Consider the following 57,671-nt stretch of genomic DNA (forward strand, 5'->3'; position numbering starts at 1 on the left):
CCAGACGTTCTCTGTACTCCCTGATCACGGAACGACGGCTGATGCCGTTGACTATGAGCTTCTTGCGGATGCTCAGGTCGTCCCATGCGGGCTGAAGCCCGATTTCGCGGGCCGCCTTTTTCGTATCCTGCTGTTCCAGCGGCTTGGTCTTCTCGCCCATGTGACAGTCGTCGCCCATGAAGATGAACATCTGCCGCTCGGACGCGGTCCGCCTCGCGTTTTGTTCATTCACCACGGAAATGAGAAACTCCGTGTACTCCTGCGACTGGGGGTTCCAGACCTCGATGCCGTCAACATCGTAGTTGCGCAGCAGAATGGGCCAGAACTGCTCCGGGTGCGGGATGACGACGCAGCCGCCGAGGCCGCGGACTTCCTCGATGATTTCGCTGGCCCGGTAGAAGAACTTGAGGTTGAACCCCTGCTTGACGAGCTTCTTGACCGCCTTGAGGTAGGCCTGCACGCGATCCACCGCGTTGTCGCCGAGCTCCGTACGCATGGTGTCGAACCAGTTGCGCAGCAGCTTGTTCTTGACCGACATGCGGGGAATGTTCGTCCACTCGTCGTCGAGGAGTCTCTGAATCTTGCGGACGTTGGCGTGGACAAAGGCGATGAGTTCCTCGTCCGCGCCCGTGGACTTGGCGGCCCGACCGATGCGCTCCTCGTCCGGCGAGGTGATGGTGTGCATGAAGTCGAACAACTGACTGGAGCGGTACTTGAACGTATGCGCCAGCATCGACTTCAGCACGCTGGCGTCCTCGACCTTGTCGTTGGTGAAATGCAGCAACAGCTGCACCTTGCGGTGGAAGCCGCTCGCGTAGCAGTCCACCTCCACGCCACTGTGCTCGTCCCAGCTCATGAGCACATTGTGCTGGGTCGGTATGAGCAGCTCCTCCTTGCGATTGGGGAACATGGCGTTCACCCGGCGGTGGATGTGGTCCATGGACACGAACTCCGGGTGCCAGTGCACCGCAAGCAGCGCTTCCTGTCGCACATACTGGTGCGAGGGGTTCACCACCTGCTCCACCTGCCACGGGGCAAGGTCCACGGAGACGACCTGAAAAAACCGGCTGCGGTCGTCATCCGTTATCTCTTCGGCCTGCACTTCCGGAAAGACGCGGCAGTCCACTTCACTCTTCTTTTTACTCACTGAGCTCTCCCTGTGCGCTTCTTTGGGATTTCAGTCGTACTTCGCGTGGCAGCGACCCTTCTGCTCGGCCAGCGCATCCACGGCTGCGACGAGCGTCTGCACGTCTCCCGCCTCGTATGCCTTGCGGAACGACTCGCACGCCTTGGTGTAGTCCTCGTAATACTCGTCGCCGTACCCCGCGTAGCGGACCATCAGGTCGGAATCCGAAAGAAAGGATTCAACGGCCTGTTCGGGCGGCATCGCGCCGTCGTGAAGCATGGTGAAGATCATCTTGAAGCTGCTTTTCATGCGCTTCTTCAATGTCTTGTACTTCGGCAGCCCCGGCTGGCCGCTCGCATCCGCCGCAGCGGCTTCTTGCTTTTCGGGCTTGATTTTCATTTTGAGTTCCAACTGGCCGAACTCGTTCTTGACCCCGATCTTCAGCTTCCTGAAGTCCTCGAGCGCCTCGAGTCCAGGCTTGCCGCCCTTCTCCAGCGCATCGGCAACATCCCTGAAGAAGGAAACGAGCTCCTGCTTTTCCATAAAACGCGCGATCTTGCTTTCTTCACTCACAGTTTTCCACCTCCATGATAGAAGTATCCCTTGTATACGTTCCTGACGACAGATCAACCAAGGACACAGAAACGATACATTTCTTCACTCACACCCTTCGGTATCACGAAACCGTTTCCCGCGTCACAAGCCTGTAATTATAATCGATGCACCAAAGGCCATACTGCGTTTTCAGAACCTCCACAGAGTGTCGTTGTAACACTTTCGCCACACTACAATGGGAAGCATCAGTTGCTACAATGCTCACAAAAGTTTCACAAAAGCGATTTACGGGGTGCAACAGACTAAAAAGGAAAACAATATTCACTACATCCCTAAGACTCGACATGGAGGCATCAGACCGGCACCCCCCGCAGTCGGGATTCATCGGAGCCATTGCCGCTTGGCATCCGTTACAGGTTTCAGCCTGTTGGACGACCATCGCTGGCAGGTGGGGGCAGCCGCCCTCTCAAGGAACCCGTAAGCCAAGAGGCACGGAAACCAAATCCCCGTCAGCGGGGTGCAGTATGGACGCGGGTAGTGCGACCGCATGAACCATGCGCTGCAACCCCGCTGACATCCCAGAGATTGCAAACAGGGCCCGCCCCTTTGCCGGGGTGCAGGGGCGGACCCCTGCCCGTCGGAGACAAAAAAGGCCGGACTGCATGCAGTCCGGCCTCTCCATCGTCTTGTCTTTTCTGGCTATTTGCCCGAGGGCAGTGCGGGAGCGTCGGAGCCTCGCACTTGCTGTTGGCGTTCGCTGCCGGAGCCTCCGCCGGGCTGGCGGGTGAGTTGTGTGGACAGGCTGTAGACTTCGTGGGGGTCGAGGATGAGCACCACGGAGCCGTCGCCCATGATGGTGGCGCCGGACAGTCCTTTGAGGTTGAAGTTGTTGAGATACTGTCCGAGCGGCTTGATGACGATTTCCTGTCGTTCAAGGAGGCGGTCCACGACGAGTCCGAGCCTGCGGTCGTTGTCGTGGATGACGACGACGGGGAGGATGTCGCGCTCTTCGGCGCTTGGGGCGAGGTCCAGCAGTTCGGCGAGTTCGACGATGCCGAGGACTTCGCCGCGCATGGTGGCGGCCTTGCGGCTGTTGACGTCCGAGAGCTTGGAGCGTTCGAGCTTGGTGGTCTCGGAGACTGCGTCGAGGGGGATGGCGAAGGTATCGCCTGCGACCTGCACCATGAGGGCGTCGATGATGGCGAGGGTCAGCGGCAGGGTCAGGGTGAGCTTGGTTCCCTTGCCCACTTCGGACTGGGTATGAACGCTGCCCTTGAGGTTCTTGATATTGGTCTTGACCACGTCCATGCCGACGCCTCGGCCGGAGATGTCGGTGATCTTGTCTGCGGAGGAGAAGCCGGGATGGAAGATGAGCTCGATGGCTTCACGGTCGTCGAGGGCGTTGACTTCTTCCTGTGTCATGACGCCTTTTCGCACGGCGGTGGCTCGCATGCGGTCGGGGTCGATGCCGCGTCCGTCGTCTTCGACCTCGATGGCGACGGAATTGCCCTTGTGGTAAGCGCGCAGCCAGACGTGACCCTTGACGCTCTTGCCGTTCTGGACGCGTTCCTGTTCGTCTTCGAGGCCGTGGTCCACGGCGTTTCGCACGAGGTGGACGAGCGGATCGCCGATCTCCTCGACCACGCTCTTGTCGAGTTCGGTCTCTTCACCTTCCATGATGAGCTCGACCTGCTTGCCGCTCTTGCGGCTGAGGTCGCGCACGAGGCGCGGAAAGCGGGAGAAGACGGTCTGAACCGGGACCATGCGGACTTTCATGATGGTGTCCTGAAGGTCGTCGGATATCCTCGCCATGGCGTAAGTGGTCTCGGTGAGCTGCTGGGCGACGACGTGGACTTCCTCTTCCCCTTCTTCGAGGGCGCGGGCGAGCATGGAGTAGCGGTTGCGGTTGATGATCAGCTCGCCGATCAGGTTCATGAGATGGTCGAGCCGGTGGTGGTCAACACGGATGGTGGTAGACGCCTTGTGCTTGGCCGGAGCGGAGGAAGCGCCGGCTCCCTGATCGGCCTGCACGGCGGCCTTGACGTTGCTCATGGCACTCCTCGTGGACTGGGCGGGCGTGTTGTCGGCCTTCTGCGGCTTTGCCTCGGGCTTTTCGGCCTCGCGCGGAGGCTCGGGCGCGGCCTCTGCCTTCGGCTCCGGCTCGGGTGCGGGCTTGGGGGCCGGCGCGGGCTCGGGCTTCGGCTCCGGGGCGGCTTCCGCGGAGACCTCGTGCTTGGGCTCGGGAGCAGGCTCCGGAGCGGCGACGGGTTCTGCGGGCGCGGCTTCGTCCTCGCCGCCCGACGCGTTCGGATCCATGGACTGGCGGACGGTTTCGAGCGCCACATCCAGCATATCCTTCAAAATGTCGAATTCCTGATCCAGCAGGTCCAGCATGAGGCCGAAGTCCATGTCGGACTTACGCCCCTGATCCACGAGGCCGAGGGTGCGCTCGGCATAGGTCCGGATGTCGCCGAAGCCCATGTATCCTGCGGAGTTCTGAATGGTCTGGAGCGATCGGAAGAGACCGTCGACCACTTCGCTCTGCGAGGAGTCCTCACGCAGCATCTTCAGGGCCTGGACCGCAGCCTGTATCTGCTGGCTGATGGTCTGATCGAACAGTTCCGCGTCCTCGGGGTCGAATTCCTGCACTGGCGCTTCCTGACTGGTTTCTTCCTGCCCGCCTGCTGTGGGCTGGGCAGTGGTTTCCGGGGCCTGCTCGGCCGCCGGGGCCGAGGAGGGCTGGGATGCGGCCCCGTTCCCTTCTCCGAGGATGGAGCCTGCATAGGAGGAGTCGCCGGTCTCGGTCACCTTCTGGAGCACCTGCACGAGCATGCTGATGTCCATGGGCGTGACGCGGCCTTCCTCCACTTCGATCTTGTTGACGAGCTCCTCGATGCGGTCCACCACGTAGAGCATGAGGTCCACTATCTGCTGGGTGCAGGGCATCTCGCCCTTGCGTACGTAATTGAGCAGCGTTTCGGCCTCGTGGGTGAGGCCGTTGAGTTCCCTGAACCCGATGATACCGCTGTTGCCCTTGAGATTGTGGAAGTACCGGAAGGTGTCGTTGACCAGCTCGCTGCTTCCGTCGGGGTTGCCCTCCAGAGCCAGCAGAGAGCTGTTCAGGTTCTCGATGATCTCCTGAGCCTCTTCGAGGAAATCGGAAAGGTGCCCTTCTCCGACGGTGGTCAGCGAGTAGGGGGTCGGGTCAAAATCCGGGTCCGGGACTGGGGTGAACTCGGGCATGGGCCTGCTCTCCGGTTGCTCGGTTACGGTATCCTGCCGTGCCGGTTCGGCGGCCTGGGCCGCCTCCGGTGCTGCCGGCGGCTCGGGAACGGTTTCGGCGGGCTGTTCGGTCACCACTTCCGGCTCCGCTGCCTGAGGGGCCGCGCCATCCGGCTCCAGCTCGCCCGCAAGCGCGGCGTCGAGCCGGTCGATGATGGGAGTGGTGTCCAAATCGCCTTCGGAACCATGCGTCTCCAGATTCTCCACCATGTTCCTCAGGGCATCGGTTGCGGAAAGGATGAGGTCCATGATGGCCGACGTAACGGTCAGCGATCCCTGACGCAGTTCGTCCAGGATGTTCTCGGCTTTGTGGGCGAGGCCGTTGATCTTGTTCAGACCCAGAAAACCCGAAGCCCCCTTGAGCGAATGCATGGGCCTGAATATCTCGTTGAGCAGCCCGAGATTGTCCGGGTTCTGCTCCAGTTCGAGTAGATTCGGCTCAATGGTTTCAAGGTGTTCCTTGGCCTCCATGAAAAAGTCGGCCAATATTTCCGGATCCAGAAAATCCTGACTCATCCTGTTCTCCCTGATTGATGCAGCACGCAAAGCCCCGTCGAAGCGGGCCCGCGCCTGCTATCCCAGAAGCATCTTGACGTTGCGCACCAGTTTTTCCGGCTGCGCCGGTTTTACCATGTACAGGTTTGCGCCGAGCGTCAATCCCGCCTCGATGTCCTTGTCCTGCCCTTCGGTGGAGAGGACGATGATGGGGATGTCCTTGTACGCGTCCTGCTCACGCAGCGTCTTTATGTAGGTGAGACCGTCCATGCGCGGCATGTTCACGTCGGAAACGATCAGGTCCACCTCGCCGGCCCCGTAGAGCTTCTCCAGCCCGTCGAGACCGTCCTCGGCCGTGGTCACCTTGAATCCTTCCTTCTTCATGATGAAGGCCACAAGGTTCCTTACCGTCTTTGAATCGTCCACTATCAGAATATGTTTAGCCATGATTCCTCCGTTTGGAAGACTTCGTCCCTATAGACTATATCAGTTCATGCCTCTTTTTGGTAGATGATCGCGCCGGGATAATGATTCGGTTTGAAGGTCCTGCTTATGTTGTGCAGCGACTCGGAGTGACCGATCACCAGGTATCCCCCGGGCTTGAGATTGTCGTAGAACGCGTTGATCACCTGCCGTTTCATTTCATCGTCGAAGTAGATGATGACGTTGCGACAGAACACGATGTCCGAACGCTCCACCATCTTGAGCTGCGACTTCTCCTTGAGGTTGATCTGGCCGAAATGCACCAGCCGTTTCACTTCCGGACGCACCGCGAAGCTCTTGCCGTCCGAGTCGAAGTAGCGCTCGATGATCTCCTTCGGGGTGGTCCGCAGGCTGTAGTCGCTGTAGACGCCCTTGCGGGCTGACTCAAGCACGCGCTGCGAGAGGTCGTTGGCCGTTATCCGAATATCCCAGGACCCCACCTCCTGCCCGAGCAGCTCGTGGATGATCATGGCGATGGTGTACGGCTCTTCCCCGGTGGAGCATCCCGCGGACCAGATTCTCAACTGCTTCCGCCCCGCCTTCCTGCAGCGCTCGATGACCTCGGTCAGGATGTTGTCCTGAAAGACCTTCAGCTGCGGCGGGTTTCGGTAGAAACTCGTCTCGTTCGTGGTGATGACCTCGAACAGCTTCTTGAGTTCCTCGCGCCTGCCCGAGTCGTACTGCAAATAATAGTAGTACTCCCCGAAGTCCTTGAGGCTGAGCTTCTTCAGGCGGTTGCCCAGCCTGTTTTCCAACAGGTACTTGCGGTTGTCGGCAACGTAGATGCCGCACTGCGTGTAAATGAAGTCGCGCAGGTTGCGGAACTCCTCGTCCGTGATCTTGAGCTCCCGGCCGAGGGTGATTGTTTTGGAAAAAAGAGACGACATCTAACTGCCCGCTTCCTCGGATTCCCTGATGCGGGCGATGGCGTCCTCGGCCGCCTGCACCAGCTCGTAGTCGTCGCTGTCCGAGGCGGCCAGCAGCGCGCGGAAAGCCGCGGTGCCGCCGATGTTGCCAAGCGCCTCGACGGACTTCATGGCAACGAAACGGTTGGGACTTTCCAACAGCTCGACCAGCCGCGGCACGGCATCGGAAATCGCCTTGGCGCCGAGCGCGTCCACGGCCCTGATGCGGACCCAGTCGTCCTCGTCGCCAAGAGCCTCGATGAGATGTCCCACGAATTCCTCTTCGCAATGGTTGCCCATCACCTCGATGACGGCAAGACGCACGTCCTTGTTTTCGTCCCTCAGCATGGGCTTGAGGTGCGGCGCCCAGCCGCAGGAGTCGGTGCAGACCTCGGCCAGCGCCTCCACGGCGACCTTGCGAATGTCCGGCACCTCGTCGCTCAGTGCGTCCACGATCTGCGCCATGTTCTCGGGTTCGCCGAGCTTGCCCAGAGCATAGGTGGCCATGAGCCTGTCGATGGGCTCGGGACTGGAGAAGAGCTCCACGAAGCGCTGGCGCACCTCGGGACTTGCGATGGCGATAAGCGCGTCGAGGGCGGCCTCCTTCACGTCGTCGTAAGGATGTTGCAGCAGGGCGAAGATGCCGTCCGCGGCGGGCTCGTGACGAAGCGTCACGCCCAGGCAGTGCGCGGCGGCCTTGATGACGGTTCCGTCGTCGTGACGCTCCAGCACGTCCATGAGGAACTCGCGCTGCTCGTCGCCCGCAAGAACGGCCAGTACGCCGATGATCTGTCGCTGAACGTAGAGGTCCACGTTCCAGAAAGAGTCGATGAGCGTATCGAGCACTTCGCGGCTGCCGGCATCCGCGGCCTGTCCCAGAGCCTCCACGGCAACCGCGGCCGCGTTCGGGGACTCCCCGGTCAGCGCGTTGCGCATGGCGTCGGTCAGCCCGATGGACGCGAGCGCGTCCACCATCGCCTTGAGCCGCTCCTGATCGGTGTCGGGGTCAAGCTCTTCAGCCAGCAGCAGGATGCCCTGCGAGGCCTTCTGGCCGCCCACGAAGGCGAGCCCCTGAATGGCGGCGTCCTGAATTTCCTCGTCCTCGTCCTTCAGGGCTGCCAGCATGTATTCGCGGAAGTTCTCCCGCTCCTCGCCGGAGAGCAGCTTGAGGGATTTGCCGCCGAGGATGTTGACCACGGCCTTGACGATCTTGTTCCGCAGCGCCGTGGGAGAGTCCTCCATGCGCCGCAGCAGCATGGTCACGGCCTTGACGTTGCCCATTTCGCCGAGCGCGTCGATGATCATTGAGGCGACAAGGTCAGAAGACTTGCCGAGCGCCTTGACCAGCGCGTCCACTGAACTGGAATGCTGAATCTTGGTCAGCGCCTCGATGACGGCATACTGAACCCACTCGTCGTCCTGCATGGCCTTGTTCAGACACTCGGCCGCCTCGACGTAACCGAGATTGCCGAGGCTCACCGCCGCCTGATAGCGAACATTGACCTCCGGGTCCCTGAGCAGCGCCTCGCAAAGCGGCTGAACCGCCATGACGTTGTTGCACGAGCCCAGAATGTCCGACATGAAAATGCGGATGTCGTCGTCGCTGTCGGTCATCATATCCATGAGCGAGGGCAGGTCTTCCCCGCCGATCTCGCGCAGAATGTCCATTGACAGGTTGCGAACCGGCGGGTCTTCCGAGCGAAGCAGCGGCAGCACGGCGTGCACCGTGGCCTTGCCGCCAATCTTGCGCAGCGAACTTTCCGCCGCCTCCTGCACCCCGAGATTGTTCACTTTCAACAGTTCCGCCAGCTTGGGAACCGCTTCCGCGCACATGGCTTCACCTGCGCGAAAGGCACCTTCCCGCACGACTTCCCTGTCGTCGCTGTCCAGTTGATTCAAGTACTCGTTGCAGTCGGTCATCGGGCTGTGGCCTCCATGCTTGTCTTCGACCCTATTTGTAGATGTTGGTCATGATCGCCTCGGCCATGTCGTCGATATCGACGATCTCGTCCGCAAGGCCGGCGTCAACGACGGCCTTGGGCATGCCATAGACGACACAGGTGGCGTCGCTCTGGGCAAGCGCCCTGCCGCCTTTCGCTTTCAAATCCCTGACGCCCTCGGCGCCGTCACTGCCCATTCCCGTCAGGATGACCCCCAGCCCGCGCCGACCGACCGCTCCGGCCACCGAGCTGATCAGCACGTTCGCCGACGGCTTGTACAGCGCGTCGCCGGGATCGGGGGAAACAACAAGGTTTATCTGGCTGACCTTCTGGTCCAGCTTGAGATGCAGCCCGCCCGGTGCGACATAGGCATGTCCGGGTTTGAGCACGTCTCCGTTTTCGGCTTCCTTGACGGTGATCTTGCTGACGCCGTCCAGCCGCTTGGCGAAGGGCCCCGTGAAGGCGCCCGGCATGTGCTGGGCGATGACGATGCTCGCGGGAAAATCCGCCGGAAACCGGGAAAGCACCTTCTGCACCGCGGGGGGCCCGCCGGTGGAGACGCCGATGGCGACCACGTCGCGCGCCACCTTTCCTCCGGCGTGCCGACGCGGCATCTCGCGGGGCGCGGGTTTCGTCGCCGTGGCGCTGCGTGTCGGAATGGGCCGGAGCTTGCGCCGGGCAACGCTTTTAACCTTGCTTATCAGGTCTTTCTCAATCTTGATGATATCCAGCGAGACCTTGGAAAGCTGCTTGGGGATGAAGTCGACCGCGCCGAGTTCCATCGCCTTGAGGGTGGACTCCGCTCCTTCCGTGGTCAGAGAACTGACCATGAGCACGGGGCGCGGCATCTCCATCATGATGCGCCGCAGCGCGGAAAGACCGTCCATGACGGGCATTTCGATATCCAGAGTCACCACGTCGGGGTCATGCTGCCGAACGGCCTCCAGCCCTTCCTGACCGTTCTTGGCCGACGCAACGACCTGAATTTCGGAATCTTTGCTCAACATGGTGCTGATCGCCTTTCTCATGAAGGCGGAATCATCCACGACCACGACTTTAATCACAGACTCAACTCCTTGAGATCAGTAACAAAAACAAGACACCCATTCCGTCTCCCGTCCCCGCGCGGCCAGCCCGGTCCGGCAAGGAGGTCAGGACGGTCAGAGTATCGGTAGGTAATAGTATGAATATTTCATTTTTTTGTCCAACATCTCTCAAGTATAATTTTTCCTTGCCAAGCATTTCTGATTCAGCTAAAAGCCATCTCTCATCACGACGGGATGTGGCTCAGTTTGGTAGAGCGCTGCGTTCGGGACGCAGAGATCGAGTGTTCGAATCACTCCATCCCGACCATGAAATTCCAAGGGCTTACGGCAATTTGCCGCAAGCCCTTTTTTCATGGTCACTCAATGCCGACAGCCTGCTCGTACTCCTTGATGATCCGCTCCACATCGCCGCGCTGCCGCACCTCGGCGAGGGCGGCGTTAAATTTTCTAATGAAGTCAGCCGCGTCCACTTCAGAGGAGAAACCTATATGACCGGCATCGACCTGGAGCACCTGCATTTCCACAACGTTCTCCCGGTTCAGGTTCAGCCGCCACCGTTCAGCCAACCCCTCCGGAGGCTCAGAGAGGGCGAGGTTCTTGAAGGCCCAATAAATGGCGCGTCGGTCATTGATATAGCAGTCAATCCGTTTGAGAACGATCTTCTTCAGGTTGGTGTACGTCCCGCCGGCTTCATCCAGAAAAATGTCTCCGCTCCGAACCGTGCTCATGAAGGACGTCCCTCCCGCCGCAAACCCCAGATTGTTTCCGAACATCATGCCTCGATACCCCTGCGGAAATGGCCAGCGGACTCTTGAGGCCGCCTCCCTGTTGCAGACGATGATGACTTCTTCCAGAACAATCGGATCGGAATACCGCGTCATCCATGGACGAAGCTCCGGTCGGAAATACGGTGGGAACACACCGAACGCCTCGCCCTTTTCGGCTTCCTCGAGAGCCCTTCTCCAAGGCTTGAGTTTCAGGGTTACATCATACCCTTCGACTAGCGGGAGCACCCGCTCCAGAATCCGCACGTAAATCCCGGCGGCCTTCCCGTCTTCAAGGTATGTGTAAGGGGGATAGTTGTCGTCTCCGACCAGCGTTATTCGTTCGCCGGCAAGACTTACGCCGCAAACGCAAAAGGCAATGAATCCCGCTAGGAAAACAACGCCCGATACCTTTCTCATCCCCCTCCCCCTGCAAGACTGTTCACCGAAAATGGCCTCGTGCCTTCCCCTTGCTTATCCTATTTTTACCCGCAATAGCTCCATGATTTTCTCCACCGCCCCTCTCTTCCGCTCGAGCCTCGGCCTCCCGACGGCAGGCCGAGGCATCCGGAAAAGAACGGCCCGACGGACGCATCCGCCGGGCCGAATCTATACCGGGACTAAAAGGTCTAACGACTACTTGTTCACCTTGGTCCCCTTGTAGGTGAACGCGCCTTTGTTCATCTTGAAGAAGGTCCCCTTGTCGATGCCCACGGCCTCGCCGCAGGGACAGTAGACCTTGCCGTTGCGCTCCTCCATGTTCCAGACCTTGTCGATGCGGTCCTTGTGGCAGCGGAGGACTTCTCCCTGACCGATCTTGTGATACTTCCAGAGCTTGCCGCGACATGCGGCGCACTTGAGCGTCAGCATGTGCCGTCCGCGGGCTAGTTGTTCTCGAACCGCACGGTATCCACCGACGGAAAATCGTCGAGATTCTTGGATATCCCGGCCTGCAGGAAAGAGTCGACCCACCAGTAGATGTTGTGGCTGCGCACCTGATCGCGCATGTTCTTCATGGAGTCGCGACGCTCCTCGATGTCCCAGTGAATGGCCCGGTGGATGGCCTTTGCCACGCCCTCGAGGTCATAGGGATTCACGAGGTACGCCCATTCCTGAAGCTGCGCCGCGGCGCCGGCGAATTCACTGAGAATCAGCGCGCCCGACTCGTTCACGTTGCAGGCGCAGTATTCCTTGGCCACGAGGTTCATGCCGTCGCGAAGCGGGGTGATCAGCGCAATGTCCGCCGCCGCGTAGTACGAGGTAAGCTCCTTCTGCGGCAGGGAGCGGTAGTGATAATGCACCGGCACCCAGCCCGGGATGGAGAACTCCCCGTTCACGCGGCCCACGAGCAGCTCGATCTCGTCGCGCAGTTCCTTGTACTCGTCCACGTCCTCGCGAGAGGGCACGGCTATCTGGATGAAGTTGAGCTTGCCCTTGAGGTCCGGGTACAGCCGCAACAGCTCCCGGATGGCGAGGATGCGCTCGGGGATGCCCTTTGTGTAATCCAGCCGGTCCACGCCGAGGATGATCTTGCGGTGCTTGAGCGCCTCGCGGATGCGGAACGCCTCGTGCGCCACCTCGCGGTCGCGGGCCATACCGTCGAACTGGTTGAAGTCGATGGCGATGGGGAACGTCCCGGCCTGAAACTCGCGGCCGCGAAGTTCCACCGAGACCACGGCCCCCTCGCCGCTGACCTTGGCGTCCGGGGCCAGCATCTCGAGGCAGCGCTCGAAATTGTAGCGGTCCTGCGTGGTCTGAAAGCCCACGAGGTCGAACTCGGTGAGGGCGAGGATGAGCTTCTGCCGCCACGGCAGCTTGAGGAAGATGTCCGGGGGCGGAAACGGGATGTGCAGGAAGAACCCGATGCTGCGCTTGACACCCATGCTCTTGAGAAAGAAGGCCTGATGCATGAGATGGTAGTCGTGCACCCAGATGAAGTCCTCGCTGCTGGTCATGCGTGCCACGCTCTCGGCGAACTTGAAGTTCACTTCGAGATAGCTGCGCCAGTATTCGGGATCGAAGCGGCAGCGGGTCTGCAGGTCATGGAACAGGGGCCAGATGATTTCGTTGGAGAACCCGAAGTAATACTTCTTCACCTCATCTTCGGTGAGGGGGACGCCCTTGAGCTCGTACCCTGCCTCGCCGGAAAACTCGTCCAGCAGCCGCTTGGACTCTTCCTCGGCGCCGAACGCGCCGTCCCAGCCGATCCAGACACCTCCGCGGTTCTTGAGAACGGGCGCGAGGGCGGTGACGAGCCCTCCGGCGCCGCCCTTGACGGTCCACTCGCCGTCCACGAACTTCAGGGCGGCAGGGAGCCTGTTGGAAACCACGACGAGGCGCCTCATTCCGGTGTCAGTCATCATATCTCCTTTTCCGTTCGCTACGGATTTTCATCTGATATCAGGCATACCGTTTCAAATGGGCGAACGCAAGGCGACGTTGTGGAAAGGAAATTCCGCCCTTCCGGGTTGACAAGTCGCACAGGCGGCTTATGTAGCTCAGCGGTTTACGTTAACGACAATCCCCGAACGGGGACAATCCCATTAGACAAGGAGAGAATCATGGCTCTTAAACCCCTGCACGACCGCGTGATAATCAAGCGTCTCCCCGAAGAGGAAAAGACCTCCGGCGGCATCATCATCCCCGATGCGGCCAAGGAAAAGCCCATGAGCGGCGAAGTGCTCGCCGCCGGTCCCGAATGCAAGAGCGTTGAAGCAGGAAACTCCGTGCTTTTCGCCAAGTGGGCCGGAACCGAATTCAGTGCGGACGGCGAAGACGTCATGATCATGCGTGAGGACGACATCCTCGCCATTGTCGAACAGTAGCGGAAAGGAGCTTCGCACCAATGGCAAAATCCCTGGATTTCAAGGAAGAAGCACGTCTCAAACTCAAGGCGGGCGTGGATCACCTCGCCGATGCCGTCAAGGTCACTCTCGGCCCCAAGGGCCGCAACGTGATCATCGAGAAGACCTGGGGCGCGCCGCAGGTCACCAAGGACGGCGTCACCGTCGCCGAAAAGATCGATCTCGACGACAAACTTGAGGACATGGGCGCCCAGATGGTCAAGAAGGTCGCCTCCCAGACCAACGAGATCGCCGGCGACGGCACCACCACCGCCACCGTGCTGGCCCAGAACATCTTCACCGAGGGCGTCAAGCTGCTTGCGGCCGGACGTTCCCCCATGGGCATCAAGCGCGGCATGGACAAGGCCGTGGAAGCCGTGATCGCAGAGCTCGGCAAGCAGGCCACCAAGATCAAGGACAACGACGAAGTCGCCCAGATCGCCACCATCTCCGCCAACAACGACACCTCCGTGGGCGACATCCTCGCCAAGGCCGTTGACAAGATCGGGCACGAGGGCGTCATCACCATCGACGAGTCCAAGTCCACCGAGACCGAGCTGAAGATCGTCGAGGGCATGCAGTTCGACAAGGGCTGGTCCTCCCCCTATTTCGTCAACGATCAGGAAAAGCAGGTCTGCGAGCTCGAAGAGCCCCTCATCCTCATTTCCGAGAAGAAGATCAGCAACCTGCAGCAGATCGTGAAGCTGCTCGAGTCCGTGCTCAAGACCGAGCGCCCGCTGATGATCATCGCGGACGACTACGAGCAGGAAGCCCTGTCCGCCCTGGCCGTCAACGCCATGCGCGGCAACCTCAAGGTCTGCGCCGTGCGCGCTCCGGGCTTCGGCGACCGCCGCAAGGAAATGCTGCGCGATCTGGCCATCCTCACCGGCGGTCAGGTGGTGTCCGACGACACCGGCGTGGACTTCGAGAACTTCCCCATGAACCAGTTCGGCACCGCCAAGAAGATCACCGTGGACAAGAACAGCACCACCGTGGTCGACGGCGGCGGAAGCCAGGAACTCATCGACCTGCGCTGCCGCGAGATCGAAGGACAGATCAACGCCGCGTCCTCCGACTACGACCGTGAAAAGCTGCAGGAGCGCCTCGCCAAGCTGGTGGGCGGCATCGCCATCATCCGCGTCGGCGCCAACACCGAAGTGGAAATGAAGGAACGCCGCGACCGCGTGGAAGACGCCCTGCACGCCACCCGCGCGGCCGTGGAGGAAGGCATCCTGCCCGGCGGCGGCACCGCGCTGCTCAAGGCCTCCGTGGTGCTCGACGAGCTCAAGGCCGCCAACGAGGACGAACTCAGCGGCATCGAGATCATCCGCACCGCCTGCATGGCCCCCATCCGCCAGATCGCCGAGAACTGCGGCATCGAAGGCGCAGTGGTGGCCGAGAAGGTCAAGGGCATGAAGGGTGCCGAAGGCTACAACGCCCGCACCGGCGAGTACTGCGACCTGATCAAGGCCGGCGTCATCGACCCGCGCAAGGTCGTGCGCATCGCCCTCGAAAAGGCTTCCTCCATCTCCGGCATGATGCTCACCACCGAGTGCACCATCTCCGAAGCCCCGGCGGAAGACGAAGAGTAGTCAGCTCTTCCAGAGTCGATTATTCAAGGCCGGGCGTTCGCGTCCGGCCTTTTTTACGTCTTTTCGCGGCCCAATCCGTATGCTAGGGTTTGCGCGGAGTAGCATAACCATGGCAGAGCAGCTCTACAAACTTCTCCCGCAGGAAATGATCGACGACCTTCTGGAATCCTTCCGCAAGGCCTTCGGCGTCGCCTGCACCTACCACCCCCAACTGTCGGAAGTGACGCAGGGAGTCCGCCGCACCGCGCTGTGCCCCAAACAGCGCGGAACGCCCCAGTGCGCCGAAGGATGCGCCGAACGTCTCGAAAAGACGCTCTCCTCCCTCGCGGACAACCCGTACGCCATGCACACCTGCCCCAACGGCATGACCGACATCCTGATCCCGGTCCTCGTGGCTGGGCGGATCATGGGCGTTTTCTCCATCGGCCAGCTCTTTCTCGACGAACCACGCGAAGCGCAGCTTGCCAACCTCAGGAGGGAATTCGCGCTGGAGGAAGAGGCCTTTCTGGCCAGAGTCCGCGAGATACCGGTCATCCCCAAGGAGCGCGCCGAAGCGCTTGCCGAGACCTTCAGCAGCTCCGTGTCCATCATCGCCCGGCTGGGACGGGAGAATCTGCTCCGGCGCGAGGCCGAGGAGAAGCTCCGGGAGTCGGGACGCGATCTGGAGCAGCGCATCGAGGCGCGGACAAAAGAGCTGACGGCCAGCGAGGCCCGGCTGAAGGAGGCCCAGCGCATCGCGCACGTGGGGAGCTTCGAGCGCGACCTCACCACGGGCGCGGGCTGGTGGTCGGACGAACTGTACCGGCTGCTGGGCTACGCTCCCGGCGAGATTTCCCCCAGCATCAAGGGCCTCGAAGCCCGCATCCCCGATGATTTCATGCCTCGCTTTCGCGAAATGCTCGATGAAGCCCTGTCCATGTCAAAGGACGCCTACGACTTCGAGCTGCCCGTTGTCCTTCCGAACGGCAGCCACAGGGACCTTTACGGACAACTGCGCGTCGAGCGCGCCGACGACGGGAGCCCGCTGTCCTATCGCGGCGCCCTGCGGGACATTACCGAGCGCCGGCAGATTGAAAACGAGCTGCGCGAGACCAACTGGCTGCAGTCGCTCATACTCGACAACAGCATCGTGGGCATCGCGCTGGTCAGGGACCGCCACTTCGAGTGGGTCAACGCGCGGATGGCGGACATTACCGGCTACAGCGTCCGGGAGCTTTCCGGCGCCCCCACGCGAACGCTTTTCGAATCGGATCAGGCCTATCGCGAGCTGGGCAGACAGGCCTATCGGACCATTGCCCACGGTGACCGCTTCGATGCGGTCTACCGCTTCCTGCACAAGGACGGGCGCAAGCTCTGGTGCCGCTTCGTGGGGCACGCCATCAACCCCGAAGAACCGCGCCGGGACGACTCCATCTGGCTCTTCGAGGATATCACCGAACAGCGCCGCTCGGAGCGCGAGTCCCTGCGACAGCGGGCCATGCTGCACACCGTGATCAACGCCCTGCCTGACCTCATCTTCTTCAAAGACACCGAGGGAACGTACATCGGCTGCAACAAGGCGTTCGCGGACCGACTGGGCAAGAAGCCCGGCGACGTCATCGGCCGCAAATCCGAGAGCCTGTTCGACGAAGAGCACGCCGAGGAGCAGGAACGTCGGGACACGGTCGTGCTGGAGAGCTTTCAGAATACCGTCCACGAGGAACCGAATCTGGACGAGAACGGCAGACCCGTGATTTACGAGACCCTGCGAGTCCCGGTGACCGAGTACGGCGGTACGGTCCTCGGCATTGCGGGAGTCAGCAGGGATGTGACGCAGCGCAAGCGCGCCGAAGAGATACTGCGGCAGAGCGAGGAGCGGTTCCGGGCCACGTTCAACCACGCGGGGGTGGGCATCTGCATGCTCAACCGGCACGACGAGTTCATTCGCGTCAACCCCCGCCTTTGCGAGTTTCTCGGCGTCTCCGAGGTGGAACTGCTCGGACGCCCGCTGCTCCGGATTTCTTCATCCGAAGACGAGGAAGCCGTCAGGACCCTGCTGGATGGGCTGCGCAAGGGCGAGGACTCCGTCAGCCGGGAAATGCGCTTCAGGCGCAAGGACGGTTCGCTCGTCTGGGCCAACGTGACGGTCTCGCGTCTCGAAAGCGATGAGGACGGCTCCCCCGCGGCCATCGCGGTGATCGAGGACATCGACCACAGCAAGGAGCTGGAGCTGCGCCTGCGAAAAATGGCCACCACGGACATGCTCACCGGCGCCAACAACCGCCTCAAGTTCATGGAGCGCGCCGCCGAGGAGCTGGAGCGCTTCAAACGCTACGGAAGCCCAGTGGTTTTCATGATGCTGGACATCGATCATTTCAAGAAGGTCAACGACACCTACGGGCATCAGGCGGGTGACGAGGTGCTCAAGGCATTGACCCGTGTCTGTCAGGAAGCCGTGCGCGCCAACGACACCTTCGGCCGATACGGCGGCGAGGAGTTCGCCTTCTGTCTGGCGGAGACGACCAGAGAAAGGGCCACCGAAGTGGCGGAGCGCATCCGGGAAAAGCTGGCCGCGACCCCGGTGGAGACTCCGGACGGCACCATAGAATTTACCGTGAGCATCGGCGTCACGCAGGTACGCGAGGGCGATTCGCTCGAGTCCGCGCTGGACCGCGCCGACGAACGACTCTACAAGGCCAAGGACGACGGCCGCAACCGCGTCTGCAGCGACTCGGACGTCAGGGACTGAGCCGTGGGACTGCTCGATTTTCTCAAGAACCTGACCCCGCTGGTCCGTCGCGCCGCCGGCGCCTTTGACCGCGCCAGACGCGCCGAACGCAACGGGAACTACGAAAAAGCGCGGGAGAGCTACCGCAAAGCCTCCGACCTCTACCGTCAGGCGCAAGATCAGGGGAGCGCCCCTGTACTGCGGGACCGGCTCAAGGCCGGGATTTCCTGCGTCAGAAGCGGTAGGAACGAGGAGGGGCTCGAGTGGCTGGGACCGGTCATTGAGTCGGGCCGCTACGCCTCGGAGGCGCGCCTGCACGCCGGGTCCGCCCATGCCAAGCTGGGCGACGCCGAGGCCGCCGCCGCGCACTGGGAAGCGTACCCCGCCGACCCTGTTCAGGGGATCATCGGCAACGCCCTCAAGGAGCAGGTCCGAAACCTTCGCAGCGGCGCTTCGCCACAGGAGGCCTGCGAAGCGGTGGCCGCAGCGTGGAACCGTCAGGACCAGCACGACCGCCGCATGGAGGGTGACCGCGAGCAGCGGCACGACCTCGAACGGCGCCGGGGGTTCTAGGCTCCGCCTCTTCCTGATTCCAGCGCGGCCCGCTGCACCTCGGCCTCGTCATCGGTCTTGAAGAATCCGAGCACGGCGCGAAGCTCTTCCGCCTGAGCCGAGAACTCTTCCGCGGTGCTGGCCATGGCGTCCGCCGAGGCCGCGTTCTGCTGAATCACGCTGTCGAGCTGCGACATGGCAGTTTCCACCTGCTGGGCGCCGTAGCTCTGATCCTCGCAGGCCTTGGAAATGCGGCTGACAAGCTCCGCGGTTTCACGAATCTGGGGCACGATGCGCTCGAAAAGGTCGTGGACCTCCTTGGAGGTTTCCTCGCTTGCCACGGCTAGATCGCTGACCTCTCCGGCGATTCCGCCGCTGCGCTCCGCCAGCTTGCGGACCTCGGCAGCCACCACCGCGAAACCCTTGCCCGTCTCTCCGGCACGGGCCGCCTCGATGGCCGCGTTGAGCGCAAGCAGGTTCGTCTGTCGCGCAATCTCCTCGATGGAAGTGATCTTCTCGCCGATCTCGCGCATGACGTCGACGCTGCGCTGGACCGCCTCGCTGCCCTTTCTGGTGTCCTCCGAGGCCTTTGTCGCGATCTCGTCGGTCTGCCTGGCGTTGTCCGCGTTCTCGCGGATGCTCCCGGCCATCTGCATGATGGATGAAGAGACCTCCTGCACGGACGCGGCCTGCTCGGTCACCCCCTGCGAGAGCGTTTCCGAGGAGGCGGCCAGTTCCTGACTTCCGGCGGCCACGTTGCTGGTGGAGTCCTGTACCTGCCCGACAATGCGCTTGAGGTTGTGCGCCATGCCGCCCATGGCCCGGCGGATGCCGAGGCTACGCTCCTGCGTCTCGTCGTCGGCCGCGGTCAGGTCGCCTTCGCTGACCTGTCCGGCCAGTCCGGCGATCTCCTCCGGTTCGCCGCCGATGGCGTCCGTGACCCGCTTGGAGAAAAGGACCGAGGCGAAGGTCGCCGCCAGCAGAATCGCCGCCGCGACCACCAGAACGGAAAGCATCATGCCCATCACCGTGTCATTGAGCGCAGCACGCCTGCTCGCTATGGTCGCGTCGATTTCGTCCACGTAGACGCCCATGCCGATGATCCAGCCCCACTGATCGAACTTGCGGGCATAGGTCAGCTTGGGAAAATCGCCCTGCCGCCCCGGACGCGTCCACATGTAACGGGTGAAGCCGCCGCCCTCCGCGTTGGCCTGCTCCACCATCTCGCGCATGAAACTCTTGCCCTGCCTGTCCTTGAGGCTCATGAGGCTCTTGCCCACGAGGTCCGGATTGGCAGGATGCATGAGGGTGGTCCCCTTGTCGTCGAGAATGAAGAAATAGTCTCCGCTCTCCAGCCGCATCTCGGCCACCTGATCAAGCGCGGCCTGCTTCATTTCGCCGGTGATGTCCTCCACCCACGCGCCGGTGCCGAGCACCAGCCCGAGGTCGGGCAGCAGGCGGAAATAGGAAATCTTCAGGCTTGGCTCGCTCTCCCCCGGACGCGGCCAATAGTAGGTGGTCATGCCCTCGCCTTCGCTCACGGCTTTCTCGGTCATGTCGCGGATGATGTAATTGCCACGGTCATCCTGAAGCCCGGCGAGCCTCTTTCCCACAAGCCCGCTGTCGGCGTGGGCCACCATCCGGCTGTCCAGATCGTTGAGCCAGAGATAGTTGTCACCGTCGAACCGCGCCGCCATCACCAGTTCGCCTATCTCCTCAAGAAACGCGTCGCGCCCCACCTGCGACAGCCGCTCACGCTTGAGCGCCTGAATCTGGCCGTACACCGCGTCCACGACCCGCTTCAGATCCTCGGACTTCTCCTGCTTGAGTTGCTCGATGTCCTCTGACTGCTGATGAAACTCGTCCACCACGGACACAGCCATGGACAGGAACTCGCGAAGCCTCAGCCTTTCGCGCTCCATGGCCTCGGAACGATACCGGGCCATCTCCTCGTCGGCGTAGGATTCTATGTCGTAAAGAAACACAGCGCACAGGCAGGCTACCGTCAGGCCGATCATTACGAACTGAAAAAGCGTCATTCTGGTCCGCAGGCGCATGATTCATCCCCCTCGTAAAGTGCAGAAACCGGCATTTCGTCAATTCGGGACTGGACCAACAGGGCTCCAGTCAGTAAATTGCTAACACATGAGAATATGTAATCCATTATTTATTGATCTCCATACATACAGGAGAAGGTGCGCAACGCCTGCTGCGCTCCTTATCCTGTGCGCCTTCGCGCTTTGCCTGCCGCGGGTCGCGAACGCCGCCGTCACCGTCACCGGCACCGGGGAGCCTTCCATGGACCTCCGGAACGTGCAGAAAGCCGTGGACGCCGGCGGCGAGATACTCCTCAAGGGCCGCTTTGACTTCGGCCCGGACGGCAGCATCAAGATACGCCAGCAGACGCGCATCTCCGGCGTGCTGGGGAGCGACGGCCGTCCCGACACCACCATCATGGGCGGTCGCTGGAGCCTGCACGCGCCGCTGCCGGTCCCGGGCGCCCCGCCGTCCAAGCCGGGCCCCATCGTCTCCCTCAAGAACGTGCGCTTCACCGGCGCGCGGGGGACTCCCCTGCACTTCGAGCACGTTGGCGCGCTCACGGTGCGCAACATCGTGGTGGAAAAGGTCAAGCCGGAAACCATCAGGCTCAAGGGCTTCCAGAGCGGCAGCGCCAAATTCGCCGCCGGGGTCGTGGTGGGGACCCGCCTCGCACAGCGGCGCAAGCCGATAAAGGACGCGGTGACGGGAAAGGTGCGCATCACGGACAGCCGTTTCTACATGGACGTGGATCACCCCTCGCGGACCCTCGGCAGGGGCATCATGTGCGTCTGGACCCATGCCGCGGCCATCCGCATCGCGGGAAACGTGGTCCGCAACGCCACGCGCAACGGTATCGAGGCCTTCGACAACTACACCGGCCCGGACGGCGTGCTCGAAATCGAGGGCAACAATATCATCACGGACCGCGAAGGCGTCGAATATCCCAACCCGCTCACCCCAAACGGCATCGCCGCGGGCTGGTTCCTCGACACCGCAACCGGGGCCTCCCCCAGCGCGGGTGCGCCTCCAGTGGTCTCAAGAAACCGTATCGAGGTTCGCGGGGAGCGCTCCATCGCGCTGGCGCTGTTCGCCAACAACGCGGTCGCGGTCTGCAACGACCTGATTCTCGCGGGCGGTGAGGACGCCATGGGCATCGCCCAGACCGGCTCCTTCGGATTCTTCATGAACAACCGCGTGAGGGGCATGGGCAGATATGCGGTCTACACCGCTCCCTTCGAGAACTTCCGGGCGGCGGGCAACACCTTCGGCTGGACGCAGGCCTCCGGCTTCGACGCCCTTCGGGGTAACTTCTACTTCGGCAGCGACGGCAATTCCGTTCTCGGAAAGTCCGGCCCGGTGGTTGACAAGGGACGCGGCAACCGCTTCCTCGACATCAAGCCCTGCTCCCTGCCCGGCATCGATCCCGGTGAAGACTGGGAACCGGTGGAAGACCTGCCGTAGCCACCGAAAAAGGCTTACTTCAATATTTACGGGAAGGACTCCCTACCGTTTTTCGACCAGGAGCACGCGAGTCTGCGCGTTGGGATGATTGACCAGCCCGCAGCGCATGACCCACGCCGTATCGGTTGGCAGAGCCGCGCAATGGGTTTCCAGCGCGTCGGCCTCTTCGGCGCCGCCGGGATGGCCGGTGTAGAGCACCATGGTGACCAGCCCGCCCGGAGCAAGAACCGACAGCGCCGCGTCCACCGCCGCACAGGACGTTTCCGGACGGGTGATGACGCTGCCGTCGCTTCCGGGCAGGTAGCCGAAGTTGAACATGACCGCGCGCACCCGACCGACGGTTTCCCGCGGCAGCGTTTCGCGCATGGTCTCGTGCCCGGCCAGGTGGAGGCGCACGCAGTCCGGCGCGTCTTCCCGGCGGAGCCTTTCGCGGGCGGAATCGAGCGCGGTCTGCTGGATGTCGAAACCGTGCACAGCCCCCTGCGGTCCGGCGAGACGGGCGAGATAGAGAGTGTCGTGCCCGTTGCCGACGGTGCCGTCCACGGCCACGCAGCCGGGCTGCACGACCTGCCCGACCACGGACTTAACGAAGCTCACTGTATGGCAGATTCGCATGCGCCGCTTGTATCGCAGCCGGGAGGCACGAGCAAGCCGACCGTTTCGCAATTCATCATTTCATGATATTTGCCTGCAATGCCTCTTCCCGTTCTGCTCGATATGGACAACGCCTGCTCGATTCCGGCCGCCGATGTGGATGACGCGCTGGCGCTGGCGTTCGCCCTCGCTTCCCCCGAAGTCCAGTTGACCGCGTGCACCGCGTCTGCCGGCAACTGTCTTGCGCGGGAATCCTACGCCGTCACCCGGCACATGCTGATGCTGGCCGAGCGGGAGGACATCCCCCTCGGCCTCGGGCCAGACAATCCGCTCAAACGCGACAGGTGGCCTCACTTCGCGCACCTTGACGCAAAAAGGCGGGCAGCCGGCTGCGAGCTATGGGAGGACGCCCCTTCCATCGCCATCCCGGACAAGTACCCTCCGGACACCTCCGCCGCCGAGCTCATCATCGACGCTGCCCGGCAGCACCCCGGAGAGCTCGTGGTCGTCGCCACCGGGTCGCTGACCAACATCGCCACCGCCATGCGACGGGAGCCGAAAATCGTCCCGCAACTGGGCGAGATCATCCACATGGGCGGCGCGTGGCCCGCCGCGCCGGACGACGAACAGTGGGAAAGCTCCACCCCGGACATTCCACCCGAGACATGGCGCGACGTGCTGCGCTTCAATCCCCTCTACGACCCCGAGGCCACGGAAATCGTGGTTCGCTCCGGCGCGCCCGTGACCTTTGTGCCCGCCAACGTGACCATGCGCATCTGCCTCGCCGAAAACTCGCTGCCCGCCGCGGCCCCTGCGACCTCCCCGTTCGGCCGCTTCCTGCACGCCACCTGCCTTCCGTGGATTCGCTGGAGCCGGAAGATTCGGGGCATCCCCGGCATGCACCTGCATGACCCGCTGGCGATGGCCGCGGCCTTCCGTCCGGACCTCTTCGTCTTTCAGGAAATGGGCGTGCACACGAAAACTCTGCTGCGCCCCGATGCGAGCTTCCTTTGCGACGCTCCCGGCGACGTCACGGTGCGTTGCGTCACCGCAGCTGACGAAGAGGCGTTCCTGAAGCTGCTTACACAGCGGCTTATCGCGATGTTTTGAAGCACTTATTAATCTCCTCAGCAAGGTTCCTTTCTTCATGAATATTTCATAAAGTCACAATACCGGTTCCACCCTCAAACTGAACGGATTCGCCATGGCCGATATCAAGCACGAAGCACCAAGCCAGCGCATGCACTACCGCATCACGGTCCCCATCACCGTCGGGATCGGTCAGAAGGAATACAAATCCGCGGACTGGTCCATGGGGGGCTTCAAGATCAAAGGCATCGACGGCCCGTTCGAGACGGGAACCGTCATCGACTGCACCATCTCGGTCAACTTTCAGGGGTACGCCATCACTTTTGACCAGAAGGCGAAGGTTGTCCGGCACGACCCTGAAAACAGGACGCTTGCCACGGAATTCGTGGATATGGACGAGCGCACGCGCGAAGTGCTGGCCTACTTCAGCAAAGGGCTTGTCTCAGGCGAGATGGGCACCGCAGGCGAGGCCATCCGGCGCATCGACACCCCGGTGACGCCGACTGAGCTTTCCGACGAACCCAAGGGGGAGCATATCCCCGCCCGACGCCGCATCAGCCGCGTGCTCATCGGGGCGGTATACCTGACGATCGGCCTCGCCATCACCGTCTATATAGGCATCACCCTTTACTCCACAATCTTCCGGGTTCAGGTGGATTCCGGCGTGGTGTCCGCCCATGTGGAGCCGCTCATCTCACCACAGGACGGGATTCTGGAAAAGATCATCGTTCCCGATGACGGTCGCGTAAAAAAAGGCGACCCCATCATCATGCTTTACAACACCAAGCAAATGGAGGCCGTGCGCATGGCCGAAGTGGCTGTGGAGGCCGCAAAGCATCGCTATGAGAACCTGCGGGAGCGACTCTCCGCCGAGGATGTGACCCTCGGCATCTATCGCAAGGTGGGCGACTCGCGCCTGCGCGCGGCCAGAGACAGGGTGCAGACCTTTGCCGAGGAGCTCCGGCTGGCCCGCGCGGAGCTGGACAGAAAACGCGAGCTGCTGAAAAAGGGCGTACTCAGCCGCTCGGAGGTGGAGCGGGAGCAGCAGCAGGTCACGGTCATCCAGCGCGACCTGCTGGAGGCACGGGCCGAACTGCAGCTTGCCAAGGATGCATACGAGGCCTTGCAAAAGGGCCTGTTCTTCTCCGGAAATCAGGTGGAAGGCGAGACTCTGTCCCTTCAGTCAAGAGTGGACGCGGCGCGCAAGAACGTGGAGATAGAGGAAAAACGGCTCGAAGTGGCGCGCGACCAGCTCAAGAAGTACGTGCTGCGCTCCCCGTTCGACGGCATCGTGGTCAAGGTGTTCAAGACGGTGGGCAACACGGTCGAGACCGGCGAACAGCTCGCCATCATCGAGCGACACGAGGACCGGTTCATCACGGCCTACCTCACGCAGGGCGAGGTGGAAAACGTCAGGCTCGGCGACAACGCACTGGTCTTCATCCCTGCGCTGGACCTGAGAGTGGACGGTCGCGTGGCGATGATCGACCGCACCGCGGGTTTCGTCAACGAGATGGAAGGCCGTTTTCAGTGGCGCTCCACTCGCGACCGCTCCGCAGTGGCGATCGTGGAGTTCGATGATCCGCAACGCCCCGAGCTGCCCCGCAGCGTCCCTGCGGGGCTGCCCGCCGTCGTCAACTTCAGGCGTGTCGCCAGCTCGGACCTGCTCTCCGGGGTCTTCACCATGCTCGGCATCGAGAACGAGCGGACCATTGAGCTTGAAGACGCAGACAAGACCCGAAAGCATATCTACAACGCGCCGGTCGACCCCAAGCCCGACCCTCTGCGCGGCAGGCGTCTGGAGCAGTAGCGCATGTCCGGACCGGCAGGCCACTTCGAACGGCGGCGCATGAGCCCCGCCCAGTATTTCAAGCTGTATGTATTCGTCGGCCTGCTGCTCATCGGCTTTCAGAACATCGCCAACAACATCTGGGACAGCGACTCGGGCCGGGTCATCATCATTCTCGGTGTGCTTGGCACGTGGCGCTATCTCTGGTGGTTCACGCACTTCGTACGATCAGTGATCTACGCCAAGACCTACTACCCCAAGCTGCGCCAGCGCGCCGAAGAGCTCTGGGGAAGCGGCTGGCGGCCCGACGGCCTCATCTTCATGATGACCACCTTCCACGAAAAGCGCGACATCACGGAAAAAGTCATCCTCGGCATTGTTCAGGAGGCGCGTGATATCGGCGTTCCGACCAAACTCTTTGTGGGGACGGGACACCACAGCGACGAGCGGCTCATCACTTCCATCATGGAGCGGTACGCGCCAGACGACGGCATCGAAGTCATCTTCGTGCGACAAAACCAGCCGGGCAAGCGGGTGGCCATCGGGCTGGCCCTGCGCGCCATCTCGCGACACGGCCTCGGCGGGGACACGCCCGTGGTCTTCATGGACGGGGACTCCATCCTCGCGCCGGGCTGCCTCCGCCGCTGTCTGCCCCACTTTCATCTCGACAAGGGGATGCACGCGCTCACCACGGACGAAATGGGGGTCGTGCGCGGCCCCAAGTGGATGCAACGCTGGCTCGACCTGCGTTTCGCTCAACGCCACCTCGCCATGCAGTCGCACGCTTTGGCCGGCAAGGTGCTGACCCTGACGGGGCGCATGAGCGTCTTCAGAGCGTCCCGCGTTCTGCGGCCGGAGTTCGTGGAGATGATCGAGAAGGATCAGCTCTCTCATTGGCTGTGGGGGCGGTTCCGCTTTCTCTCCGGCGACGACAAGAGCACGTGGTATGCCCTGCTCAAGGAAGGTTCGCGGATGCTCTACATCCCGGATGCGCTCGTCTGGACCATCGACGTGGTGGAAGGCGACCCGAAGGACCGCGCCATTCAAAACCTCCTGCGCTGGTCGGGCAACATGCTCAGGAACGGCTCCAGAGCCATCGCGCTGGGCCCGAAGCGCGTTGGGCCGTTCATATGGTGGTGCATCGTTGACCAGCGAATCGCCATGTGGACCAGCCTTTGCGGCCCGCTCGCCATGCTCTCCGCAGGCTTCGCCATCTCGCCGATCTTCTTTTCTTCGTACATCCTGTGGGTACTCTCCACGCGCCTTATCCTGAGCATGTTCCTGTTCTATTACGCAAAACGGGTCGATATGTCCTTCCCGTTCATCCTGTACGCCAACCAGCTGGTGGCGGCCGCCGTGAAAATCTACATCCTCTTCCGGCTGCCCATGCAACGCTGGGCCAACAGGAAGGACCAGCATCTCAACTTTGACGAGACCCTCAAATGGCGGCTGAAGCACCTGTTCGCATCCTATCTGACGCTGGTTTACGTCATGTGCCTCTTCTTCGCGGTGCTGGTATACATCGGCATCCTGCACCCGCCGTCTCTGGATTTCATCAGACTTACTCTTGGAATGTGAATCAAAAAGAAAAAATTACAAAAACTTACAAATATCATTTTTCACTGGAGGATTCATGAGAATCGGAGTTGTCGGACTCGGCTACGTCGGAAGCACCACCGTGGGTTGCATGGCGGAACTGGGCCACCGGATCGTCGGGATGGATGTGGACAGTTCACGCACCGAAGCGCTCATGGCCGGGGCGGTCCCGGTAACGGAGCCACGACTGAACGATATGGTCACCACCCACGCCGCCCAGGGACGCATCACGGCGCACACGGACCTTGCCGCCGGCGTTGGAGAGTCCGACTGTGTTTTCGTCTGCGTGGGCACGCCCTCGGGGCGCGGCGGATCGCTCGACGCATCCACCCTTCGCGCAGTGGTGCTGGACATCATGCGGGCGCGGCTGGATCAGGGGCGCGTCGTACCCATACTGGTGCGCTCCACCGCGCTTCCGGTGTTCCACCGCGAGATCATGGAACAGGCTCGCGACCTGCTGGGCGACAGGCAGCCGCTGGCCTATACCGTCCACCCGGAGTTCCTGCGCGAGGGCACGGCCGTGGCCGACTTTTTCGCTCCGCCCAAAATAGTCTTCGGCACCAGCGATGAAGAGGCGTGGGGGCCGTGTCAGGACCTGTATCCCGGCATCGACGCGCAGCTGCTGCACTGCGGCCCTCTCGAGGCGGCCATGCTCAAATACGCCGACAACTGTTTTCATGCGCTCAAGGTCACCTTTGCCAATGAGATCGGGCTGGCCGGAGCTGAAATGGGTGTCGATTCCCGCGAGGTCATGCGCATGTTCTGCGAGGACACCAAGCTCAACATTTCCGACAAATACCTCAGGCCCGGCTTCGCGTACGGCGGAAGCTGCCTCGGCAAGGACCTCGGCGCGCTCACCGCATATTGCCGTCGCGAGTATGTGGACGTACCGATGCTCGCCCACGTTGGAAAGTCCAACGAGCGGCAAGTGGACCAGCTTGCGGAGCGGATCCTTTCGGAGTCGCCCAAGAGCGTCGGGCTGTTCGGCCTTGCCTTCAAGGCCAACACGGACGACCTGCGGGATTCGGCGCTGCTGAAGCTGGCTGAACGACTGCGCGGCAAGGGCGTGAAGGTGCTCGCCTATGACCCCGCACTGGACCCGGAACACCTGTGCGCCCTGAACCTCTGCTACCTGCGGGAAACGACGCCCCATTACGAAGAGATGCTCACCACGGACCCTCAGGCAATGGTACAGGAAAGCGACGCGGTCGTACTTGGCCGCCACTTCGCCTCACTCGATCTGCACGGTATGCCATGGCGCGAAGGGCAGCGCCTCTACGACCTGGACGGAACAGGGAGGTGTCCGAAGGGGCCGGAAGTAATCGGGCTCTACTGGTAGGTCAGGAGTTCCTGATCTTCATCAGGGCCAGAAATTCGCGGAAAGGAACCGGCTTGGCGTACAGGAACCCTTGCGCCGTGTTGCACCCGTAGCGCATCAGCAGGTCCGCCTGCTGCTGCTCCTCCACGCCCTCCGCCACCACGGAGAGGTTCAGACTTCCCGCCATGAGAAGAATGGTCTGGACTATGAGCGCGTCGCTGGGATTGCTGCCCAGCTCGCGGACGAACGAGCGGTCTATTTTGAGCGTGCTGATGGGCAGCTTCTTCAGATAGAACAGTGAAGAGTGCCCGGTGCCGAAATCGTCAATGGACACGGAGAAGCCCATGTCCACCAGTCGCTGCAGGATGCGGGCGTTCTCGTCGATATCGTGCATGAGCACGGACTCGGTGACCTCGAACTCGATCCGGCCCGGAGAGACACTCGCGGACTCCACTATGGACCTAAGGCTGCCCAGCAGGTCCTCCTGCCGGAACTGGTTGGCCGAGAGGTTCACGGATACCCGGAAGCCTTCCGGGAAATTTCGCTCGGCCATGTCCGTGCAGACGGTTTCCAGCACCTGCTCGCCCAGTTGAACGATCATGCCCGTCTCCTCGGCCAGCGGGATGAACTCGCCGGGGCTGACCATGGTTCCGTCGGGCAGCGCCCAGCGCACCAAGGCTTCGGCGCCGACCACTCTTCCCGAACTCATGGCCACCTTGGGCTGATAATAGACCACGAATTCGCGCTTTCTGAGCGCATTGCGCAGCTTGCTCTCCAGTTCGAGACGGCGGGCGATGCGGTCGTCCATTTCCTTGGCGAAGAGGCTGTAATTGTCCTTGCCGGACTCTTTGGCCTGATACATGGCCATTTCCGCATTCCTGACCAGTGTCTCGGGGTCCTCGGCATCCTCCGGGAAGAGTGACATGCCCACGGACGTGGTGACGAAAACCTCGTGTCCGTTCATGTGGAACGGCTTCTGGAACTCCTCCAGAAGAGTCTGCGCCAGCCGGACCAGGTCGCGCTCGTTCACGTCATTGACCAGCAAGACGAACTCGTCCCCGCCGTAACGGGCCACCGTGTCGTCGGGATTTCCGAAGTGTCTGGCGCGGTCTCCGGCCTGCTGAAGCAGGATGTCGCCCACCGAATGGCCCAGCGAATCGTTGATGTTCTTGAAATTATCCAGATCGATGAACAGCAGCCCGACCCCGGTCCCCTCCCGGCGGGCATGGCGCATGGCCATGACCAGACGGTCCAGCAGCAGTTCGCGATTCGGCAGACCGGTCAGGGCGTCGTGGTACGCCTGCATGTAGAGCTGCTCTTCCTTGCGCTTGATGTCCGTCATGTCGTGGAACACGGAAACATAGTGGCGCACCTCGCCCTCGCTGTCGGTGATGGCGCTGATGCTCAGCAGCTCCGGGTATACCTCCCCGCTCTTGCGGCGGTTCCAGATCTCCCCGGCCCAGTGCCCCTGCTCGACAATCTTTTTCCACATCTCGACGTAGAACTCCGGCTTGTGCCGGTCCGACTTGAGGACGCTGGGGTTCTTGCCGAGCACTTCCTCCTCGCCATAACCGGTGATGGTGGTGAATGCAGGGTTGACGGCGATGATGGAGCCGTCGCGGTCCGTGATGCAGATGCCTTCAAGGGCGTTCTCGAAGACCTCTTCGAAAAGATGGCGCTGGAACGCCTCGAACTTGCGGTACTCCGTCTCCGCTTCGAGCTTTGAAACGGACAGGACAAGGGCCTCCATGAAGCGGTTGTAGCTCCGGGCCAGCCTGCCTATCTCGTCAGGGTGGTCGTCCCTGCTGCGAACGGAATAGTTGCCGTTCTCGGCCTCTTCCACGGCTTCGGTCAGTTCGTCGAGAGGATCGGTGATGGAGCCGGCCATGGCCAGCGACAGAGTGAGCACCAGCAGAAGCGTCACGGCGCAGATGCCGTAGGACAGTGTCCGCACGTCGTCGAGCGGCGCGTACACTTCATCCATATAACCGGAGGAGGCCACGATCCAGCCCATTTCCGGCATGTGCTTGAACATGGCGAACTTCTTGCGAGGCTCGGCATCGGGCGTGTCCTTCCACCAGTAATGAATGATGCCGTTGCGCTCGTTGATGATGGTCGACCCGATGTCCTTTCCGCGCTCGTCCACCAGCCCGGCTACCGTCTTGAGACCGTTTGGATGCAGCAGTACGTCGCCGTGGCGATCCACGACAAACGCATACCCACTCTCCCCGAAACGCAGGGACTCGAAGGTGTCTCGGAAATCGTCTATGGTGATGAGGTCGGAAAATTCATGCCTGTAGGCGCTGGCCGCGATGATCCAGTCCCACGGCGCAAAGTATTCCGCGTAAACCGCCTTCTGCATGGGCACGGGATCGTCCGGATTTCGCCAGTCGTATTCGGTGTACCCGCGCCGCACCTCGGTCAAATACCGCACGAACCCGAATTTGCTGGTATCCGTCTCCTCCACGCCTTCATGGGGGTGGACCACTGTGCGTCCGCTGCTGTCGAGACAGTAGATGTAGCCCGTCTGGCCGATGTGTTGGCTCAACAGGATGTCGCGGGCCCGCTTGCGGGCTTCTTCTTCGGTTATTTCACCGTCGAGCTGCCGCTGGTGCAGCCCCTTGAGTATCTGGCGGTTGTTTTCGGCCACGGCCCGCAAGTGGTTGCGCACCGAGACATCCACGGCGGCTTCCATCATGGAAACGAGCGTCCGGTTGGCGTTCCGGAGCTCTTCGTCGATGTCCTTCGTGATGACGCGGCTGACGAGCGTGTTGACCGCAAAGGCGGTGGCGAGCAGCGCCGCGGTCAGCAGTATCGTAAAGCCGAGAACGAGCCGCGTGCGGATTCTGACCGTACGCAGCGTGCGAGTGATAAATGCCATGCCTCAACCATTGGTTGTGTTCCGGGGCCGTCACCCCCCGAAAGCCCGTGTCAGCCGCCGATGGCAGCCATCTTCGTTGAGCAGACCCCTCCTTCGCGCTTGGCGGCAAGCAGATCGTGCCCGATGGGCTTGCTCTTGAGCGCGGCCCGGACGACCCGGATCACGTGCTCGTCTTCAAGCCTAGGATGCCTGAGGATTTTTCGCAAATGGAAAACCCTGTCGGAGAAGAGGCAGGTACGCAGGTCTCCTTCAGAGGTCAAGCGCAGCCGGTTGCAGGTGCCGCAAAAGTGATTGCTGTACGGAGAGATGACGCCTACGCGGCCCTTGCCCCGGGCCAACGCATACATGGTCGCTGGGCCGCGATGGCGCCCGGCAACGGGAACCAGCTTCTCGAGCGACCCCGCCTCGCGGACGATGTCGGCGGCCGTCCACACCGACCCTTCGCTCCATCCCGTGTCCTGCCCGATGGGCATGAACTCGATGAAGCGGACGTCCACCGGCCGCGTCCGGGCCAGCTCCATAAAGGCGGGCAGTTCGTCGTCATTGAAGCCGCGAACGCCCACCGCGTTGACTTTTACGGTCATCCCGGCATCCACGCAGGCGTCGATGTTGTCGCGAACCGTCCGAAACAGGTCACGTCCGGTCATGTGCCGGTACCGGTCCCGATCAAGCGTATCCAGGGAGATGTTCACGCGGGACAGGCCGGAGGTCGCCAGCCTGTCGACGTGCTTGCCGATGATGGTGGCGTTGGTGGTCACGGCGAGGGTCAGGTCCGGAAACCGCCTCCCGGCTTCCTCCACGAAATCCATGAAGCCCTTGCGGACAAACGGCTCGCCCCCGGTGAACCGGACCTTTTCGATGCCCAGCTCGCGGGCGATGCCCATGCACCTGAGGATTTCCTCATACCGCAGAATCCGCTCGTGAGGGATGAACACGCGCTCCTTGCTGGCGCAGTAGCGGCACAGCAGATTGCAGCGGTCGGTGACGCTGACCCGCATGTAGCTGGCCTTTCGGCCGTGGGCGTCCAGAAGTTTACCGGCCATGGCTCCTCGCTATTTGCCGAACGGGCACTTGGGGAAGGTGCAGGTGCGGCAGTTCAGACAGTATCCGCCTTCGGCCATGCGCGCCATGTCGCGGCGGGTGATGGTCAACCCGGCCAGAAGTCTCGGCAGCAGCAGGTCCAGGCTGGTGGTCTTGAAGAACAGGGCGCAGGCGGGAACCCCGAGCACCTGCGCGGATCCGATGCGGCCGGTGAGCGTCATGGCTCCCGGCAGGATGGGTGCTCCGTGCAGATAGTCGGTGAGCCCCGCATCGAGCAGCGCCGGGCGCGTCACGTCGTCCGGGTCCACGGAGAGCCCCGCAGTGGTCACGATGAGGTCGCACCCTTCGCTTATCATGCGGGTCACGGACGCGGCGATGGCCTTGCGGTCGTCCGGCACGATGTCCGAGGTCATGACCTCGCTGCCGAGTCGGGTGACCTTGCCGGAGACGATGGGGACGAACTTGTCCTCGATGAGCCCCTTGAAGACTTCGGTGCCGGTGACGAGGATGCCCACCCTGGCCCGGCGCAGGGGTTTGACCTCCAGAAGCGGCTCGCCGCCGAGCATTGAGACGGCCCGGCTGTAGTTCTCCCGGGAGATGTAGAGCGGGATGGCGCGGGTCCCGGCCACGCATTTGCCGCCCTGCACGAGGCTTTCGCCCTGTCTGGTGGCGCACATCACGTCCGGCACCAGATTGAACGCCTCGAGCTTGTCACGGTCGACGGTGAACAGGCCGTCGCAGGTGGCGGTGAAGTCGATTTTGCCCTCGGAGGGATCCTCCTCGAACCCGATGCCGTCACCGGCCATGCGCTGCGCAAACGCCTTGACCGCGGCATTCTCATGAATCCACTCTTCGCCCGGGTCCACGTCGTCCGTGAACACGCGGGACCGGCCCATGCGCTGAAGGCGACACACGTCGCCCGCGGTGATCTCCTGCCCCGCCTTGAACTCCGGCCCCTTTGTCTCGCCGGGGACGATCCGGGTCATGTCGTGCAGGGCGGATTTCCCGACCGCTTCCTCCACTTCCACGGCTTCGAGGTCCGGGGAGAGAAGCGGCGCGGAGCGCTGGTCCGTGGTCACGTAGGGGGCCTCGCCCTGACAGCCACGGCAGATGGCGCCGTCGTTGAGAGGGTAAGCCTCGCCGCAGGCCGGACAGAGGCCGATGGAGCGCATGTGCTTGTGGCCGAGCTTGTGCTCGGGGATGACGATCCTTTCCACCGAAGTGTAGGCGGGGCCCGCTTCCTTGATCTTGGCAAAGAGCAGGTCCGTGTCCTGATCCGCCTTGGCGGTCCGCTTCAGGAACCAGTCGGCGATTTCCGGCCACTCTTCGATCTTTTCGGTGTCGATGTACACGCGAACGCCTTCGCCGGTGTATTTGTCGAACATGGAGAGCGCGTATCGGCCGAGGTTGACCACACGCATCCAGCTGTTGCCGGTGCTGCACAGGGTCAGCAGCTGCACTGCGTCCGGCAGGCACTTGTGGGATTCCACGATGACCTCGAAGAGCGTGCCTTCGGGCATGTGGGATTTGGCTAGCTCCACCATGTAGCCGCCGATCAGCAGCCCCGGCGCGGGATAGCCGTGAAACTGGCGCGCCTTTTCCTTGAATTCCTCGAAAGTGTAATCGCCGATGTTCATTCGATCGTCAGTCCTTGTGAGATGATAATGGGCCCGAGGGCCTAGGCGAAGATTTCCCGCTTGCTCACGGCTTCGGCCTTGATGCGGTCCAACAGGTCCGACAACGCGGCCTTGACGTTTTCACGGATGTCGCCGGCAACGATGAGGAAAAGCACGTCATCGCCCGGCTCCATGCTCCCTTCGTTGGCATGACACACCACGCGCCAGATGCCTTCGCGCTGTTCGATTTCCTTGCGGATTTCTTCCATTTTATCCCTGTCGGGGGTAATTTCGATGGCTGCCACGTCCTGCCTGTCGTTGCGCGACCAGCCGCGCACCACGCCGTTGTGCACCAGCACCATGCCGACGTTTTCCCTGAATCCCGGTTCCGCCTTGAGGTCCTTGAGAGCCTTGGTGATATCCATGCATGCCTCCGGATGTTTTTTCAATTGGAAGGCACACAATAGTACCGGGCGGCAAGCGCCGCAAGCCCTGTTTCATATCCGCTAGGTTCTGCACCTGCGAAACGAAAAAAATCGATGCCCGAATATAATATGATGCGGCTATCCGCTGGGCTTATGGTGAGCATCAAGGGAGTCCGTGTGGACTTCCGGACATCAGGATTCCTCCCTCACGCCGCTCCGGGCAGAAAAGCCAGCCCGTCCGAATCGAGGCGTCCATCCGGCCAGGACGCCTGGGACCGAGGAAGGAAGAACCACCGGGAACCGCCGCCCAGCCCTCCAACATCAGCGGCGGGGAACGGCCTTTCAGAGTCCCGCCCCTTTCCCGGAGCGGTCAAAACAGCCGGACGATTCGGAAGCCCGTCCCGAATCGTCCGGCATCTTTCATTCATGAGACAGGGAAAATGAATTATATTCTTTCGAGGCGGTTGATCACTTCCAGCACGAGGTCCCTCGGCGTGGAGGCCCCCGCCGTGACTCCAACGACATTGTAATCGCCGATGTCGTCCACGGGCAGCTCGTCCACCGTCTCGACATGCAGGCACGGCTTGCCCTGATCGCGCACCACCTGAGCGAGCCTGCGGGTGTTGCCGCTGGAATAACCGCCGACGACCACCACGAAGTCCGCCTCTCTGGCAAGGTCCATGGCCTCGTGCTGGCGCAGCTTGGTCGCATCGCAGATGGTGTTGAGCACCGTCACCTCGACGCCTTCCATCGCCTGAAGACGCTTGGCGAGCGCCTCGAACTGATCCCTGTCCTGCGTGGTCTGCGCCGCCAGCACGTACTTCCTGTCCGGAGAAAAGTAGAACTCGTCCAGCATGGCGACCTCGTCGAAAACGAGCCCGCTGCCCCCGGCGTAGCTCACCAGCCCGCGAACTTCGGGGTGGTCGTCCTCGCCGTAGAGCAGCAGGAATTGCCCCTCCGCCGTGTGGCGGGCGATGAGCTTCTGAGCCTTTTTCACCTTGGGGCAGGTGGCGTCCACGATGTCCACGCCCCGATTCCTGAGCCCCTGCTCCACCTTCCGGGCGATGCCGTGCGCGCGAATGACCACGCGGCTGCCGTCCGGCACTTCGTCCGGCGACTCCGCGATGAGCACACCCTTCTTGGCGTAACGCTCCAGCACCTGCGGATTATGAATGATGGGGCCGAGGACGAAGACCGGTCCGGTCACGCCCTCTTCGATGATCCTGTCCAGCTTGGTGAGCGCCAGATCGACGCCCATGCAGAAGCCTGCCGTTTCGGCCAGTTTGACTTTCATGCCACCTCCCGTGCGCCTCTGAGTCGGAACCCAAGCGTGTAAACTCCATGGCCCCGTTTGGCAAGCACCACCGGACCGACCGTCTTGACACCCGCCCTGCGATGTGCTCTCAAGCGTCTGCAACGAATGTTTCAAACAAGGTGGTACGCCATGAACGGAAACAGCGACATCAGCACCAAGGAAGCCCTGCTGCTTGCAGCCGTGCGGGTTTTCGCCAGCAAGGGGTTCCGCGCCGCGACCGTGCGGGAGATCTGTCAGCTCGCCAACGCGAACGTGGCCGCGGTCAATTATCACTTCGGCAGCAAGGACGCGCTGTACGCCGCCGTGCTCGACCATACCTTCGATCTGGAGAAAACCGAGGCGCTTCGGGAGCGGTTCGGCGTGGCCGAGGACGCACCCGTCGAGGAGCGCATCGGCGCCTACATCCGCACCCACATTCACGAAATTTACGCCGACGAGGGCTGGAGCGGGGTTGCCTCCGACCACTGGGCCATTTTCCTTATGGAGATGGCATCCCCCAGCCCGCATCTGGACTCGCTGGTGCATGAGCACATTCAGGGCTACGCGGGCGACCTGCGTCAGCTCGTGAGCGAATATCTGGGCGTGGAACCCACCCACCGCAAGGTGCTGGACAGCTCCATGAGCATCTGGGCGCAGCTCTTCGACCCGCTGGTCATGATGCCCATCACCGACCGCTTCCGCCCGCCCCGTCCACGGGTTCAGGAATACCTCGACGATTTTGCCGACCACGTGGTCGCCTTCACGCTGGGTGGCCTCAGGGCGCTGAAAGAAACCATTTAACCGGGACCCCCGGAGCCCTCATGAAACGAGTCTGTCTGAGCAGGAAGACGCTGATACCGCTCCTCCTGATTCTTGCCGTCGTCGCCGGCGCGGCCTACGCCCTTCGCGGCGAGAAACCTCGGCCCCCCGAGGCGGAGAAAGCCGATCCGGGCGTGAACGTCACCGTGGAGACCGTCGTCCCCATGGACATCGTGGACACTCTGACCCTGCCCGGCCAGACCGAGGCGCGCCACGACGTGACCCTCTCCGCCGAACGCGGCGGCAGCGTCGAGTCCGTGGCCTTCACCGAGGGCGACGAAGTCTCGGCAGGGGACATCATCGCCAAGATCGACGTGTCCGCGCTCAGGGCCGTGCTCAACCGCGCGCAGGCCAGCTTCGAGCTCGCCGAAAAGACCGCGGACCGCAAGGCCAAGCTGCGCAAGCGAAAGGTCGTCTCCCACGAAGAGCTGGACAAGGCCAACACCGACCTGGCCCTGGCCCGCAACAATCTTCAGGAAGCGCGCGTCAATTTCCAGCAGGGCCTCGTCACCGCCACGGTGGGCGGCGTCATCAACGACCTCTACGTGGATCCGGGCGAGTACGTTCGCCCCGGCGATCCCGTGGTCAACGTCGTGGCCGTGGACACCATCCGCATCAATGTTGACGTACCGGAAATGGACGTCCGCTTCCTGTCCAAGGGCGACCCCGTGGAGGTGACCGTGGACGCCTACCCCGAACGCCGCTGGAAAGGCGTGGTGGACTTCGTGGCGTTCAAAGCCAACGCGGCCACCAAGACCTTCAAGGTGCGCGTGGTGGTGCCCAACTACGACAACAGCATCCGCCCCGGCATGCTTGCGCGCGCGTCGTTCGAGCGGCGCTCGCTGCAGGGCGTGACCACCGCCCCGCTCTTCGCCATTCTGGACAAGGGCGGCGAGCGGCTGGTGTTTGTGGAAAAGGACGGCAGGGCGCAGGCCCGCACCGTCAAGGTTGGTGTCATCAGCGGGGAGCGCGCCCGCATCCTCGAAGGGCTCGAACCGGGTGACCGGCTCATCGTCACAGGCCACACCGAGGTCGAGGAAGGCACCCGGGTGAACGTGCGATGATCATCAACGACCTTGCCCTGAGCCGTAAATCCACGGTTCTGGTCCTGCTGCTCTTCATCGTGGTGGCCGGGCTCTCCAGCTATGCCTCCCTGCCGCGCGAGGACTCCCCGGACATCAAGGTCCCCTACATCTTCGTGCAGACCTCTTACGAGGGCGTGGCGCCGGAGGACATGGAGAAGCTGGTGACCATCCCGCTGGAGCGAAAGCTCAAGGGCGTCTCCGGCCTCAAGGAGCTCAAGTCCATTTCGGACGACGGTATCTCCATGATCACCATCGAATTCACGCCCGACGTGGACGTGGACGACGCGCTGCAGAAGGTGCGCGACAAGGTGGATCAGGCCAAGCCGGACCTGCCGGACGAGCTGCCCGACGAGCCGGAAGTCCGGGAGCTGAACCTTTCCGAGCGGCCCATCATGAACGTGGTGCTCTCCGGTCCCTTCAGCCTGCGGCGGCTCAAGGTTTTTGCCGAGGATTTCGAGGACCGCATCGAATCCATCCCCGGCGTGCTCGACGCAGTGATCGTGGGTGGCCTTGAGCGCGAAATCCACGTGCTGTTCGACATGGACCGCGTGGCCTTCTACAAGATGCCGTTCTCCAAGCTGTTGGACTCGGTGCAGAAGGGCAACGTGAATATGCCCGGCGGGACCATGGACATCGGCAAGGGCCGCTACACCGTGCGCACGCCCGAAGATTTCCACCACCCCAATGAGATCGACAACATCGTGGCCTTCGTGCGCGACGGCAAGCCCGTCTACCTGCGCGACGTTGCCGAGATCGTGGACTCCTACAAGGACCCCACGGACAAGTCCCGGCTCGACGGCGAGGTCAGCGTCACCATTCAGGTCAAGAAGCGCGCGGGCGAGAATATCATCGAGATCAACGACACCGTGCGCGGCATCGTGAAGCAGATGCGCCACGACCTGCCGCCGGACCTGCACATTTCCCTGACTTCGGACACCAGCAAGGACATCCGCCGCATGGTGGCGGATCTGGAGAACAACATCATCTCCGGGCTGATCCTCGTGCTGGCGGTGGTCTTCGCCTTCATCGGCGGCCGCTCCGCCCTCTTCGTGTCCCTGTCCATTCCCATCTCCATGCTCATCACCTTCATCGCGCTGCAGGCGCTGGGCATCACCCTGAACATGGTGGTGCTCTTCTCGCTGATCCTCGCGCTGGGGATGCTCGTGGACAACGGCATAGTGGTGGTGGAGAACATCTACCGGCACATGCAGGAAGGCAAGAGCCGGGAAATGGCGGCGCAGCAAGCCACCGACGAGGTGGCATGGCCGGTCATCACCTCCACGCTGACCACTGTGGGCGCGTTCGCCCCCATGGTCTTCTGGCCCGGCATCATGGGCGAATTCATGTCCTTCCTGCCCAGGACGGTCATCATCGCCCTTGCGGGGTCGCTCTTCGTGGCGCTGGTCATCAACCCCGTGCTTTCGGCCCGGTTCCAGACCATCCGAAAGGCCGACCTTGAAGGCAGGCCGACCCGCATCGACCGGGCGCTGGAGCATCTGAAGCGGCTCTATCTGCCCATGCTCGAATGGGCGCTGGACAATCGCGTCAAGGTAGTGGGCGGCTCCTTCGTCCTGCTGGTGCTCATGACCGTGGCCTTCGGCATGCTCGGCAAGGGCGTGGAGTTCCTGCCGGAGACCGATCCCAAGCGTGCATGGATCAAGATCAAGGCTCCCGTCGGCACCAACCTCGACGCCTCCGACGAGATCGTGCGGCAGGTGGAAGCGGTGTGCGACGAATACCGGCCCGACGTGGAATACGTCATCGCCAACACCGGAAAGACCAGTCAGGCCGACGAGTTCGGCACCCACTGGAGCCAGGTGACGGTGGACTTCGTGGACATGCACGACCGCTCGCGCCCGTCCTCCGAAATTCTCACGGACATGCGCGACAGGCTGCGAAGCGAGATCCGCGGCGCGCAGATCATCGTGGACAAGGAGGAAAAGGGGCCGCCCACCGGCGCGCCCGTGAACATGGAGATCACCGGCCCGGACATGCGCGTGCTCGGAGAGCTGGCCTCCGAGGTCAGAAAGCGCATCAAGAACGTGCGGGGCCTCGTGGACCTCAAGGACAACTACGTTTCCGCCAAGCCGGAAATCCAGATACGCGTGGACAAGGAAAAGGCCGCCCTCATGGGACTCGACGCCCACACCGTGGCGTGGACCGTCAAAAGCGCGGTCAACGGCGCCAAGGTGGGCACCTACCGCGAGGGCAAGGACGAGTACGACATCATCGCCAAGCTCCCCGAGGCGGAGCGCAGCTCCATCGAGAGCCTGCGGCGGCTGACGGTCTCCGGACCGGAGGGCGACCCCATCCCCATCACCTCCGTGGCGCGCGCAGAAGTGACCCGCGGCCTCGGCGGCATCAACCGCAAGGACCAGAAGCGCGTGGTGACCATCGAGGGCGACGTGGACGGCCGCCTCGCCAACGACATCATCCGCGAGATAACCGAAGAACGACTGGCGGACATGCAGTGGCCGCGCGGCTACTCCTACCGCTTCACCGGAGAGCAGGAAGAGCAGAACAAGGCCGGGAGCTTCCTCGCCAAGGCCTTCGTCGCCACCATCTTCATCATCTTCCTCGTGCTGGTGACGCAGTTCAATTCCATGATCACGCCGTTCATCATCCTGACCTCGGTGCTGCTGTCCTTCATCGGCGTGTTCCTCGGCCTGCTGGTCACGGGGACGCCCTTCGGGGTCATCATGACCGGGGTCGGCGTGGTCAGCCTCGCCGGGGTCGTGGTCAACAACGCCATCGTGCTCATCGACTACTTCGAGCAGCTCAAGCGCTCCGGCATGAAGGTGCGCGACGCCCTCGTGGAAGCGGGCCTGACGCGCTTCCGGCCCGTACTGCTCACGGCCATCACCACGATACTGGGCCTGCTGCCCATGGCCACGGGCGTGAGCTTCGACTTCGTGAACTTCCGCTGGGACGTTGGCGGCGAGTCTTCCCAGTGGTGGGGCTCCATGGCTGTGGCCGTCATCTTCGGCCTTGCCGTGGCCACGCTGCTGACGCTGGTGGTGGTCCCGGTGCTCTGCTCCCTCAAGGAGAGCTTCGCCGAGCGCCGCCGCAGCCGCACCTAACTTGACCGGCCCGCGACACTGGCAGTATCCCTAGGGTGACGCATTCGTGCGTCACCCTTTTTCCCTTCGGAGGAACCATGGTCCGCCTGCTCGCCCTGCTCATCGCCCTGTGCCTGCCCGCAGGAGCATTCGCCGCCCCGGTGCTGCCGGTGACGGTTCTGGAGACCCTGCCGCACGATGCAACGGCATACACGCAGGGACTGCTCCGGTTCAAAGACGGATTTCTCGAGAGCACCGGGCATTACGGGGAGTCCTCTCTGCGCCGCCTGAACAAACGCGGGCGCGTGCTCTCCGTTTACAGGATGCCGGACGAGCTCTTTGCCGAAGGAATCGCGATGGCGGGAGAGAAACTGTTCATGCTCACATGGAAATCCGGACAGGTCTGGACCTTCGACCCGCACACTCTGAAACCATCCGGATGGCATAAACTCTCGGAACGCTTTTCGCGCAGGCAGGGATGGGGGCTCACGTTCGACGGCGAACGGCTGATCATGTCCGACGGCTCGGCGTGGGTGCACTTTCATGAGCCGGAAGGATTCGGACGCACCGGCAGCAGGCTGGTCCTCGACGAGGGCAGGCCGGTGCGGCGGCTCAACGAACTGGAGATGGTCAACGGCTGGCTGCTCGCCAACATCTGGAAGCTCGACGAGGTGGCAATCATCAATCCCGCCACCGGCATCGTGGCCGCCCGGCTGGATATCTCCCCCCTCAGAGAGCGCCTGAATGCCGGCGCAGAGGTTGCCAACGGCATCGCATGGGATGAAAGGGATGATGCGCTGTACGTCACCGGGAAGGACTGGAACGCCATGTTCCGCATCGCCCTTCCCGGCATACTGGTGAAGCCTCCCGAGGTTCGCTAGTTCTCGCCCTCGGCCTTAAAGGTTACGGCCATGTCTTCGAACTCGGTCCAGTCGCTTACGGCCTTGAACGCCCGCAGCAGGTGCTCGCCCGCTTCCGGGGAACACATGTCCATGCGCACGAGGCCGGTCCTGCTGAAGCTCTCCGCGGGGGTGGTCCGATCTTCGCGGCCCTCGGCCCTGATGGAGAGCTCCTCCACCCTGACGGCCTTGTCCCTGAAGTTCATGATCAGCCCGCTCCACGGCTTCAGACCCGCTTCCCGCGCCATACGGCTGGGCATGTACCGCACCAGCTTCATGCGCTTCAGCGCGTGCGCATTGAAATAGTACCGTCGCAGGGTCCATTTGTCGTCGCCCGGCCGAGCGAATGCATCAAGGATGAAATACTCGTTGCGCTCATTGTCCCACCCGAACATCTGACGATGCAGCTTGCCGTTGACCATACGGGCGTCCCGGCTGCAGGAAGTCTCCATGGCCTTCTGTTCCCACAGGAACTGCCGTTTGGCTTCCACGCCGAACTCCTCCAGCCCGTGAGCGCACACGCCCGCGGCCGAGATCAGAATCAATGCCATTGCCATACCCAATACCCGCATGAGGGGCCTCCTTGCGTTGCGCTGTCGCGCCAGGTGTCTTTGAAATGATATGGAGAAAAAGACTGAATCAGTTTGATTCGCCGCCGGGACGGAGCACGAACCATGCGCCGAGCAGCAGCATGGGCAGGCAGAGGAGCTGCCCCATGGTCAGCCACCCGAAGGCGATATAGCCCAGATGCGCGTCCGGCTCTCTGGCGAACTCCACGAGAAAACGAAACGCTCCGTAGCACAGCAGGAACATGCCGCCCACGCGTCCCGCCGCGCGGGGCTTCGATGAATACAGCCAGAGAATGACGAAGAGCGCCAGCCCTTCCAGCGCGGCTTCATAGAGCTGCGAGGCATGCCGGGGCTGCGGTCCGGCCTGAGGAAACACCACGCCCCACGGCCCGTCGGTGACGCGGCCCCAGAGCTCGGCGTTGATGAAGTTGCCCAGTCTGCCGAAGAACAGCCCCGGCGGGATGAGCGGGGCAACAAAGTCGCCCACTTCCAGCAGCGATTTGCCGTTTTTGCGCGCAAACAACCAGCATGCCGTGACCACGCCGAGCAGCCCCCCGTGAAAGGACATGCCGCCGTGCCACACCGCGAGAATCTCCAGCGGATCGGTCCAGATGATCTGGGGCTGGTAGAAAAGCACATAGCCGAGCCGCCCGCCGAGCACCACGCCGAGGATGGCCCACGTTACCAGGTCGTCCAGCTGCTCCGCGCTCCAGCCCCGCCACGCCTGCCGCGTGCGCAACCGTCCGAGATACCAGCCCGCGGCAAAGCCGAGCAGATACATGAGTCCGTACCAGCGAATGGCCAGTGGGCCCAGAGATATGGCGACGGGATCGAAACCCGGATGTATGAACACGAATCCCCCGGTGTTGACGTGAAAAACGGGACCGACCGAAGCGGCCGGTCCCGTTGTACGGTGGAGTCATGATTTCGTAAAGTCCCGCAGGAGGCTATTGTGCCCGAACCAGTCTGGTCATGCGGAGCAGCCCACCTGAGCCGCCGGTTTCCGGAGAATGGGCGGTGGCGTGAATGAACCGCGCCGTTACGGTGCCGTTGCCGGAAACGGATTCCACAAAGACCGCTGCCACCTGCGTCACGAAGATGGTGTTGCGTCCGGAGACGGGCGGCTGCGCCGGATCATAGAACGGAATCAGCACCACGCGGGGACTGTCCATGGGGTCCGGCTCGAAGCTGCCTTCGATGGAATTGGAGGCGTCGTCCCAGTAGGCATAGGGGTCCTGATCGACGAGGTCGCGCACGCCCTTGGTCACCGGCCCCTTGCTGTTGCCCGGCTCGAGCTGAAGTTCGTCTTCCGGTCCCACCGTGGCCTCGGCGTTGGAGCCTGTGCAGCCTATGATGTTCTCGTTGACCATGGACGCACCGGTCACCGGAGTACCCTTGTTCACCGGAGGCAGGTCGATGAGATTGTAATGGCTGGGAACGACGGTGTCATGAGGGTCACCCGGCTTGAGTTGGATCACCGTGCCGATGTCGCTTTCCGAATACCCCGTTACCTGCACGCTCGCCAGCTCCGCGGCGCTGTCGGTATCCAGCTGGCCGTTGGAGCGGTAGGGCGAGCCCACCGGCTCCGCTTCGTCGTCCCACGTATACTTGTCAGGCACGCTGAATGGCTTCACGCAGAGCGAGGAGCCGACCGGCACGATCCGCGCCCGGGAAACCACGGAGACGTCGGCCCAGTCCACGCCGAAGACGCGGGCAAAGGAGAGCTCCACGGGGTTGTTCCGGGCGGCGTTGCGGGTCACTCGCACCTCCACGGTGTCCGCGTCTTCGGTCACCACTACGCCGTCGCGCAGCAAGCGCACGTCCGCTGTGGTCACGGCGGAAGCGGGAACGTCGTCTTCGCGAAGGTTTCTGCGGGCGAACTCCACGGCTGCCTGTGCCACGGAGACCTGATCATCCCCGTACGAGAGCAGGGCGTCCGCCCCTGCCAGCGCGCCTGCGTCCGAAGCGCTCTGCATGTCGCTTCTGCGAAACTGCATGTGGGCGAGGTCCACCGCCAGAGCGGCCACCCCGGCCAGAGCCACGAGGGCCGCAGCCACGAGGATGCTTGTTATGCCCTGTTCTTCACGAACGAATCGTCTGATTATTTGCATGGCGTCCCTCCTTCTATTCCACCTTGGCGGTGGCCGAAGCCTCCGCCAGCGTGGAGAAAATGTCCTGCACCGGAAGGACGACCTGCCCGGAGGCGTCGTAGCTCAGGTTCACGTCGACCGCGTCGCCGTAGTCGCCCGCGGCCGCGGTCTGCACGGCCATGGTCAGCAGGGAAGGATCAAATCCCGCGGAACTCAGGGAGTCCACCACGGCCTGACGGGCGTCCTGCCCCCGCGAAGCCTGCACCGCACCTTCCCGCGCGGCGCGGTTGAGCGAGGTGTGCAGCGTGTACATCCGGTGGGCGTCCACCATGAACAGCAGCAGCGGGACCAGCACGAGGCTCGCAGCAAGGGCGAATTCCACGGTGCTGTTGCCCTTTCGGGTGTTGTTTCGTCTGTTCCTATCGTTCATGGCGCACCACCGCTGTTGCCGTTATCGTCCTGTTTTCCGCCAGTCCTTCTAGGACGGAACCCAGCGTGTAGAATTCGAACGGCACGCTTACCGTCACGCTCACGGGTTCCTCGGGGATCCGCTCGCTCACGACAACTTCCGGCGCGGACTCGATGCCGCCGCCCTGCACTTCGCCTTCCACCACCGACCAGATGTCGGCCTCGGTATATTCGTGCAGCATGGCGGCCCGGGCGCCCTGCGAAGCCGCGTCATTGACCACGTTGCGAGCCCAGCACCAGCGACCGATGTCGAACATGCCAAGCATGAGCACGAAAAAGAGAGGCAGGATGAATGCCATCTCCACGGCTGCCATGCCGGACTTGCTGCTTGTATGATTCTTCTTGCCAGTCATTGATCGGCCCTCGATTATAATTCTTGGTCACCCAATCAAAGCACCTTCCGTGCCAAAATTTTCCACACATGCAATGCGCCGATATGACATGTATTTTACGGAAAAAGACTTGCGCACGGCAAAACACCGAACCCACGATTCATGGATTTTCTACGGATCGTGGCCCGCAATCCACTTTCAGTAGACTGCCCCGTACTCCAATGTCCGTTCGGGATGTCGAAACGACAAAATTGGCGCTCCCCACTTTTCCAAATGCGCAGAATAATGTATCGTGGGGGAAAATTCCTAGGGAGGCATTCTAAATGAACAGTTACCGCTGCATCGTCAAAGGCAAGGTTCACGGTGGAAACTTTCAGGGCTGGGTTCAGAGGGAAGCCGAGCACCTCGGGCTGACCGGCTGGGTCCGCAACGTCAAGGACCGCGAAGCCGAGATTCTCGTTCAGGGCGACACCGAGAAGCTCAAGCAGTTCGAGCATCAGCTCCGGACCAAGGCACCCCTGCCCGAAGTGGACGAAATCCACTGCGACCCCTTCGACCACGACAAGACTTACGACCAATTCGAAATGCGGGGCTGATTCTCCCCGAGACTTTAAGGAACGGGCAGGGCCGTCGGGACCGATGTCCCGGCGGCCCGTTGCATTGCCGCCCCGGCAAGGCTATGATTCATGTGCCCGCCAACGCCAAACAACAGGTCCACATGGCTCGAAGAATCAGCATTTCGAACAAGCTCCTGCTCTGGTCCCTGCTTCTGGTGACCGTCTTTTTCGTCACGTCCGGCTGGCTCATTCTGCGTGTTTCGGAGAACACCGCCGCTGCTGAAGACCTCGTGGCCCGCAACCACGAGATCGGCGTCGCCGCAAGGCAGATGGCGGAACGGCTGGAGAGCGTGCAGGAGAACATCCGTCGCTTCACCCTGCTCGGCGCGGAAGAGGCCGTGGACTACGTGGTCGAAGATATCGACCGCTTCGGCGAAATTCTGCAGGACACCCTGAACGAACACCCCGAACTGAGCGAGGAGTGGGCCCCGCTGACCGAAGAGTTTTCGATAACCATCGATCAGGAAGGCCCGCCGGACAAGGCGCTGGAACCCAACCCCACCATCCGCAAGTGGCTCGGCGTGCTCAACGGGACGCTGGAACGCAACCGCTCCGAGATGCAGCGACGGCTGCGCGAACTGGAACGCTCCGGACGCGCGGCCATGCTCACCGGCATATGGGGTCTCGTGGTCTGCTTCATGCTCGGCACCGGCGGCAGCCTCTTTCTGGCATGGCGGCTCAACCGAAGCCTGCGGGAGATTCGCCGCGGCATCCGCGAGGTCCGCACCGGCGGCCTTCGCACACCCGTCCGCGTGGCCACGCGCGACGAACTGGCGGAGCTGGGCGCGGCCTTCAACCGCATGGGCGCCAGATTGCGTGCCGAGGAGCGCATGCGGGCCGAGTTCGTCTCCATGCTCAGCCACGAGATACGCACCCCCCTGACCACCATCCGCGAGTCCCTGAACATGATCCGCGAAGGCGTGTTCGGCGAAATCAACGAACGACAGGCCAAATTCATCGACATCTCCCAGCAGCAGGCGGGCAACCTCTCCGACCTGCTGGAGAAGCTCATGACCGTTTCCCGGCTGGAGTCCGGCCGACTGGACGTCTCCCCGAAGGCCGCGGACGGCGGCGCCCTGCTCGAGGAAGTGGCCGAGAGCCTGCTCCCGGCCGCCAGTCAGGCGGGAATCGAGCTGGAGGCGGACGTCTCCGCGCCCCGCCACCCCGTGCGCGCCGACGCCGAACGCATCCGGCAGGTGCTGACCAACCTCGGCGACAACGCCGTGAAATTCTCGCCCCCCGGCTCCCGCGTGGTGTTGAGCCTGCGTCCGTCCAACGGCGGCGCGGAATTCGCGGTGCAGGACCACGGCCCCGGCATCCCGGATGAGGAGCAGGAACTGGTTTTTGACAAGTACTACCGCTCCGAGGGCGTCCGGGAGCAGAAAAGCGGCGCGGGCCTCGGCCTCGCCATCTGCCGGAAGATCGTCGAGGCGCACGGCTCAACCCTGCACCTGCATTGCCCCGAGGGCGAAGGGTGCCGCTTCTCCTTTGTGCTGCCCCCCGCAATCAACGAACAGGAATAACCCATGACAGACACCCCGCTGATACTTGCCGTGGACGACGATGACGACATCCTCACCGTACTCGAAGCCAGACTTCAGAGCGCCGACTACGATGTGCTCACCGCCGACTGCGCGGAGACGGCCCTCGAAATGATCGCCGAGGAGCCGGTGGACCTGATCGTGTCCGACGTCAAGATGCCCGGCATGGGCGGCAAGGGCCTGCTGCACGAGGTCTCGCGCGGGTGGCCGCACATCCCGGTCATTCTGCTCACCGCCTACGGCAACGTGCCCGAGGCCGTGGACACCCTCAAGAACGGGGCGGCGGACTACCTCACAAAACCCTTCGACGGACTGGAGCTGGTCTCGCGCATCAACGCCGCGCTGGAGCAGCGCCCGCCCAAGGTTCCGAAGCCGTCGCGCCTGCCGCTGGAAGACTTCTGGGGCACCCAGAGCCCGGCCATGCAGGAGTTCGTCTCCCGTCTCGAGCGCGTGGCCGCCGCCGACGTCAGCGTGATGCTCCTGGGCGAGTCCGGCACCGGCAAGGAGCGCGTGGCGAGGCTCATCCACGACGGCAGCAAGCGTTCCGGCGGCCCCTTCGTGCCGGTGGACTGCGGCTCCACCCAGAGCACCCTGCTCGAGAGCGAGCTGTTCGGACACGTGCGCGGCGCGTTCACCAACGCGGTCAGGGACAAGCGCGGCCTCATCGAGGAAGCGGACGGCGGCACGCTCTTTCTGGACGAGATCGGCAACATCTCGCCCGAAATGCAGACGCGGCTGCTGCGGTTTCTTCAGGAGCGGACCATTCGCCGCGTTGGCGACACCACCGAGCGCAAGGTGGACTGCAGGGTGGTCGCCGCCACCAACGCCGATCTGCTGCGCATGGTTCACGAAGGCGACTTCCGGGAAGACCTGTACTTCCGGCTGAGGGTGGTCACGCTCGAGATTCCGCCGCTTCGCGAGCGCACCGAGGACATCCCCGAGCTGGCCGAGCGGTTCACCGCCATGTACTGCGACCGAATGGGGCGTCCGGCGGTACGCATCGGCTCCAGGACGCTCGAAAAGCTGCGCGTCCATCCGTGGCCGGGCAACATCCGCGAGCTCATGCACGCCATCGAGGGCGGCCTCGTGTTCTGCGACGGCGAGACCCTGCTGCCGGAGCACGTCCAGCTCACGCCGCCGGCGGCCGACAGCCGCGACTCCGGGCCGGAGCCGCTGTCGCTGGAGGAAAACGAGCGCCGCACCATCCTGCGCGCGCTGAACCAGTGCGGCTGGGTCAAGAAAAAGGCCGCCGAAAAACTCGGCATCAGCCGCCGGGCCATTCACTACAAGATCAACAAATACGAACTCGCTCCGGAACGGGAAAGCTAAAATACCCTGCTTGCGGGAGCGTGCGCGATTGGTGTAATGGTACTATCCGCAGACACGTCCCTTCGCGGCACGCCAAAGGAGTTTGAATGAGCAAACAGTCCGAAATCCTTCTCGAATCAGGAACCAACGAGCTTGAAATCGTTGAGTTTTACCTCGACGAGGAGCCTAAGATCGAAGGCGGCAACCCCGTCCGGCTCTTTTACGGCATCAACGTCGCCAAGGTTCTGGAGATCATCCGACTCCCGGATCTGACCGAAATGCCGGAGATTTCCCATCCCTCGGTCCTTGGCGCGTTCAACCTCCGCAACCAGATCATTCCGCTGATCGACCTTGCCCTGTGGCTCAAGAAGCCCCGGGCCGCCAGCGCCGAGCCCAAGGTCATCGTCACCGAATTCAACCGCATGCGCAGCGCGTTTCTCGTCTCCGGGGTCACGCGCATCCACCGCATCAACTGGCGCGAGGTGGAGGCCCCCACCAAGTACGTGTCCTCGCTTACGGCCAACTCCATCACCGGCGTGGTCAAGATGGACAATCGCATCGTGTTCATCCTCGACATGGAAAAGATCTGCGCCGACCTCAACCCCGAAGCCGACTTCCTGCGCGAGCCGGAAACCAACGACGTGGAGGAAATCCAGAGCAAGCACTACAAGCTGCTGCTCGCGGACGACTCCAACATGGCACGCAAGATGATCTCCGGGATTCTTCGGAAGGCGGGCTACGAGGTGACGCTCGCGGAAAACGGCGAGCAGGCATGGGCCCAGCTCGACAGGATGCGCAGGCAGGCCGCCGAGGAGGGACGCCCGGTAAAGGACTTCGTGGACGCGGTGGTCAGCGACGTCGAGATGCCCGTCATGGACGGACACAACCTTACCAGACGCATCAAGGATGACCCCGTCCTGCGGGAGCTGCCCGTGGTACTCTGCTCCTCCATCATAACCGAGACGCTCCAGCACAAGGGAGAGGCCGTCGGTGCGGACGATCAGGTCTCCAAGGCGGAACTGGGCAACCTCATCTCATCCCTGAAGCGCTTCCTGCCCGTCTAGCCGCTCAAGGATACCTAATGGAGGGGACATGAAAAACAGAACCATCGAAAAATACTATTCTTTCCTCTCCAAGTCTTTCCCGGTCCTGTGCGCGACGGGCGGCCTGCGCTATCTGCCCGCCGCCCGCGACGCGACAGGACGCTTTGACCTGCTTGAAGATTTTTCCCCCAAGGCACTCAAAAAGATCACCGAAAAGATTCGCCGTTTTCGCGACGATTTCCGCGCCATGGCCACCCGCTCCGAAGGCTGGGACAAGGCGCGTGCCCGCGCTCTGGCCCTGAACGCCGACGGGCTGCTGCTCGAACTGACCGCCAACGAGCCGTGGAAGCGCTCCCCGGCCCTGTATCTCAAGACGGCGTTCGACGGCATCCGTCACGCGCTTGAGAAGCCCTGCGAGTCGCCGCGCAAGCTCAATTCCCGACTCGCCAAGCGGCTCAAGGCGGTTCCGGGACTACTGGCCTCCTCGCAGGAGCATCTGGACGCGGTGACCACGGTCTCGCGCGCCACTGCACAGACCATGACCCGCGACTGCGCCCGCTACATCAACACCATCGCCACGGAACCGCCCTTCCCGTCGGAGCCGAAGCTCCGCGGCCTGCTTGACGGCTGTCTGGAGGCGCTGCGGGAGTTCGACCGCTTCGTGATCACCCGTCCGCAGGTGACGCAGGCGCAGGGGCCGCCGCTGGAAGACGTTCTGCGCTACGGCCTCGGCACCGACGCATCGGTGGAAGACATCCGCATCATTGCAGAAAAGCAATGGAAAAAAAGTCTCGAAACCCTGAGCGAGATCGCCTCTGAATTTTTCCCGGGCGAGAACTGGCAGGGAGTGCTGGACGGGCTTCGCCCCGAGGACATTCCGGCCCCGCGCGAAGCCTTCGGCGAAAGCATGGAGGAGCTTCGCGGCATCCTCTCGGGCAAGGCCTTCCCCGGCATGCTCCGGGACCGCGGACTCGAGGTCCGCACGCCGCCGCCCTACGCCATGTCCCTGTCTCTGACCGCCTTCTACGAGCCGCCGGGAACCCGCTCGGGCGATCCGGCCATCCTGTTCGTCCACCCCGAGGCGTTCGCCGTCTCCGACCACGGCAACACGAAGCACCGCCGGGCCGCGCTGGAGTACCGGCACATCGCCGCCGGCCTCGGCTATCCCGGCAGCCACCTGCTCGAAACGGTCAAGCTCTCGCTGGACGACCCCGTACTGGGGCAGGTCCGCAACCCGCTCTCATCGTGGGGTTGGCGCACCTTTGCGGAGTCCATTCCCGAACGGCTCGGGCTGATGGACGACCCGATCCAGCGGCTGTTGCTGCACCGGCGGCTTCTCAGGCGCGCGGCCAGCGCCTTCATCGAGACTTCGCTGCACGGCGGCAGCCTCGATCAGGACCACTGCGTCTCCATGCTGACGCAGGCCGGGTACGGTGAGGAGGAGTCGCTGCGCGTGCTGCGCAACATGATGCTGGAGCCGGGGGAACGCATCGCCTCGGTGCTCGGGCGCTTCCAGCTCGAACGGCTTTACGAGCGCTACGCCGACGGCGACCTGGCCTACTTCTGCCGGACTGTTCTGGAGTGCGGGGAGGCACCGTTCGATCTCGCGGAGGCGGCGCTCAGGACCGGGACGTTCAAAAGCGGCTGAGGCCCGTCTGTGTCGGCATTCCGCCGTTGCCCTGCATGAAGGCCGCGTCGTCCACGCCGAACCGGTCGGCCTGACGCTCGATGCTTTCCACGTTCTCCACGAAGAAATCCACCAGCCGCATGTCCAGCTTTCCGCTCTCGGCCTCCAGCCGCAGGATGCGCACGGCTTCCGCTGTGGTCATGGCAGGCTTGTAGTGGCGCTCCTGCGTCACGGCGTCGAAAACGTCCACCACGGCCAGAAGCCTGCTCTGAAAGAGAATGTCCCCGCCGCGCAGACCGTCCGGGTAGCCCGAACCGTCGAGCCTCTCATGGTGCTGACGAATGATATTCAGCAGATTGGGGAATCCACGCCCCAGAGGGATGTGATTCAGGATTCGCTCGGATTCCGCTGAATGGCGCTCGATTTCACTGCGCTCGGACTCCGTGAGGTTGCCGTAAGGCAGCGTCAGACAGGCGCACTCGTCGCTGTAGAGCAACGGAAGCTCACGGCTCTCGCTGCGGCGGCACATCTCTCCCAGCTTTTCGACCAGTTCAAGCTGCTCGGCTGAAGGCGTCATGGCCTGATTCAATTCATTGAGGCGCCTGAACACGTCTTCGCGGTCGAACTCCCCGTATTCGTCGAACAGCTCCATACGCGCGCGGATGATGTCCATGGTCTTGGCGGGCAGCCGGGAGTCCTTGGTGAGCACCTCCTCGCGAATGCCGATCTTGCCCACGTCGTGGAGGATACCGGCATAATAGACCTCGCGGATTTCGTGCTCGGCCAGCGCGATATCCGGGAAATCCCGCGTGTCGCGGCCGACCTCGCGGGCAAAGGCCGCTGCCAGCTGCGCCACTCTGCGGGAGTGTCCCGCAGTGAAAGGGTCCCGCGAGTCGATGGCTTCGGCGAGGGCCTGCAGCATGGCATCCATGAGGATCTGCGTCTCCTCGAAGTGGAACGCGTTGCTCAGGGAGGTTCCCGCCACCGAGGCCATGGTGGCCAGATGCTTGCGATGCGCCGCCTGAAAGACTCCGGTCTCGCTGGAGGCCAGAATCAGCATCCCCTCGCAGCGGTTGGGAGAGACCAGCGGCACGGCCATGAGCGACCCTATTGAGGAAAGGGAGACATCCCAGCGCTCGTCATGGGCAAGATCGTTGATGATCTCCGGGCGGGCCTTGCCTATGACGTCGCTGAAGAGCGTCGAGCCGCGCAGCGTTTTGAGGTCCGCCCACGAGAGCCTGCCGAAGGAGCGCACCGCGCCCCGCATGTCCTTGCCCGGGTTGTTCAGAAAAATGGCGCAGGATTCGCCGGGCAGCGACTCGCGGCGGCACTCGTTGAGCAGGGCCCGCACCACGTCGTTGAGTCTGAGCGAGGTGTTGAACCGGGGGACGGAGCGATGCAGCAGCGCTAGCTCGCGATATTTGTTGAGGGCCTCGTCCGCAAGGGAGCGGCGGGCCAGTTCGAGTTCCACGAGCTGGGTCAGGGATTCAAGCGCCAGCTCCAGAACGGCCGCGGCGTTTTCCGGGGGAAAAGCTCCCGGCTGGCAGAGCATGCACAGCCCGGCCGGGGCTTCGGCCTCGAAGGTGAGAACGCTGGAGTCCGCGGGGTCGGGCGGGGGAGCCCCCTGCGGCACCACACACTGCGCGTCTCCGTTACGGGAAACGGAGAGGACGCCGTCGCCCAGGCTCTGACGTGCTTTTTCAAGCAGCCGCCGCACGGGCACGGTACGCAGAAATTTGGCAATGTGCGTCATGCGGTCGCTCCCGAAGCTAGACTCCGAGCATCTCCTTGGAGACCCCGAGAATCTCGTCGGGATCGAACGGCTTGGTCATATACCGGACGGCGCCGAGCTCCAGCCCCTGCCGCCGGTCCACCTCCTGCCCCTTTGCGGTGAGCAGAACGATCTTGACGTTTTCCAACCCCTCTTCGCCCTGAACGGTGCGGCAGACTTCATACCCATTCATGCGAGGCATCATGATATCAAGGAAAACAAGGTCGGGACGATGGCTTCGGATCAGCTCCAGCCCCTCCTCTCCGTCCGACGCGGTGTAAAGCTCCACGCCGAAGTCGTCTTCCAATTCCTCGAGCGTCTGCTCGAGGAGCATCTTGATGTGGACTTCATCATCCACAATCAGAATCTTTTTGCCCATCAGGAACCCCTTGAGTGATTTCGGTGATCTTGGAAAACTGTAAAACAACTCCGGCTTCACAGCAAGCATCCAGACGCTTCAAACCGGACGGCTCCGGCAGGGGGGGGACTAGGGCAGCACCAGAACTCCGCCGGGCAGGGCCTCCAGCAGGGACGCGTCCAGACTTGCAGCCGAGCTCTGCCGCAGAATCAGCAGCCCGGAGAACCCGGCCTCCACGCGTTCGCGCATCTCATGCAGCCCGCATTGCTCCAGTTCCATCCCGCACGGAAGGTCATCCGGAGGATCTCCGAGAAAGAGCACCCGCAAAGAATCCCCGGCGATGCCGAGGAGGCAGCCCACCGCCTGCAGGAAGGCGTCCGGGCGCACCGGCTTGAGCATGGCCGCGTCCGCCCCGTGCGTGCCCTGCTCCACGCTGACGAGCAGCACCGGCGTCTCCGCCAGCTCTTCGGACTCGCGAAGCTGCCGAATGGCGTCCTCGCCGTCCATGCCGGGCATGAGGAGGTCCATGGTCACAAGATCGGGGTGAACGTCGCCCGCGACTTCAAGGGCTTCACCGCCGTCTCTGGCGCTGAACACCTGATAGCCGGCTCCGGAAAGCAGGCCCACCATGAATTCGCGCATCACGGGGTCGTCGTCCACCACCAGCACGGTCTTGTCCCCGGCGCCTTCGGCCTGCTCCGGCTGATGCCTGTCGGCGGGCGGCAGCAGCACGGTCATGACCGTCCCCCTTCCGGGGCGGGACTCCGCCATGATCCTGCCATCATAATGCTCCACTATCTGCTTGGAGATGGTCAGGCCCAGCCCGGAACCGCCGGCGGCCACGCGAAGAGTGTCACCCTGTTCCGCCTGATGAAACTGGTCGAAAATGCGCTGAAGCTCGCTCTGACTGATACCGATGCCGGTGTCGCGGACCCGTATGACCACGTACCCCAGATCGTCGGTCTCGGCCTCTACGCTCACCGACCCCTTGCGCGTAAATTTGGCGGCGTTGTTCAGCAGGTTGATGAGCACCTGGAGAATCCGGTCCGGGTCCGCGTGGATGGCCGGAATCCCCTCGCTGATCTTCGGAGGGACGAGATCCACGTCGTTCTTGGTCAGGAACTGCCCCGAAACCGCGCTCACGGCACGCCGCACCAGGTCCGGCACCTGAAGCAGCTCGTCGCGCCAGCGCATTCGCCCCGACTCGATGCGTCCCAGGTCGAGCACGTCGTTGATGAGCCGCGTGAGCCGGTCCCCTTCAAGGTGGATCACATCGAGGTTGGAGAGAATGCGCTCGGAGGCCCGCTCCATGGGCAGGTCGCCGTCCGCCATGGGTTTGAAGCTGCGGACGAAGTCCTTGCGGATGAGCTTGGAGAAGCCCAGCAACGAGGTCAGCGGCGTGCGCAGCTCGTGGGAAACCGACGAAAGGAACTGCGACTTGAGCTGGTCCAGCTCCATGAGCCGCTGGTTGGCGAGACGCAACTCGCGCGCCTTGCGCACGAGGTTCTGCGTGCGGTCGCGGATGGTGTCTTCAAGATTCTCGTTGAGCGCGGCGAGCTCATCGCGCGAGCGGCGCTGTTCCGTGATGTCCGCCACGAGGCTCACCGTCTCGCCTGACGGGGTGCGGACCTCGTTGACACGCAGCGTGCGGCCGTCCGCCAGCTCCTGCTCGAATGGGCCCGCGGGATTCCGATGCAGTTCCACCCGCTGCCGCAGCCATTCGCCCGGCCCCTCGCTCATGCCGGTATAGACCCCGGCCATGACGTTGGGCCGCACAACATCCACGAAGTGCGTTCCGGGGACGATATGCTCGGCCTTCTCCAGATCGATTTCGCGGTACTTGGAGTTGCACAGCACGAGCCTGTCGCGGCTGTCGAAGAGGGCGAAGCCTTCCGACATGCTCTCGATGGCTTCCAAGAGCCTGTCGCTGGCCCGGGCCGCCTCGCTCTCCAGTTCGTGCACCAGCCCCTCGATGCGATCGGCCATGCTGTTGAAGCTGCGGGCCAGATGCCCGATTTCGTCCTCGGTGGAACACGGGGCCCGCACCGAGAACTCCCCGCGCCTGAAGCTGTCCGCCGCAAGCGTGAGCGCTGTGATGTTGTCCACGAACGCCCGGCGCAGCACCCGTCCGAGGATGAGGGCCATCAGGAACGCGAGGGCCACGGCGCCCCAGAACTGGTAGCGCAGGCTGCTGATGTGAGAAATGATGCTGGCCCGAACCCGTTTCGCGTCCTCGGACATGAGCTCCACCAGCCGGAGCACCGCGGGCTCCATGGAGTTCGCCTTGGCATCGAGCCGGTCCACACTGAGCCGCAGCCGCTCCGTCATGCGGCTGACCTTCAGGGCCTGCGTGATGAACGACTGCAATGCCTTCCGGGCCAGCTTGCCGCGGGTACTGTCCGGGGTCGAATCCCGAAGGCCGCGCAGCATCTCGATGGCTTCCAGAATGACATTTGCCCGGTGCGAGACATAGAACTTGCCGAGCTTGCGCTCGATGCGGTGGAACTGCCAGAGCTTGTCCGGCTCCTCCAGCGCCCTGACTGCCACCGCCGCCTCCTGAACCGAATTCCGCAACTGCTCCATGAGCGGCTTGCGGCCCTCGCCCAACTTTCGGATCATGCTCACGGACCGGAGGAAGGTCTCCCTGTACTGAGTGGAAGCCGACAGGATCAGCCCGGTATCCGCCAGCACCTGATTGCGCTGGGATTCGCTCAGGTTCTGCGTCAGCTTGCCCCGAAGCCGGTGCGCGGCGGCAGACACCTCGTCGATTTTGTCAAGGCATTTTTGGGCAAAGCGTTCCCGGGACTGCTTCACTCCCAGCTCGGGAGCGTAGAGGAAGAAGTTCTTTTCCGCCTGCCTTGCCTGTTGCAGGGAATTGCCCAGCTCAAGAGACAGCCGCTGAGAGAGCATGCTCTCCTCAACGACGCCTTCCGCATGACGCTGGATGGTGTGCAGCATCATCAGGCCGGATATCGCCATGAAGCCGAGCAGTATCACCATGCAGCCGAGGGCGATGCCCAGCTTCACGGAAACACTGAACCCGTTCCACTTGTTCATTATATGTCGTATCATGCTATGTGCGTCCCGCACGAATCCGGTGCTTTTTCCCCGATCCGCGCGCCTCCGCAGTAGCTGATCATCCACCGAAAATCCAGTCTTTCAGGTCGAAATTGGTCAAAACACCTCGACGCCCAACCACTCACCCCGCACCGCAGGGGCTGCGGCTCCCCGCACGGCAGCGGTCTTGACGCGTCCGGGTCTTGCAATGCGACCTGAGGTGACGTAATTCAGGAGCATCGACACAACGGGAGGGACCGCCCTCCCTTTTCATTATAAGGAGACTCACCCACCATGTGCGGAATCGCCAGTTTTCTCAGCAACAACAGATGGCGTGACGAAATATCCAGCGACTGGCTCGACGCCGTGGCAGACGCCATCGCCCAAGCCGCCGACGGCGACCTTGAACAGGCGCAGCAGCCGCTCGAGACCCTCGCCTCCCGCTTTCAGGACCTCATGTCCTTCGCACTCCACATGGAGCTGGTGGCCAAAGCGGACCGTCTGGCGCTGATGGAGAAGCTCCGGGACGGGATGCGCACCCTGCGCGACCGCGCCGCCCGCAAGCTCGCCGCCGGACCGCGGACCGACGAACTCGAGGCGCTGCTCGAAAAGCTGGAAGATTATCTCTGGCAGGTAAACGAGGAAGTGCTCGCCAACCTCGGGCGCGTGCGCTCCGTGATGCCGGAACCGCTGGCGCAGGACCCCTCCCTGCGTGACAGGCACTATCTGGCGTGGGGCACCGAGCAGGTGCTGGAGAGCATCGACAAGCTGGAAGTGCGCGGGCGCGACTCCGCCGGAATCGCGGTCTCCGTGCTGCTGCCCGCAGGCAGGAATCCCGAGGACGGCCTCACCGACGAAGAGCTCACGGAGCTTTCCGACCGCATCAACATCTGCCACGCCGACACGCGTCAGGTCATCGTGCGCCCCCTCGACGACGGTCGCACCGTCTGCCGCTTCCTCTACAAGGTGGCGCAGCTCGTGGGCCAGCTCGGCGACAACGGTGCCGCGCTGCGCGAATTCATCCGCACCGACAGCCTGCTGTGGAAGATGAGCGAGGGCATGACCGGGCTGAACATCATCGCCCACACCCGCTGGGCCTCCAACGGCATCATCTCCGTCCCCAACTGCCACCCGGTGGACGGGCTGGTGGAAGGCGACGTCTCCACCGGGCTGGAGAAGACCATGTTCGTGCTCAACGGCGACGTGGACAACTACCGCGCCCTCGTGGAACAGAGCGTGGCCGCCAAGGGTGCCGCCATCCCGCAGCACATCAGTACCGACGCCAAGATTCTGCCCGTGCTCTTCCACCTCGACGCCCCCGAGGGCGCCGACGCCGAGAGCCGGTTCCGCAACGTGCTCACCCGCTCCGAAGGCTCGCTGGCGGTGGTCATGCAGGACATGAACCTGCCCGAGTGCCAGTTCCTCGCCCAGAAGGGCAGCGGCCAGAGCTTCTACGTCGGCAGCACCCTCGACGGCTGGGTCGTGGCCTCCGAGGCCTACGGACTGGCCGCGCGCTGCCGCAGCTCCTACCCCATGACCGCCTCCGGGTCCGCCGGGGCCAGCGTAACCCTCTGCGCAGACGATCCCGCGGATT

The 57,671-nt window shown here is 62.8% G+C and carries 44 protein-coding genes and 1 tRNA gene (2 of these 45 only partly in view); 20 read left to right on the forward strand and 25 right to left on the reverse strand.

Annotated features, from left to right (window positions below):
• From BR24_RS11780 to BR24_RS11810, 7 genes are all read right to left on the reverse strand, one after another.
• On the reverse strand, positions 1-1,147 hold the 5' portion of the coding sequence (locus BR24_RS11780) for a hypothetical protein (RefSeq protein ID WP_496541676.1). 8 nt of this gene lie to the left of the window's left edge; the window shows 1,147 of its 1,155 coding nt (coding positions 1-1,147); it begins with the start codon at positions 1,145-1,147; its stop codon lies beyond the left edge, outside the window.
• Between the two features lie 30 nt (positions 1,148-1,177).
• A complete protein-coding gene (locus BR24_RS11785; protein WP_496541677.1) occupies positions 1,178-1,699 on the reverse strand; it encodes a GAK system XXXCH domain-containing protein in 522 nt (173 codons plus the stop codon).
• 681 nt (positions 1,700-2,380) lie between these two features.
• Positions 2,381-5,479: an Hpt domain-containing protein gene (locus BR24_RS11790; RefSeq protein ID WP_496541678.1), complete on the reverse strand. Its 3,099-nt coding sequence runs from the start codon at positions 5,477-5,479 to the stop codon at positions 2,381-2,383.
• Positions 5,480-5,536: 57 nt separating this feature from the next.
• Entirely contained in the window at positions 5,537-5,905 is a 369-nt protein-coding gene (locus BR24_RS11795) for a response regulator (protein ID WP_018123671.1), read from the reverse strand.
• Between the two features lie 44 nt (positions 5,906-5,949).
• Complete coding sequence (locus BR24_RS11800; RefSeq protein ID WP_496541679.1) at positions 5,950-6,828, reverse strand: CheR family methyltransferase; 879 nt, start codon at positions 6,826-6,828, stop codon at positions 5,950-5,952.
• The gene (locus tag BR24_RS11805; RefSeq protein ID WP_496541680.1) at positions 6,829-8,766 is read right to left on the reverse strand and encodes a HEAT repeat domain-containing protein; all 1,938 of its coding nucleotides are present in this window, start codon (positions 8,764-8,766) and stop codon (positions 6,829-6,831) included.
• A gap of 31 nt (positions 8,767-8,797) precedes the next feature.
• Entirely contained in the window at positions 8,798-9,850 is a 1,053-nt protein-coding gene (locus tag BR24_RS11810; RefSeq protein WP_496541681.1) for a protein-glutamate methylesterase/protein-glutamine glutaminase, read from the reverse strand.
• A 212-nt stretch (positions 9,851-10,062) separates the two neighbouring features.
• Between BR24_RS11810 and BR24_RS11815 the strand changes: the two genes are divergently transcribed.
• A tRNA-Pro gene (locus BR24_RS11815) sits at positions 10,063-10,139 on the forward strand.
• 49 nt (positions 10,140-10,188) lie between these two features.
• On the opposite strand, the gene BR24_RS11820 is transcribed toward BR24_RS11815, so the two are convergent.
• The 3 genes from BR24_RS11820 to BR24_RS11830 form a co-directional block, all read right to left on the reverse strand.
• Entirely contained in the window at positions 10,189-11,016 is an 828-nt protein-coding gene (locus BR24_RS11820; protein WP_496541682.1) for a substrate-binding periplasmic protein, read from the reverse strand.
• Positions 11,017-11,232: 216 nt separating this feature from the next.
• On the reverse strand, positions 11,233-11,466 hold the full coding sequence (locus tag BR24_RS11825) for a hypothetical protein (protein WP_496541683.1): 234 nt from the start codon (positions 11,464-11,466) through the stop codon (positions 11,233-11,235).
• Positions 11,467-11,480: 14 nt separating this feature from the next.
• A complete protein-coding gene (locus BR24_RS11830) occupies positions 11,481-12,956 on the reverse strand; it encodes an alpha,alpha-trehalose-phosphate synthase (UDP-forming) (RefSeq protein WP_496541684.1) in 1,476 nt (491 codons plus the stop codon).
• Positions 12,957-13,157: 201 nt separating this feature from the next.
• On the opposite strand from BR24_RS11830, the gene BR24_RS11835 reads away from it, so the two are divergent.
• The 4 genes from BR24_RS11835 to BR24_RS11850 all read left to right on the forward strand — a co-directional run bounded on the left by BR24_RS11835 (position 13,158) and on the right by BR24_RS11850 (position 18,311).
• A complete protein-coding gene (locus BR24_RS11835; protein ID WP_496541685.1) occupies positions 13,158-13,421 on the forward strand; it encodes a co-chaperone GroES in 264 nt (87 codons plus the stop codon).
• A 20-nt stretch (positions 13,422-13,441) separates the two neighbouring features.
• On the forward strand, positions 13,442-15,031 hold the full coding sequence (gene groL / locus BR24_RS11840; protein ID WP_496541686.1) for a chaperonin GroEL: 1,590 nt from the start codon (positions 13,442-13,444) through the stop codon (positions 15,029-15,031).
• A 109-nt stretch (positions 15,032-15,140) separates the two neighbouring features.
• The gene (locus BR24_RS11845; RefSeq protein WP_496541687.1) at positions 15,141-17,759 is read left to right on the forward strand and encodes a PAS domain S-box protein; all 2,619 of its coding nucleotides are present in this window, start codon (positions 15,141-15,143) and stop codon (positions 17,757-17,759) included.
• Positions 17,760-17,762: 3 nt separating this feature from the next.
• Positions 17,763-18,311: a hypothetical protein gene (locus tag BR24_RS11850; protein ID WP_496541688.1), complete on the forward strand. Its 549-nt coding sequence runs from the start codon at positions 17,763-17,765 to the stop codon at positions 18,309-18,311.
• On the opposite strand, the gene BR24_RS11855 is transcribed toward BR24_RS11850, so the two are convergent.
• Positions 18,308-20,347, reverse strand: coding sequence for a methyl-accepting chemotaxis protein (locus BR24_RS11855; protein WP_496541689.1), 2,040 nt, complete (start codon positions 20,345-20,347; stop codon positions 18,308-18,310). The two genes, BR24_RS11850 and BR24_RS11855, sit on opposite strands and share 4 nt — an antisense overlap.
• 241 nt (positions 20,348-20,588) lie before the next feature.
• Here BR24_RS11855 and BR24_RS11860 point away from each other — a divergent pair, with 241 nt between their 5' ends.
• Entirely contained in the window at positions 20,589-21,791 is a 1,203-nt protein-coding gene (locus BR24_RS11860) for a right-handed parallel beta-helix repeat-containing protein (protein ID WP_496541690.1), read from the forward strand.
• Positions 21,792-21,833: 42 nt separating this feature from the next.
• On the opposite strand, the gene mnmM is transcribed toward BR24_RS11860, so the two are convergent.
• The gene (gene mnmM, locus BR24_RS11865; protein WP_496541691.1) at positions 21,834-22,406 is read right to left on the reverse strand and encodes a tRNA 5-(aminomethyl)-2-thiouridylate-methyltransferase MnmM; all 573 of its coding nucleotides are present in this window, start codon (positions 22,404-22,406) and stop codon (positions 21,834-21,836) included.
• 78 nt (positions 22,407-22,484) lie between these two features.
• Here mnmM and BR24_RS11870 point away from each other — a divergent pair, with 78 nt between their 5' ends.
• The 4 genes from BR24_RS11870 to BR24_RS11885 all read left to right on the forward strand — a co-directional run bounded on the left by BR24_RS11870 (position 22,485) and on the right by BR24_RS11885 (position 28,198).
• Complete coding sequence (locus BR24_RS11870) at positions 22,485-23,495, forward strand: nucleoside hydrolase (protein WP_496541692.1); 1,011 nt, start codon at positions 22,485-22,487, stop codon at positions 23,493-23,495.
• Between the two features lie 94 nt (positions 23,496-23,589).
• The gene (locus tag BR24_RS11875) at positions 23,590-25,284 is read left to right on the forward strand and encodes a PilZ domain-containing protein (protein ID WP_496541693.1); all 1,695 of its coding nucleotides are present in this window, start codon (positions 23,590-23,592) and stop codon (positions 25,282-25,284) included.
• A gap of 3 nt (positions 25,285-25,287) precedes the next feature.
• Positions 25,288-26,841 carry a glycosyltransferase gene (locus BR24_RS11880; protein ID WP_496541694.1) on the forward strand — a complete coding sequence of 518 codons (1,554 nt, stop codon included), beginning with the start codon at positions 25,288-25,290 and terminating at the stop codon, positions 26,839-26,841.
• Between the two features lie 55 nt (positions 26,842-26,896).
• Positions 26,897-28,198, forward strand: a complete 1,302-nt coding sequence (locus BR24_RS11885) for a nucleotide sugar dehydrogenase (RefSeq protein WP_496541695.1) — start codon at positions 26,897-26,899, stop codon at positions 28,196-28,198.
• Between the two features lies 1 nt (position 28,199).
• Here BR24_RS11885 and BR24_RS11890 read toward each other — a convergent pair whose 3' ends face one another.
• From BR24_RS11890 to ispH, 5 genes are all read right to left on the reverse strand, one after another.
• Positions 28,200-31,058, reverse strand: coding sequence for a bifunctional diguanylate cyclase/phosphodiesterase (locus BR24_RS11890; RefSeq protein ID WP_496541696.1), 2,859 nt, complete (start codon positions 31,056-31,058; stop codon positions 28,200-28,202).
• Between the two features lie 50 nt (positions 31,059-31,108).
• The gene (gene moaA / locus BR24_RS11895) at positions 31,109-32,101 is read right to left on the reverse strand and encodes a GTP 3',8-cyclase MoaA (RefSeq protein WP_496541697.1); all 993 of its coding nucleotides are present in this window, start codon (positions 32,099-32,101) and stop codon (positions 31,109-31,111) included.
• A gap of 9 nt (positions 32,102-32,110) precedes the next feature.
• Positions 32,111-33,736 (reverse strand): FmdE family protein, encoded by a 1,626-nt coding sequence (locus BR24_RS11900; protein ID WP_496541698.1) that lies wholly within the window; start codon positions 33,734-33,736, stop codon positions 32,111-32,113.
• Positions 33,737-33,777: 41 nt separating this feature from the next.
• Positions 33,778-34,140 carry a molybdenum cofactor biosynthesis protein MoaE gene (locus BR24_RS11905; RefSeq protein WP_496541699.1) on the reverse strand — a complete coding sequence of 121 codons (363 nt, stop codon included), beginning with the start codon at positions 34,138-34,140 and terminating at the stop codon, positions 33,778-33,780.
• A gap of 445 nt (positions 34,141-34,585) precedes the next feature.
• Positions 34,586-35,434 carry a 4-hydroxy-3-methylbut-2-enyl diphosphate reductase gene (gene ispH, locus BR24_RS11910; protein WP_496541700.1) on the reverse strand — a complete coding sequence of 283 codons (849 nt, stop codon included), beginning with the start codon at positions 35,432-35,434 and terminating at the stop codon, positions 34,586-34,588.
• Positions 35,435-35,584: 150 nt separating this feature from the next.
• Here ispH and BR24_RS11915 point away from each other — a divergent pair, with 150 nt between their 5' ends.
• From BR24_RS11915 to BR24_RS11930, 4 genes are all read left to right on the forward strand, one after another.
• Positions 35,585-36,235, forward strand: coding sequence for a TetR/AcrR family transcriptional regulator (locus BR24_RS11915; protein ID WP_496541701.1), 651 nt, complete (start codon positions 35,585-35,587; stop codon positions 36,233-36,235).
• 20 nt (positions 36,236-36,255) lie between these two features.
• Positions 36,256-37,317, forward strand: coding sequence for an efflux RND transporter periplasmic adaptor subunit (locus BR24_RS11920; RefSeq protein ID WP_496541702.1), 1,062 nt, complete (start codon positions 36,256-36,258; stop codon positions 37,315-37,317).
• Positions 37,314-40,418, forward strand: coding sequence for an efflux RND transporter permease subunit (locus BR24_RS11925; RefSeq protein WP_496541703.1), 3,105 nt, complete (start codon positions 37,314-37,316; stop codon positions 40,416-40,418). The genes BR24_RS11920 and BR24_RS11925 overlap by 4 nt, the downstream gene beginning before the upstream one ends.
• 77 nt (positions 40,419-40,495) lie before the next feature.
• On the forward strand, positions 40,496-41,278 hold the full coding sequence (locus BR24_RS11930) for a glutaminyl-peptide cyclotransferase (RefSeq protein ID WP_496541704.1): 783 nt from the start codon (positions 40,496-40,498) through the stop codon (positions 41,276-41,278).
• Here the strand turns inward: BR24_RS11930 and BR24_RS11935 are convergent.
• The 5 genes from BR24_RS11935 to BR24_RS11955 all read right to left on the reverse strand — a co-directional run bounded on the left by BR24_RS11935 (position 41,275) and on the right by BR24_RS11955 (position 44,776).
• Positions 41,275-41,868 carry a hypothetical protein gene (locus BR24_RS11935; RefSeq protein ID WP_496541705.1) on the reverse strand — a complete coding sequence of 198 codons (594 nt, stop codon included), beginning with the start codon at positions 41,866-41,868 and terminating at the stop codon, positions 41,275-41,277. The genes BR24_RS11930 and BR24_RS11935 overlap by 4 nt on opposite strands.
• A gap of 67 nt (positions 41,869-41,935) precedes the next feature.
• Positions 41,936-42,718, reverse strand: coding sequence for a prolipoprotein diacylglyceryl transferase (gene lgt / locus BR24_RS11940; protein WP_496541706.1), 783 nt, complete (start codon positions 42,716-42,718; stop codon positions 41,936-41,938).
• Positions 42,719-42,812: 94 nt separating this feature from the next.
• On the reverse strand, positions 42,813-43,976 hold the full coding sequence (locus tag BR24_RS11945) for a pilus assembly protein TadG-related protein (RefSeq protein WP_496541707.1): 1,164 nt from the start codon (positions 43,974-43,976) through the stop codon (positions 42,813-42,815).
• 13 nt (positions 43,977-43,989) lie between these two features.
• Positions 43,990-44,385, reverse strand: coding sequence for a TadE/TadG family type IV pilus assembly protein (locus BR24_RS11950; RefSeq protein WP_496541708.1), 396 nt, complete (start codon positions 44,383-44,385; stop codon positions 43,990-43,992).
• Positions 44,375-44,776, reverse strand: coding sequence for a TadE/TadG family type IV pilus assembly protein (locus tag BR24_RS11955; RefSeq protein WP_496541709.1), 402 nt, complete (start codon positions 44,774-44,776; stop codon positions 44,375-44,377). The genes BR24_RS11950 and BR24_RS11955 overlap by 11 nt, the downstream gene beginning before the upstream one ends.
• Before the next feature lie 302 nt (positions 44,777-45,078).
• On the opposite strand from BR24_RS11955, the gene BR24_RS11960 reads away from it, so the two are divergent.
• The 5 genes from BR24_RS11960 to BR24_RS11980 all read left to right on the forward strand — a co-directional run bounded on the left by BR24_RS11960 (position 45,079) and on the right by BR24_RS11980 (position 50,912).
• Complete coding sequence (locus BR24_RS11960; RefSeq protein WP_496541710.1) at positions 45,079-45,351, forward strand: acylphosphatase; 273 nt, start codon at positions 45,079-45,081, stop codon at positions 45,349-45,351.
• Between the two features lie 122 nt (positions 45,352-45,473).
• Positions 45,474-46,895, forward strand: a complete 1,422-nt coding sequence (locus tag BR24_RS11965) for a sensor histidine kinase (protein ID WP_496541711.1) — start codon at positions 45,474-45,476, stop codon at positions 46,893-46,895.
• A 3-nt stretch (positions 46,896-46,898) separates the two neighbouring features.
• Positions 46,899-48,242, forward strand: a complete 1,344-nt coding sequence (locus tag BR24_RS11970) for a sigma-54-dependent transcriptional regulator (protein ID WP_496541712.1) — start codon at positions 46,899-46,901, stop codon at positions 48,240-48,242.
• Between the two features lie 86 nt (positions 48,243-48,328).
• Positions 48,329-49,285 (forward strand): chemotaxis protein, encoded by a 957-nt coding sequence (locus BR24_RS11975; RefSeq protein ID WP_496541713.1) that lies wholly within the window; start codon positions 48,329-48,331, stop codon positions 49,283-49,285.
• A gap of 28 nt (positions 49,286-49,313) precedes the next feature.
• Positions 49,314-50,912 carry a DUF885 family protein gene (locus tag BR24_RS11980; RefSeq protein WP_496541714.1) on the forward strand — a complete coding sequence of 533 codons (1,599 nt, stop codon included), beginning with the start codon at positions 49,314-49,316 and terminating at the stop codon, positions 50,910-50,912.
• Here BR24_RS11980 and BR24_RS11985 read toward each other — a convergent pair.
• The 3 genes from BR24_RS11985 to BR24_RS11995 all read right to left on the reverse strand — a co-directional run bounded on the left by BR24_RS11985 (position 50,899) and on the right by BR24_RS11995 (position 56,092).
• A complete protein-coding gene (locus tag BR24_RS11985; RefSeq protein WP_496541715.1) occupies positions 50,899-52,644 on the reverse strand; it encodes an HD domain-containing phosphohydrolase in 1,746 nt (581 codons plus the stop codon). The two genes, BR24_RS11980 and BR24_RS11985, sit on opposite strands and share 14 nt — an antisense overlap.
• Before the next feature lie 16 nt (positions 52,645-52,660).
• Complete coding sequence (locus BR24_RS11990) at positions 52,661-53,041, reverse strand: response regulator transcription factor (RefSeq protein ID WP_496541716.1); 381 nt, start codon at positions 53,039-53,041, stop codon at positions 52,661-52,663.
• Positions 53,042-53,149: 108 nt separating this feature from the next.
• Positions 53,150-56,092, reverse strand: coding sequence for an ATP-binding protein (locus BR24_RS11995; RefSeq protein WP_496541717.1), 2,943 nt, complete (start codon positions 56,090-56,092; stop codon positions 53,150-53,152).
• Positions 56,093-56,371: 279 nt separating this feature from the next.
• On the opposite strand from BR24_RS11995, the gene BR24_RS12000 reads away from it, so the two are divergent.
• Positions 56,372-57,671, forward strand: the 5' end (the start) of a protein-coding gene (locus BR24_RS12000) for an SIS domain-containing protein (protein WP_496541718.1). 1,523 nt of this gene lie beyond the right edge of the window; the window shows 1,300 of its 2,823 coding nt (coding positions 1-1,300); the start codon lies at positions 56,372-56,374; its stop codon lies beyond the right edge, outside the window.

The organism is Pseudodesulfovibrio halophilus DSM 5663, from assembly GCF_059568665.1.

Excerpts from the sequence above, each read along its gene's own strand:
- BR24_RS11790 (WP_496541678.1), bottom strand. The coding sequence starts at position 5,479 with ATGAGTCAGGATTTTCTGGATCCGGAAATATTGGCCGACTTTTTCATG.
- BR24_RS11795 (WP_018123671.1), bottom strand. The coding sequence starts at position 5,905 with ATGGCTAAACATATTCTGATAGTGGACGATTCAAAGACGGTAAGGAAC.
- BR24_RS11800 (WP_496541679.1), bottom strand. The coding sequence starts at position 6,828 with ATGTCGTCTCTTTTTTCCAAAACAATCACCCTCGGCCGGGAGCTCAAG.
- BR24_RS11805 (WP_496541680.1), bottom strand. The coding sequence starts at position 8,766 with ATGACCGACTGCAACGAGTACTTGAATCAACTGGACAGCGACGACAGG.
- BR24_RS11820 (WP_496541682.1), bottom strand. The coding sequence starts at position 11,016 with ATGAGAAAGGTATCGGGCGTTGTTTTCCTAGCGGGATTCATTGCCTTT.
- BR24_RS11825 (WP_496541683.1), bottom strand. The coding sequence starts at position 11,466 with ATGCTGACGCTCAAGTGCGCCGCATGTCGCGGCAAGCTCTGGAAGTAT.
- BR24_RS11830 (WP_496541684.1), bottom strand. The coding sequence starts at position 12,956 with ATGACTGACACCGGAATGAGGCGCCTCGTCGTGGTTTCCAACAGGCTC.
- BR24_RS11835 (WP_496541685.1), top strand. The coding sequence starts at position 13,158 with ATGGCTCTTAAACCCCTGCACGACCGCGTGATAATCAAGCGTCTCCCC.
- groL (WP_496541686.1), top strand. The coding sequence starts at position 13,442 with ATGGCAAAATCCCTGGATTTCAAGGAAGAAGCACGTCTCAAACTCAAG.
- BR24_RS11845 (WP_496541687.1), top strand. The coding sequence starts at position 15,141 with ATGGCAGAGCAGCTCTACAAACTTCTCCCGCAGGAAATGATCGACGAC.
- BR24_RS11855 (WP_496541689.1), bottom strand. The coding sequence starts at position 20,347 with ATGCGCCTGCGGACCAGAATGACGCTTTTTCAGTTCGTAATGATCGGC.
- BR24_RS11860 (WP_496541690.1), top strand. The coding sequence starts at position 20,589 with ATGGACCTCCGGAACGTGCAGAAAGCCGTGGACGCCGGCGGCGAGATA.
- mnmM (WP_496541691.1), bottom strand. The coding sequence starts at position 22,406 with ATGCGAATCTGCCATACAGTGAGCTTCGTTAAGTCCGTGGTCGGGCAG.
- BR24_RS11870 (WP_496541692.1), top strand. The coding sequence starts at position 22,485 with ATGCCTCTTCCCGTTCTGCTCGATATGGACAACGCCTGCTCGATTCCG.
- BR24_RS11875 (WP_496541693.1), top strand. The coding sequence starts at position 23,590 with ATGGCCGATATCAAGCACGAAGCACCAAGCCAGCGCATGCACTACCGC.
- BR24_RS11880 (WP_496541694.1), top strand. The coding sequence starts at position 25,288 with ATGTCCGGACCGGCAGGCCACTTCGAACGGCGGCGCATGAGCCCCGCC.
- BR24_RS11885 (WP_496541695.1), top strand. The coding sequence starts at position 26,897 with ATGAGAATCGGAGTTGTCGGACTCGGCTACGTCGGAAGCACCACCGTG.
- BR24_RS11890 (WP_496541696.1), bottom strand. The coding sequence starts at position 31,058 with ATGGCATTTATCACTCGCACGCTGCGTACGGTCAGAATCCGCACGCGG.
- moaA (WP_496541697.1), bottom strand. The coding sequence starts at position 32,101 with ATGGCCGGTAAACTTCTGGACGCCCACGGCCGAAAGGCCAGCTACATG.
- BR24_RS11900 (WP_496541698.1), bottom strand. The coding sequence starts at position 33,736 with ATGAACATCGGCGATTACACTTTCGAGGAATTCAAGGAAAAGGCGCGC.
- BR24_RS11905 (WP_496541699.1), bottom strand. The coding sequence starts at position 34,140 with ATGGATATCACCAAGGCTCTCAAGGACCTCAAGGCGGAACCGGGATTC.
- ispH (WP_496541700.1), bottom strand. The coding sequence starts at position 35,434 with ATGAAAGTCAAACTGGCCGAAACGGCAGGCTTCTGCATGGGCGTCGAT.
- BR24_RS11915 (WP_496541701.1), top strand. The coding sequence starts at position 35,585 with ATGAACGGAAACAGCGACATCAGCACCAAGGAAGCCCTGCTGCTTGCA.
- BR24_RS11920 (WP_496541702.1), top strand. The coding sequence starts at position 36,256 with ATGAAACGAGTCTGTCTGAGCAGGAAGACGCTGATACCGCTCCTCCTG.
- BR24_RS11925 (WP_496541703.1), top strand. The coding sequence starts at position 37,314 with ATGATCATCAACGACCTTGCCCTGAGCCGTAAATCCACGGTTCTGGTC.
- BR24_RS11930 (WP_496541704.1), top strand. The coding sequence starts at position 40,496 with ATGGTCCGCCTGCTCGCCCTGCTCATCGCCCTGTGCCTGCCCGCAGGA.
- BR24_RS11935 (WP_496541705.1), bottom strand. The coding sequence starts at position 41,868 with ATGCGGGTATTGGGTATGGCAATGGCATTGATTCTGATCTCGGCCGCG.
- BR24_RS11945 (WP_496541707.1), bottom strand. The coding sequence starts at position 43,976 with ATGCAAATAATCAGACGATTCGTTCGTGAAGAACAGGGCATAACAAGC.
- BR24_RS11950 (WP_496541708.1), bottom strand. The coding sequence starts at position 44,385 with ATGAACGATAGGAACAGACGAAACAACACCCGAAAGGGCAACAGCACC.
- BR24_RS11955 (WP_496541709.1), bottom strand. The coding sequence starts at position 44,776 with ATGACTGGCAAGAAGAATCATACAAGCAGCAAGTCCGGCATGGCAGCC.
- BR24_RS11960 (WP_496541710.1), top strand. The coding sequence starts at position 45,079 with ATGAACAGTTACCGCTGCATCGTCAAAGGCAAGGTTCACGGTGGAAAC.
- BR24_RS11965 (WP_496541711.1), top strand. The coding sequence starts at position 45,474 with ATGGCTCGAAGAATCAGCATTTCGAACAAGCTCCTGCTCTGGTCCCTG.
- BR24_RS11970 (WP_496541712.1), top strand. The coding sequence starts at position 46,899 with ATGACAGACACCCCGCTGATACTTGCCGTGGACGACGATGACGACATC.
- BR24_RS11975 (WP_496541713.1), top strand. The coding sequence starts at position 48,329 with ATGAGCAAACAGTCCGAAATCCTTCTCGAATCAGGAACCAACGAGCTT.
- BR24_RS11980 (WP_496541714.1), top strand. The coding sequence starts at position 49,314 with ATGAAAAACAGAACCATCGAAAAATACTATTCTTTCCTCTCCAAGTCT.
- BR24_RS11985 (WP_496541715.1), bottom strand. The coding sequence starts at position 52,644 with ATGACGCACATTGCCAAATTTCTGCGTACCGTGCCCGTGCGGCGGCTG.
- BR24_RS11990 (WP_496541716.1), bottom strand. The coding sequence starts at position 53,041 with ATGGGCAAAAAGATTCTGATTGTGGATGATGAAGTCCACATCAAGATG.
- BR24_RS11995 (WP_496541717.1), bottom strand. The coding sequence starts at position 56,092 with ATGATACGACATATAATGAACAAGTGGAACGGGTTCAGTGTTTCCGTG.